The 57,671-nt window shown below is 67.9% G+C and carries 46 protein-coding genes and 1 pseudogene (1 of these 47 running past the window's edge); 18 read left to right on the plus strand and 29 right to left on the minus strand.

Going from position 1 to position 57,671, the window contains the following annotated elements:
• Nucleotides 1-75 precede the first annotated feature (75 nt).
• A pseudogene (locus tag J2851_RS14780) lies at nt 76-584 on the plus strand (transposase).
• 52 nt (nt 585-636) lie between these two features.
• Here J2851_RS14780 and J2851_RS14785 read toward each other — a convergent pair.
• The 4 genes from J2851_RS14785 to tssA form a co-directional block, all read right to left on the minus strand.
• Nucleotides 637-2,694 carry a caspase family protein gene (locus tag J2851_RS14785; RefSeq protein ID WP_209767079.1) on the minus strand — a complete coding sequence of 686 codons (2,058 nt, stop codon included), beginning with the start codon at nt 2,692-2,694 and terminating at the stop codon, nt 637-639.
• A 97-nt stretch (nt 2,695-2,791) separates the two neighbouring features.
• Nucleotides 2,792-3,649, minus strand: coding sequence for a PP2C family protein-serine/threonine phosphatase (locus J2851_RS14790; protein ID WP_209767081.1), 858 nt, complete (start codon nt 3,647-3,649; stop codon nt 2,792-2,794).
• A 34-nt stretch (nt 3,650-3,683) separates the two neighbouring features.
• Nucleotides 3,684-5,510: a serine/threonine-protein kinase gene (locus J2851_RS36325; protein ID WP_209767082.1), complete on the minus strand. Its 1,827-nt coding sequence runs from the start codon at nt 5,508-5,510 to the stop codon at nt 3,684-3,686.
• Between the two features lie 167 nt (nt 5,511-5,677).
• Nucleotides 5,678-6,859 carry a type VI secretion system protein TssA gene (gene tssA / locus J2851_RS14800; RefSeq protein ID WP_209767084.1) on the minus strand — a complete coding sequence of 394 codons (1,182 nt, stop codon included), beginning with the start codon at nt 6,857-6,859 and terminating at the stop codon, nt 5,678-5,680.
• Nucleotides 6,860-7,059: 200 nt separating this feature from the next.
• Between tssA and J2851_RS14805 the strand changes: the two genes are divergently transcribed.
• The 4 genes from J2851_RS14805 (at nt 7,060) to J2851_RS14820 (ending at nt 13,090) form a co-directional block, all read left to right on the plus strand.
• Nucleotides 7,060-8,958 (plus strand): type VI secretion system Vgr family protein, encoded by a 1,899-nt coding sequence (locus J2851_RS14805; protein WP_209767086.1) that lies wholly within the window; start codon nt 7,060-7,062, stop codon nt 8,956-8,958.
• A gap of 208 nt (nt 8,959-9,166) precedes the next feature.
• Nucleotides 9,167-11,806 carry a type VI secretion system ATPase TssH gene (gene tssH / locus J2851_RS14810; RefSeq protein WP_209767088.1) on the plus strand — a complete coding sequence of 880 codons (2,640 nt, stop codon included), beginning with the start codon at nt 9,167-9,169 and terminating at the stop codon, nt 11,804-11,806.
• 29 nt (nt 11,807-11,835) lie between these two features.
• Nucleotides 11,836-12,315: an Hcp family type VI secretion system effector gene (locus J2851_RS14815; RefSeq protein ID WP_201043555.1), complete on the plus strand. Its 480-nt coding sequence runs from the start codon at nt 11,836-11,838 to the stop codon at nt 12,313-12,315.
• A gap of 133 nt (nt 12,316-12,448) precedes the next feature.
• Nucleotides 12,449-13,090 carry a hypothetical protein gene (locus J2851_RS14820; RefSeq protein ID WP_209767089.1) on the plus strand — a complete coding sequence of 214 codons (642 nt, stop codon included), beginning with the start codon at nt 12,449-12,451 and terminating at the stop codon, nt 13,088-13,090.
• A gap of 74 nt (nt 13,091-13,164) precedes the next feature.
• Here J2851_RS14820 and J2851_RS14825 read toward each other — a convergent pair whose 3' ends face one another.
• The 7 genes from J2851_RS14825 to tssB are packed head-to-tail and all read right to left on the minus strand — an operon-like array spanning nt 13,165 to nt 20,421.
• Nucleotides 13,165-13,638: a hypothetical protein gene (locus J2851_RS14825; RefSeq protein WP_209767090.1), complete on the minus strand. Its 474-nt coding sequence runs from the start codon at nt 13,636-13,638 to the stop codon at nt 13,165-13,167.
• On the minus strand, nt 13,625-14,692 hold the full coding sequence (gene tssG / locus J2851_RS14830) for a type VI secretion system baseplate subunit TssG (RefSeq protein WP_209767092.1): 1,068 nt from the start codon (nt 14,690-14,692) through the stop codon (nt 13,625-13,627). Before tssG ends, J2851_RS14825 begins: the two co-directional genes overlap by 14 nt.
• Nucleotides 14,656-16,467, minus strand: coding sequence for a type VI secretion system baseplate subunit TssF (tssF, locus tag J2851_RS14835; protein WP_209767094.1), 1,812 nt, complete (start codon nt 16,465-16,467; stop codon nt 14,656-14,658). Before tssF ends, tssG begins: the two co-directional genes overlap by 37 nt.
• A complete protein-coding gene (gene tssE, locus J2851_RS14840) occupies nt 16,464-16,979 on the minus strand; it encodes a type VI secretion system baseplate subunit TssE (protein ID WP_209767095.1) in 516 nt (171 codons plus the stop codon). Before tssE ends, tssF begins: the two co-directional genes overlap by 4 nt.
• Nucleotides 16,980-17,005: 26 nt before the next feature.
• Nucleotides 17,006-18,382, minus strand: coding sequence for a type VI secretion system contractile sheath large subunit (gene tssC, locus J2851_RS14845; protein WP_209767097.1), 1,377 nt, complete (start codon nt 18,380-18,382; stop codon nt 17,006-17,008).
• 3 nt (nt 18,383-18,385) lie between these two features.
• Nucleotides 18,386-19,891: a type VI secretion system contractile sheath large subunit gene (tssC, locus tag J2851_RS14850; protein ID WP_209767099.1), complete on the minus strand. Its 1,506-nt coding sequence runs from the start codon at nt 19,889-19,891 to the stop codon at nt 18,386-18,388.
• The gene (tssB, locus tag J2851_RS14855) at nt 19,888-20,421 is read right to left on the minus strand and encodes a type VI secretion system contractile sheath small subunit (protein WP_209767101.1); all 534 of its coding nucleotides are present in this window, start codon (nt 20,419-20,421) and stop codon (nt 19,888-19,890) included. Before tssB ends, tssC (J2851_RS14850) begins: the two co-directional genes overlap by 4 nt.
• Before the next feature lie 320 nt (nt 20,422-20,741).
• Here tssB and J2851_RS14860 point away from each other — a divergent pair, with 320 nt between their 5' ends.
• The 7 genes from J2851_RS14860 to J2851_RS14890 are packed head-to-tail and all read left to right on the plus strand — an operon-like array spanning nt 20,742 to nt 30,700.
• The gene (locus J2851_RS14860; protein ID WP_209767103.1) at nt 20,742-21,359 is read left to right on the plus strand and encodes a DUF6931 family protein; all 618 of its coding nucleotides are present in this window, start codon (nt 20,742-20,744) and stop codon (nt 21,357-21,359) included.
• Complete coding sequence (gene tagH / locus J2851_RS14865; RefSeq protein WP_209767104.1) at nt 21,356-22,615, plus strand: type VI secretion system-associated FHA domain protein TagH; 1,260 nt, start codon at nt 21,356-21,358, stop codon at nt 22,613-22,615. Before J2851_RS14860 ends, tagH begins: the two co-directional genes overlap by 4 nt.
• A 46-nt stretch (nt 22,616-22,661) precedes the next feature.
• Nucleotides 22,662-23,996, plus strand: a complete 1,335-nt coding sequence (gene tssK, locus J2851_RS14870) for a type VI secretion system baseplate subunit TssK (protein WP_209767106.1) — start codon at nt 22,662-22,664, stop codon at nt 23,994-23,996.
• 6 nt (nt 23,997-24,002) lie between these two features.
• Nucleotides 24,003-25,556: a type IVB secretion system protein IcmH/DotU gene (icmH, locus tag J2851_RS14875; protein ID WP_209767108.1), complete on the plus strand. Its 1,554-nt coding sequence runs from the start codon at nt 24,003-24,005 to the stop codon at nt 25,554-25,556.
• Between the two features lie 58 nt (nt 25,557-25,614).
• Entirely contained in the window at nt 25,615-29,175 is a 3,561-nt protein-coding gene (gene tssM / locus J2851_RS14880; protein WP_209767110.1) for a type VI secretion system membrane subunit TssM, read from the plus strand.
• Complete coding sequence (gene tagF / locus J2851_RS14885) at nt 29,157-30,401, plus strand: type VI secretion system-associated protein TagF (RefSeq protein WP_209767112.1); 1,245 nt, start codon at nt 29,157-29,159, stop codon at nt 30,399-30,401. The genes tssM and tagF overlap by 19 nt, the downstream gene beginning before the upstream one ends.
• Nucleotides 30,398-30,700: a PAAR domain-containing protein gene (locus tag J2851_RS14890; protein ID WP_209767114.1), complete on the plus strand. Its 303-nt coding sequence runs from the start codon at nt 30,398-30,400 to the stop codon at nt 30,698-30,700. The genes tagF and J2851_RS14890 overlap by 4 nt, the downstream gene beginning before the upstream one ends.
• A gap of 130 nt (nt 30,701-30,830) precedes the next feature.
• Here the strand turns inward: J2851_RS14890 and J2851_RS14895 are convergent, their stop codons facing one another.
• The 9 genes from J2851_RS14895 to J2851_RS14935 form a co-directional block, all read right to left on the minus strand.
• A complete protein-coding gene (locus J2851_RS14895) occupies nt 30,831-31,607 on the minus strand; it encodes a succinate dehydrogenase iron-sulfur subunit (RefSeq protein WP_209767116.1) in 777 nt (258 codons plus the stop codon).
• Between the two features lie 364 nt (nt 31,608-31,971).
• Nucleotides 31,972-32,877, minus strand: coding sequence for an alpha/beta hydrolase (locus J2851_RS14900; protein WP_209767118.1), 906 nt, complete (start codon nt 32,875-32,877; stop codon nt 31,972-31,974).
• Entirely contained in the window at nt 32,864-33,889 is a 1,026-nt protein-coding gene (locus tag J2851_RS14905; RefSeq protein ID WP_209767120.1) for an ABC transporter substrate-binding protein, read from the minus strand. The genes J2851_RS14900 and J2851_RS14905 overlap by 14 nt, the downstream gene beginning before the upstream one ends.
• A 50-nt stretch (nt 33,890-33,939) precedes the next feature.
• Nucleotides 33,940-34,788, minus strand: a complete 849-nt coding sequence (locus J2851_RS14910) for an ABC transporter permease (RefSeq protein WP_209767122.1) — start codon at nt 34,786-34,788, stop codon at nt 33,940-33,942.
• Nucleotides 34,785-35,555 (minus strand): ABC transporter ATP-binding protein, encoded by a 771-nt coding sequence (locus J2851_RS14915; protein ID WP_209767125.1) that lies wholly within the window; start codon nt 35,553-35,555, stop codon nt 34,785-34,787. Before J2851_RS14915 ends, J2851_RS14910 begins: the two co-directional genes overlap by 4 nt.
• 98 nt (nt 35,556-35,653) lie before the next feature.
• Nucleotides 35,654-36,451: an SDR family NAD(P)-dependent oxidoreductase gene (locus J2851_RS14920; protein ID WP_209767126.1), complete on the minus strand. Its 798-nt coding sequence runs from the start codon at nt 36,449-36,451 to the stop codon at nt 35,654-35,656.
• Between the two features lie 9 nt (nt 36,452-36,460).
• Nucleotides 36,461-37,252, minus strand: a complete 792-nt coding sequence (locus tag J2851_RS14925; protein WP_209767128.1) for an SDR family NAD(P)-dependent oxidoreductase — start codon at nt 37,250-37,252, stop codon at nt 36,461-36,463.
• A 10-nt stretch (nt 37,253-37,262) separates the two neighbouring features.
• Entirely contained in the window at nt 37,263-38,057 is a 795-nt protein-coding gene (locus J2851_RS14930; RefSeq protein WP_209767130.1) for an SDR family oxidoreductase, read from the minus strand.
• Nucleotides 38,058-38,204: 147 nt separating this feature from the next.
• A complete protein-coding gene (locus tag J2851_RS14935; protein ID WP_246500666.1) occupies nt 38,205-38,915 on the minus strand; it encodes a dienelactone hydrolase family protein in 711 nt (236 codons plus the stop codon).
• 226 nt (nt 38,916-39,141) lie between these two features.
• Here J2851_RS14935 and J2851_RS14940 point away from each other — a divergent pair, with 226 nt between their 5' ends.
• Nucleotides 39,142-39,837, plus strand: a complete 696-nt coding sequence (locus J2851_RS14940; RefSeq protein WP_209767135.1) for a GntR family transcriptional regulator — start codon at nt 39,142-39,144, stop codon at nt 39,835-39,837.
• A 19-nt stretch (nt 39,838-39,856) separates the two neighbouring features.
• Here the strand turns inward: J2851_RS14940 and J2851_RS14945 are convergent, their stop codons facing one another.
• The 9 genes from J2851_RS14945 to J2851_RS14980 form a co-directional block, all read right to left on the minus strand.
• Nucleotides 39,857-41,017, minus strand: a complete 1,161-nt coding sequence (locus J2851_RS14945) for a tyrosine-type recombinase/integrase (protein ID WP_209767137.1) — start codon at nt 41,015-41,017, stop codon at nt 39,857-39,859.
• A gap of 403 nt (nt 41,018-41,420) precedes the next feature.
• Nucleotides 41,421-44,741, minus strand: a complete 3,321-nt coding sequence (locus J2851_RS14950; RefSeq protein ID WP_209767139.1) for a DEAD/DEAH box helicase — start codon at nt 44,739-44,741, stop codon at nt 41,421-41,423.
• 552 nt (nt 44,742-45,293) lie between these two features.
• Nucleotides 45,294-45,866 carry an RES family NAD+ phosphorylase gene (locus J2851_RS14955; RefSeq protein ID WP_209767141.1) on the minus strand — a complete coding sequence of 191 codons (573 nt, stop codon included), beginning with the start codon at nt 45,864-45,866 and terminating at the stop codon, nt 45,294-45,296.
• A gap of 22 nt (nt 45,867-45,888) precedes the next feature.
• Nucleotides 45,889-46,350: a hypothetical protein gene (locus J2851_RS14960; protein WP_209767142.1), complete on the minus strand. Its 462-nt coding sequence runs from the start codon at nt 46,348-46,350 to the stop codon at nt 45,889-45,891.
• A gap of 338 nt (nt 46,351-46,688) precedes the next feature.
• Nucleotides 46,689-47,279 carry a hypothetical protein gene (locus J2851_RS14965; protein WP_209767143.1) on the minus strand — a complete coding sequence of 197 codons (591 nt, stop codon included), beginning with the start codon at nt 47,277-47,279 and terminating at the stop codon, nt 46,689-46,691.
• Nucleotides 47,272-47,901, minus strand: a complete 630-nt coding sequence (locus J2851_RS14970) for a ParA family protein (RefSeq protein ID WP_209767145.1) — start codon at nt 47,899-47,901, stop codon at nt 47,272-47,274. Before J2851_RS14970 ends, J2851_RS14965 begins: the two co-directional genes overlap by 8 nt.
• An 87-nt stretch (nt 47,902-47,988) precedes the next feature.
• On the minus strand, nt 47,989-48,978 hold the full coding sequence (locus tag J2851_RS14975; protein ID WP_209767146.1) for a replication protein RepA: 990 nt from the start codon (nt 48,976-48,978) through the stop codon (nt 47,989-47,991).
• Between the two features lie 446 nt (nt 48,979-49,424).
• A complete protein-coding gene (locus J2851_RS36330) occupies nt 49,425-49,550 on the minus strand; it encodes a hypothetical protein (protein ID WP_281416032.1) in 126 nt (41 codons plus the stop codon).
• Between the two features lie 137 nt (nt 49,551-49,687).
• Nucleotides 49,688-50,377 carry a TetR/AcrR family transcriptional regulator gene (locus tag J2851_RS14980; RefSeq protein WP_209767148.1) on the minus strand — a complete coding sequence of 230 codons (690 nt, stop codon included), beginning with the start codon at nt 50,375-50,377 and terminating at the stop codon, nt 49,688-49,690.
• Nucleotides 50,378-51,279: 902 nt separating this feature from the next.
• On the opposite strand from J2851_RS14980, the gene J2851_RS14985 reads away from it, so the two are divergent.
• From J2851_RS14985 to J2851_RS15005, 5 genes are all read left to right on the plus strand, one after another.
• Nucleotides 51,280-52,332, plus strand: coding sequence for a substrate-binding domain-containing protein (locus tag J2851_RS14985; protein WP_209767150.1), 1,053 nt, complete (start codon nt 51,280-51,282; stop codon nt 52,330-52,332).
• 174 nt (nt 52,333-52,506) lie between these two features.
• A complete protein-coding gene (locus J2851_RS14990; protein WP_209767152.1) occupies nt 52,507-54,144 on the plus strand; it encodes a sugar ABC transporter ATP-binding protein in 1,638 nt (545 codons plus the stop codon).
• A complete protein-coding gene (locus J2851_RS14995) occupies nt 54,141-55,136 on the plus strand; it encodes an ABC transporter permease (RefSeq protein WP_209767153.1) in 996 nt (331 codons plus the stop codon). The genes J2851_RS14990 and J2851_RS14995 overlap by 4 nt, the downstream gene beginning before the upstream one ends.
• Before the next feature lie 138 nt (nt 55,137-55,274).
• Nucleotides 55,275-56,768, plus strand: coding sequence for a 4-hydroxyphenylacetate 3-hydroxylase N-terminal domain-containing protein (locus tag J2851_RS15000; protein ID WP_209767155.1), 1,494 nt, complete (start codon nt 55,275-55,277; stop codon nt 56,766-56,768).
• Between the two features lie 65 nt (nt 56,769-56,833).
• Nucleotides 56,834-57,671: the 5' portion of a 2,5-dihydroxypyridine 5,6-dioxygenase NicX family protein gene (locus J2851_RS15005; protein WP_209767157.1), read on the plus strand. It continues 227 nt past the right edge of the window; 838 of the gene's 1,065 nt are visible here — the first part of the coding sequence; its start codon is at nt 56,834-56,836; its stop codon lies beyond the right edge, outside the window.

Below are 57,671 nucleotides of genomic sequence, written 5' to 3' on the forward strand. Positions count from 1 at the left end.
GCTGAAGCCGAGAGTCCGATGCCGTACAAGGCCAACGAGCCCCGCCGTCACAAGATCCCGAAGGCGCGCTAGCGTGTGGAGAACTGGGCAGCCTACGACGCGGCGCTGCGCCGGCGCGGCGACCTGACGATCTGGGTGTCGCCGGAGGCGATCGCCGCCTGGACGCCGCCCGCCACGGGACGGCGGGGCCGGCCTTCCCGCTACTCCGACATCGCCATTGAGACCGGGCTGATGATGCGCTTGGCGTTGGGCCGGCCGTGGCGGCAGACCGAGGGCCTGCTGGGCTCGTCAGCGCTGGCCAGGACGGACGGGCCGGTGACCGTGGTCATCCCGAGAGCGCTCCCACGCAACGTGACCGCCACATCCAGAGGTTCGCGCAATGCGGACGGCTCAGCTGGCAGCGGGCGGTCGGCTGCGGACGCCGCTCCTTGGGCGAGGTGGCGATGTTGCGCTACAAGACCCTGATCGGGCGCAGCCTGCACGCTCGGACTCTGCCAGCGCAGAAGGCCGAGGCCGTCGCCGGCTGCAAAGTCCTCAACATCATGGCAAGCCTCGGGATGCCGGTCTCCCGCAAGGTCGCCTGAATACCAACTTTCTCGGGCGCAGTCCGTCAACGCACCGAGATTTGCACCAACGTCATTTCTGGACGATCACGCTGCCCTGCCAAACGCCGGGGATGACCAAATCCTCGCCCGATCCGCCTTTGGCGATGCGCACGCCGGGACCATTCTGCAGCCCGTTTCTGAAGGTGCCGACGAACTGGTCGCCGGAACGGAAGGTCATGGTGCCCATTCCTTCCGGCTGCATGTCGGCTATGGTGCCGAGGTAGCGGTCGCCGTTGCCGAACAGCACTTCTCCCGCCCCGTTCGGACGACCGTTGCGGATTTCGCCGGTGAAGACGTCGCCGTTGGGAAAGTGGTAGGTGCCCGCCCCCTGCGGACTGCCGTTCGCGAAGGTACCTTCGAACCGCTCGCCGCTGGGGAAGCTGTAGACGCCCGCCCCCGTCATGGCATCGTTCTTCCATTCGCCTTCATAGGCGCCGCCGTTGCCGTACCGGTAGACTCCGAAGCCGGTCTTCGTCGGCCCGTCGCCCTGGCCCCGGTACGAATCGCCGTTGGGGAACTTGGAATTGATGCTGCGCCCGTCCTGCGCCGCGGCCTGCGCCCGCTTCTGCGCGCTCCGCGCCTGCTCCGCCGCGGTGCGGCCGGCGTTGCGCTTGGCCGTAGCTTGCTGGGTCGCCTCACGCGCGCTGGCCACCGCGGACCGGATGGGCGGCGGAAGGGTGGCGAACGGGTCGCCCGCCTTCGACTCCGCCGGCGAGCCCGAACCCGACGATCCCAAGGGCTCGTCCGGCGGCGTGCCGGTCGAACCGGAGGAAGGAGGCGGCCCTTTCGCCACGTCCTGTTTGGCCTCCTGCCTGGGCACTTCGGAAAGGCTGGCGAGTGGGACGTAGCCGTCGTTCCAGAACACGTCGCGGACCTTCACCCAATCGCCCTCAGGCACCGGAACGGCAACGGTCACAGGTGCGCCGCGTTCCAGGGTGCGCAGGCTGCGGGCCCCCTTCTCCGGACGGTCCCGCATGGCGGTCGTGTCCTTGGTGACATAGACGTCGCCCTCGTTCAGGCGCTTTTGCGGCGCCTTCGCCTCCTCCTTCGGCGGCGGTTCGGCCGGCGCATCCTTGGTGAGGAGGGCGGATTGGACATAGCCGGTCCTCCCCCCCTCCTCGATGCGCATCCACTCCGCCTTGCCGACTTTGACCTTGGCCGTGACGGACACCGGGGCCGCCTTGTCGAGGGTTCGGACACGGGGCGACTTGGCGTCCGGGTCCTTGAAAAGCGCCGTTTTGCGCGTCGTGTAGAAGTCCCCCTTGAATGGTTCGATGATCACGGCCGACGGCGTGGTGGCCGGTGGGGGAGTGGGTGCCTGGGCAGTGGGTGCTGGGGCGGCGGGCGGCGGCGCGGCCGGCACCAGCACCAGGTCACCGTCCAGCCGGTCTTCGAACCAGAGGCGCTGGGCGCCCCCGGACAGGCCGGCGAGCGTCTGGTCCGCCGCCTGGAGCGCACGCTTCACCGGAACGCCCGGCTTGACGATTTCCTCGGCAAGCGCGGCGGCGAAGGCGCTGGCGCCGTTCGCCTTGGTCGGCACCGGGGACGATCCCGGCCGCTGGCCGAAGGCGATGATCATGCGGTCGCGCGGCGTGGTCGTGGCCAGAAGCGGGCTGGCCGAACGGCCGTTCGCACCCATGCTGGTCGCGAGGCGGTCCACCATCGGGTTGGGCACGATCGGATCGAACGCCACGATGGAGCGGTAACTGGCGTTCTGGATCTGCTCCAGCACCGAATCCAGCTCGATGGTCTCGAGCATGGCGTCCACCTCCATGTTGAGGCGGGCGTCGCTGGGAATGATGAAGCTCTTGTCGTTGAGGCTGAGCACCATGCCCGCATAGTAGAAGGCGCCGAGATCCGCACGCGCCAGATCCTCCTGGAAACGGGACAGCGCACGCGTGAGGTTGCGGTGGTTGAGGTCGTACTGGGTCACCACCTCGAAGCCGGCCTTGCGCAGGGCATCGGTCACGGTCCGCGCGCTGGTTGCAGCACCCGGTACGGAGCCGCCGTTGTCATAGCGGCCGTTGCCAATCACCAGCGCCACGCGCCGCTCCGCGGCCATGGCCTGTTCCACCAAACCCGAAAACACGAGAACCACCACGAGGACAAACGCCGACAGACCAAAGCGCGCCCGGCTTAACATGAAGGTTTCTCCCCCCTAGGGAACCGTTCGGTGTCGTCTCGTTTCAGGATGTGAGCGTCGGATCGCCGTCATGCGGATCGCCCTTCTGCGGATCCTCGGCCGGTGGCGGGGTCCGCAACGGGCCGGCCACGGCTTCGCACAGGACCAGCACCAGCGTGACGTTGTCCCGCGCCCCGCGCGCCAGCGCGGCATCGAGCAGCCGTGCCGCCGCTTCCGCAACGCCGTCCGCGCTGCGGCCCGCGGCGTCGAGCACACCGGATATGTCGGCGTCGGCGAGCGTTTTGGTCAGGCCGTCGCTGCACAGAAGGAAGAGGTCGCCGTGGTTCACGTCGCCCTCCACCGTGTCGAGGACCAGCGCGTCCGTGGCGCCGACGGCGCGGGTGATGACGTTCGACTTGGCGTGCCCTTCGGCCTCCGACGGGTCGAGCACGCCGCTGTCGATCAGCTGCTGGACGTAGCTGTGGTCGCGGGTCACCTGGACGAAGGCGCCGCTGCGGGCGCGGTACAGCCGACTGTCGCCCGCCCAGGCGCAGGAGAACCGGCGCCCGGTGATGGTCAGCACGACCACCGTGCTGCCCACCACGGCGCTGCCGAGGCGCCCGGCGTGATCCAGCAGCGCGGCGTTGCACCCGTCCAGGGCCGCGCGAATCTCCCGCCCGGCCGGCGCGCCCATGGCCGGGTCGATGCAGCGGTTCAACGCCTCCACCACCGTCCGGCTGGCGTAATCGCCCGCCTCGTGCCCGCCCATGCCGTCGGCGACCGCCCACAGCCCGACGTTCGAGCGGTCCAGGCACGCGTCCTCGTTGACCGACCGGACGGTTCCGGCGTGGCTGATCGCCGCCGTGTGGAACCAGAACGTCCGGGTCGGCGCGTGATCGTCGATCGTTTCCCCGTCGCTCATCACCGTTCTCCCGCGGATAAAGGGCCTTGGACCGTCAGCAGCGCCGGAAGGGCCGGTTGTATTCGCGCCAGTCCGGATCTCCGTCCGAACGGGCGCGCAGTTGCACCATGGTGCCGTTGTTGCCGGAAAATTCGCCGAACTCCCAAAAAGTCCGCCGCCCGTCCGCACCCGTCAGCTCGACGAGAAGCATGCCGTCGGCCGACTCATACCGGCTGACCCGCATCGGAACGTTGGAGCCGCTGGGCAACGACAGCGTCCATTCCGCCGGCGCCAGGGTCAGCTTCATGACCTCGCTGCACCATCCGCCCATGAGTGCACGGACATCCTCCACGCCCGGGGGCTCGATCGGACGCGGTTCGACCGGACGGGGCGGCACCGTCAGCACCGCCGGTTTCGGCACGGGCGGATCGGGCTGTGGCGGACGGGGAACGTCCAACGCCTTCGGCCGTTCCGGCTCGGGCGGCTTGGCCGGAGGCTTCGCATCCACCGGAGGAGGAGGCGCCAGCCGCGCCGTTTGAGTGGTCGTGGATGTCGGGGTGGATGTCGGCGGCAGTGTCGGCGGCGGTGTCGGCGTGGGCGTTGCTGTCGATGTGGGGGGCGGTGCCGCCTTCGGCGTCCGCGGCGCCATGTCCGCGGCGGTTTCCGCCGGCCGCGCAGCGGACTTTTCCGGCGCCGATGCCGGGAGATCCGGCGCAAGCCAGCCCGTCCACCACAGGCCGCCCACCGTCAGGGCGGCCGCCGCGGTGCCGGCCAGCCCCACCTTCGCGGCAAGGCCGAACTTCGGCGCGGCGCTTCCGCGTCCCAGCCTCATGTCACGCAGGAAGACCTCGACCGAGGGCGTCCTTCTGGCGGCGTCGAATTCCAGCGCGTTTTGCAGCGCCCGCATCTGCGCCTTCCCCAGGCCCCGGATGCGCGCAAGCTTCATGCGCGTGTCACGCGCGTGGGTGGCCGGCATCCGGCCGAAGGGGTGGTGCCCGGCGAGCAGCTCGTAGGTGATGCAGGCGAGCGAGTAGATGTCCCCGCGCGGATCGGGCGTTTGCGTCTCGATCATTTCCGGGCTGGCGTAGGCGGGGGTCATGGCGCCCAGGCTGCCCACGTCGAAGGCCGTAGCGTCCTCGTCGCCCGCCGTCGGCTGCTTGATCGCGCGGGCAAGGCCGAAGTCGATAACCTTCACGCGGCCGGTGTCGGTGATGAAGATGTTGCCCGGCTTCAGGTCCCAATGGACGAAACCGTTGCCATGGGCGAAGGCCAGCGCCTCCCCCACCGCGTTGATGATCCGCCCGGCCTCGGTCGGCGGCATGGAGGTGAAGCCTTCGGCGCGGATGATGCGGTCCAGCGACTTGCCCGTCAGGTATTCCATCGTGATGAAGAAGCGGTCGCCGTCCCGGTCGAAGTCGTAGACCTTGATGATGTTGGGATGCGAAAGCTCCTGCGCTTTGCGCGCCTCGCGCTGCAGGGCGATGATGCTGCTGGGATGTTCGCGCAGGCTCTCCTTCAGCACCTTGATGGCGACGTAGGGGTTGCGGTCGGACGCTTCCTGCTTGCGCAGGTCGAGCGCCAGGAAGACCTTGCCCATGCCCCCGGCCCCCAGGACCTGTTCCAGGACGAACCGTTCCTTGAGCACGTCGCCGACCTGGACCGGCTCCGCCGCGCGTGGCAGTGGCCGGAATCCGGAGGATGTCGAGCGCAGGGACGGCAGTCCTTCCGAAATCGGCCCTTCGGAGTTTGGTCCCTTGGAAAGCGGCCCTTCGGACTCCGGTCCGATGGAGATCGGCTGCACCACCGTGCCTTCATCCTCGGACGGCTTGCCCTCCGGCGGTTCCGGCAGGGGAATGCGCTGGAGAAACGGTTCCTTTCTCATGGCCTCGTCTCCCTGCCCTGACGCCTTCGGGCTCTCCGGTCACGGGTAAAAATTGTAGGCCTCGGAGCACGCCCCGGGGAACGGCTTTGTACCGGTCGCGTCTTTCGCAACCGGAGTGCCGATACCTCGCTTTGGACGGACATCCGGCCGTTCGAACAGCACCGCATCTAATCCTCTCTGGACTCGGCAAGCCGCTTGTCGATGCCGGCGGCCGTCAACAGCCCGCGCCGCGCGTCCTCGTCCGGCAGCAACTCGGCCAGAAGTTCGACGAAAGGCAGCCGGGCGCGTCGCACCAGTTCGGTCAGGGTGTAGGAGACGGGCGAGTGCGGCTCCGCCTCGCGGAAATACCGGGCGACCGCTTCCAGCGTCCGCAATGCGTCCTCGCGCGAGGCGAACCCCTCGATCGTCATGGGCTGGGATGATCCGGCCCAGGGCGGGGCGGCGGCGTTCACCGACCCGGCAAACGCCGCCATCGCGGACGCCGCCGGCCCGACCGACGAGCCCGCATCGCCCTGGGGTGAAGCCGCTGCGGCGGGGTCCAGCGCGCTTCCGGCGAAGCCGGTCAACGTCCGGCGCATCTGCTCCAGCGTGTCGCGGATGGCCCGCGTCGGCGGACCGTCCACGCCGAGCCGCGCGTCGAGCGCCGCTTCCAGCCCCTGGAACTCCCGAAGGCAACGGTCGATGTTCGAGGCCAGCCTGACGAAGGCGGCGGGTGGCGTCGTCCGTGCGCTGGCTTCGATCACGTCCATGGGCACGGTCCCGGCGGCGATGCGGCGCTCCCGCCGGTCGTCATCGCCCAGCAGGTCGAGCCCGGCCGCCTGCTCCACCTGCCACAGCGCGTAGGAACCGCCATCCGCACCGAAGGTCAGCGGCACCCGGCTGAGCGGTTGAAGCAGCGTTCCGTTCCCGTCCCGTCCGTTCAGTCCGGCCAGCGGTGCGACGGTGGTTTCGACGCCGTCCTCGTCCGGATGCGGGTGAAGGTCGGGCCAGAAGCGCTCCACCAGCCCGCGCAGGACCGCAAAGCCGTCGGCCAGGCCCGCCATGCCGCGCGTGCGCAGCAACGCCTCGGCCAGCCATGCCGCGACTTCCAGATCCTTGCTCTGCGTGGCCAGGACGGACGGGGCGAGATCGGCGATGGTCCGCCATTCGGATGGTATGGCGGAGGCGTCGCTTTCGGCCTCCTGCCGCCGCTCCGCCGCGCGCGCGGCCTGCCGCGCGTCCTTCAACTGCCGGTAGGGAGCGCCGTCCGCGTAGTCCAGGCGCAAGTCCGGCCCCGTGGGCGCCTCGGCGGAGATCGGGGCTAGAATGGCTTCAAGGTCAAGCGCGGCCGTATCGAAAGAAGTATCCATGCCGACATCCATTTGATGCATGAGCATTTCAGTCCAGCAGCGCCGATTACTCGCCATCAAAATGTAGGTACCGAAAATAACATGCGGATTAGTCTGAAAAAAACGACCACGACGGACCGCGCCCGCATTGCGTTCGGTGGAGTGCTTCGGCAGTCTTTCCGGTCTGCCCGACCCTCGGAAGCCCAGCCGGGAGCGTTGCCATGGACCCGAGCGCCGCCATCGCCGTCGCATCCACCAACCGCCTGCTGACGCTGGACACCGTGCTCGGCAGAGGAGCGACGCTGCTCACCGCCTTTTCCGGCGAGGAGGCCATGTCCTCGCTGTTCCGCTTCACGCTGGACGTCGTCAGCCCGCGCATGACGATCAAGCCGGAGGAGCTGATCGGCACGCCGGTGTCCTGGACCGTGTCGGCCCCCGCCGGAACCCCGCGCCGCTTTCACGGAATCGTGCAGGGCTTCGATGTCGGCGCCCCCATCGAGGATGGCCAGCGCTCCTACCGGCTGGAGGTCGTGCCCTGGCTGTGGCTTCTGACCCAGACCACCGACTGCCGCATCTTCCAGAAGCAGAGCGTGCGCGACATCATCCGCACCGTTCTGGAGGATCACCGCGCCGCCTCCCCCGCCGTGCAGTTCGACCTGTCGGGCATCAAGGGGGCCGACGCGAAGCGCGACTACTGCGTGCAGTATGACGAGAGCGACTTCGCCTTCATCTCTCGGCTGGCCGAGGAGGAGGGCATCTTCTACGTGTTCCGGCACGAGGCCGACCGTCACGTCCTCGTCATGGCCGACGGCACGTCCGCCTACAAGGATCTTCCCGAGAGCCGGATCGACATGGCGCGGGAAGGGCAAGGCTGGGGCGGCATCACGCAGTGGGTCGGCGGCTACCGCTTCCGCCCCGACCGGATGGTGCAGCGCGACTTCAACTTCGAAACCCCGCGCACCGACCTGACGGCGTCCAGCAACACCATGCTGCCGTCGATGCGCGGCGCGCCGCAGGAGCGGTTCGAGTATCCCGGCGGCTACGCCGACCTCGGCGCCGGCACGGCGCGCGCCAAGATGCGGATGGAGGAGATCGAGGCGCCCTTCCTTCAGGTCTCCGGCGCCGGCAGCGCGCGCCACATGACGCCCGGCGGGCGCTTCACCCTGAACAACCACGCCGTGGCGGCGGAGAACGGGCGCGCCTACGTCGTCACCGGGGTCCGGCACGCGGCCACCGACCCGAAGCTGCGGTCGACCGGCGGCGGGCAGGCAGATTACCAGAACGCCTTCGACGCCATCCCGGCCGACGTCGCCTACCGCCCGCCACGCGTCACGCCGCGCCCGGTGATGCGCGGCCCCCAGACGGCCATCGTCGTCGGCAACGCCGGCGAGGAGATCGACTGCGACAAGCACGGCCGCGTGCGCGTGCAGTTCCACTGGGACCGGCTGGGCAAGCGCAACGAGAACAGCTCCTGCTGGGTCCGCGTGGCGCAGCTGTCGGCGGGGCGCGGCTGGGGACACCAGTTCATCCCGCGCATCGGGACCGAGGTGGTGGTGGATTTCCTGGACGGCGATCCCGACCGGCCGCTGATCGTCGGCAGCGTCTACAACGGCGACAACCCCGTGCCCTACGCCCTGCCCGACAACAAGACGCAGAGCGGCGTCAAGACGCGCAGCAGCAAGGGCGGCGGCCCGGCCGACTTCAACGAACTGCGCTTCGAGGACCGCAAGGGGAGCGAGCAGGTCTATTTCCACGCCCAGAAGGACTTCCAGCGGGTGGTGGAGAAGGACGACACGCTGGAGGTCGGCAAGAACCAGACCGAGACGATCAAGGAGGGCAACCGGACGGTCACCATCGAGATGGGGAACGACGCCCTGACCATCCAGCAGGGCAACCAGACCACCAAGGTCGCGCTGGGAAAGAGCGAGTGCGAGGCCATGCAGTCCATCGAGCTGAAGGTCGGCCAAAGCTCGATCCGGCTGGACCAGACCGGGGTCACCATCCGCGGCCTGATGGTGCGCATCGAAGGCCAGGCGATGACCGAGGTGAAGGCCCCCATGAACCAGGTGAAGGGCGACGCCATGGTCGCCATCAAGGGCGGCTTGGTGACCATCAACTGAGTGCCAACTGAGTGCCGACCGAGCGCCGGCCGGGGGCACACCCGAAATCGCCGCATCCTGCGGGGGAAGTGGCCCGAACAGAGGTCACCCGGCTACTCCCATCGCCTATACACAAGAATGGCCTTTGAAACGCCCGTGGTTGCTTTGAAACATTTGCTCGCCCGGCAAGTATAGCCGAACAACAGGGCTTGATCAGGAGACCGGATCGATGGTGTCGGTGAACCTGTCGTCGCTCCTCGCAAAGCTGAACGAGCCGTGCCGGACGGCCCTGGAGGCGGCGCCGGGTTTCGCGCTGTCGCGGGGCAACCAGGCGGTGGAGATCGAGCACTGGCTGCTCCGCCTGCTCGACCAGCCCGACACCGACCTGCACGCCATCGCCCACCACCACGCCATCGACATCGGCCGCGTCCAGGACAGCCTGACCCGCAGCCTGGACGGCATGCGCGCCGGCAACACGCGCACGCCGGTGCTGTCCCCCTATCTGGTCACCCTGGCGCGGGAAGGATGGCTGCTGGCTTCCCTGGATGGCGAGGGGAACGGCGAGGCGCCGCGCGTCCGCTCCGGTCATCTGCTGCTGGCCCTGCTGAGCGACGAGACGCTGGCCCAGGCGACGCGCGCGGCGCTCGGCCCCCTCGCGAAGTTATCCGCGGAGGCGCTGGCCGCCGACTGGCACGGCATCGCCAGGAACTCCCGCGAGGCCCGGCAGGCCCCGGCGGCCGGCACCTCTCCCAAGGCGGAGGACGCTCCTGCCGCGGCCGGCGGCGCGCTGGCGCGTTTCACCATCGACCTGACGGAGCGCGCCCGCGCCGGCAAGATCGACCCGGTGCTGGGCCGCGACGCGGAAATCCGCGCCATCGTCGACGTGCTGACCCGCCGCCGCCAGAACAACCCGATCCTCACCGGCGAGGCCGGCGTCGGCAAGACCGCCGTGGTGGAGGGATTCGCCGCGCGCGTCGCCGCCGGCGACGTGCCGCCGGCGCTCCGCGAGGTCGCGGTGAAGACGCTCGACCTCGGCCTGCTTCAGGCCGGCGCCAGCGTGCGCGGGGAGTTCGAGAACCGCCTGCGCTCCGTCATCGACGAGGTGAAGGCGTCGCCCCAGCCGATCATCCTGTTCATCGACGAGGCGCACACCCTGATCGGGGCCGGCGGACAAGCCGGGCAGAACGACGCCGCCAACCTGCTGAAGCCCGCGCTGGCGCGCGGCGAGTTGCGCACCATCGCCGCCACCACTTGGGCCGAATACAAGAAATACTTCGAGCGCGACCCGGCCCTGTCCCGCCGCTTCCAAGTTGTGAAGGTGGAGGAGCCGGACGAGGCCGCCGCCCTGTCGATGATGCACGGCCTCGTGACGACGCTGGAAAAGCACCACGGCGTGCGCATCCTGGACGAGGCGGTGGTGGAGGCCGTGCGCCTGTCCCACCGCTACATCGCCGGGCGGCAGCTGCCGGACAAGGCGGTCAGCCTGCTCGACACCGCCTGCGCCCGCGTCGGCATGAGCCAGTCGGCCACCCCGGCGGCGGTGGAGGACCAGCGCCGGACCATCGACGCGCTCGCCAACCGCATCGCGGTGCTCGACCGCGAAGCCGCGCTGGGCACCGACCATGCCGCGGCCATCGCCGAGTTGACGGAGCGCCGGGAGGCCGCCATCGCGGCGCTCGCCGCCGTCGAGGCGCGCTGGACGCGGGAGCTGGAGCTTGCCGCGGAGATCAAGCGCCTGCGCGAAGCGATCGAGGCCGCCGAACCCGATTCCCCCCGGGCGGCGGAGGACAAGGCCGCGCTTGCCCGCACGCTCGACGAGCTGGCCGAGGCGCAGGGCGAGCAGCCGCTGGTCCATGTCTTCGTGGATGGGACGGCGGTGGCCGACGTGGTCGCCACCTGGACCGGCATCCCGGTCGGCCGCATGGTGACCAGCGAGATCGACGCCGTGCTGTCCTTGCGCGACCGCCTGTCGGAGCGCGTGATCGGCCAGGACCACGCGCTGGAAGCCATCGCCCAGGCCGTGCGCACCGCCCGCGCCCGGCTGACCGACCCACGCAAGCCCATCGGCGTGTTCCTGATGGTCGGCACCAGCGGCGTCGGCAAGACCGAGACCGCCCTGGCGTTGGCCGAGGCGCTGTACGGCGGGGAGCAGAACCTGACCGTCATCAACATGTCGGAGTTCAAGGAGGAGCATAAGGTCTCCATGCTCCTGGGCTCGCCCCCCGGCTACGTCGGCTATGGCGAGGGCGGCGTGCTGACCGAGGCGGTGCGCCGCCGCCCCTACTCCGTCATCCTGCTGGACGAGATGGAGAAGGCCCACCCCGGCGTGCAGGACATCTTCTTCCAGGTGTTCGACAAGGGCATGCTGCGCGACGGCGAGGGGCGCGACATCGACTTCAAGAACACCCTCATCATCATGACCTCCAACGCCGGCACGGACACGCTGACACGGCTCTCGACCTCCCCCACCGGCCTGCCGGCGCCGGACACCCTGCCCGAGGCCCTGCAACCGGAGCTGCTGCGCCACTTCAAGCCGGCCTTTCTCGGCCGCGTGACGCTGGTGCCCTACCTGCCGCTGGCGCCCGACATCCTGACCCGCATCGTCGAGTTGAACCTGAACCGGATTTCCCGACGCCTGTTTGATGCCTACCGCGCCGACTTCCGCTATGGCCCCGAGGTGGTGGAGGCGATTGCGGCGCGGTGTGGCGAGGTTCACAGCGGCGCCCGCAACATCGAGCATATCCTGACCCGCGGCCTGCTCCCCGACCTGTCCGCCCTCCTTCTGGAGCGGCTGGCGCGCGACGAGCCGGTCGCCGCGGCCCAGGTCACCCTCGACCCGCAGGGCCGCTTTTCCTTCGAGATCCACTAATTCCGCTTCAATCCTCCGGGAGGAGTCCGATGGCCATCTACGTGAAGATCGACGGCATCGAGGGCGATGCGACGCATGAGTCCCACAAGAACTGGGTGGACGTCGGATCCATGCAGTTCGGCGTCGGCCGGGCCATCAGCACGCCCAGCGGCCGGGCGGCCAACCGCGAGGCGTCGGAACCCTCCATCAGCGAAGTCACCCTGACCCGCGAACTCGACAAGTCCTCGCCCAAGTTCTTCAAGGAGGCGGTGGCCGGCAAGGTCGGCAAGAAGGTGCAGATCGACCTCGTCACCACCGGCGATCCCGGCGACACCTTTATGACTTACACGCTGGAGAACGCCCTGGTCAGCGGCTACAGCGTGTCGGCGAACGGCAGCGGCCGGCCGAGCGAGACGATCAGCCTGAACTTCTCAAAAATCGAATTGAAGTACACGCCCTACGACGCCGGTCACAAGCCGCAGGCGCCGATTGTCAGTTCCTACGATATCGCGACGACGAAGTCGGGATGAGCGGCCATAGGCGTGCTTGCATCAGTACGGTGATGTCCAAAGTGCTTAAAGCGGATTGTGATCCGTTTTGAGGTCAGAGCATTGCCGCACTGGTGCCGGCGAATAGAAAAAGCTCCAGGAAGAGGATTCAAGAATGATACCGGCGTTGTCCAAAATGACAGAGGACATACAGAAAATTATTCTAAGCCCCCGTGATGAAGCAAAAAAACTTATCTTAAAAGAAGGCACCAAAGCCGCAGCGGGAGGAATCAACAAATTAATCATCCCTGTACACCAACGCATCTCAAAATGGAAGCAAGAACAATCAGTTCTGATTCATAGTGACGACATCGCTACAGCAGCAGCCCTTGCGGACATTCTCTATTCTGACACATTGATGATTAAGATTAATGGAACGTCTTTGTCAAAAAAAGATGGAGATATGAAATCATTTCCATTGAGCTATCTACATTACGAATCTCTAATGAAATCCGAGCAATCGCTTCACGAGACGGCAGATCGGCTTAGAAAAATTCGCGCCATATTTGACGTTGGATTGCCGGGCTGCATCAGTGTCCTTTTGTTCAGTAAATACCTCGATTTAAAATCTTTAGCAAACAAAATCATATCAACACAATTTCTAGATTTCATGATGGTTAAGGATGCCTTGGACAACTGCAAGAACGGGGTTGAAATCTGTGACAAAGGCCTTTCATGGGCAAATCAGCACGATGCCTTGGTGCACGAGTGGATTGACGCTCACAAAAAGTCGTCAAAACAAGGAAAATGCAGATAGAACTACAACTCTCACTATCTGCATCTCGCCTACTGATAACCCATTTACTTTGATAGCTTCTAGCGTTTGCAAACTCAGCCATTCGACAACAACGAGCGTCGTGGAAGCTTGGAATAGGGGTAGGAAAACACTTGCCCTGGGAGCACCGTTGCTATGTGACGCGCCCGCATGGGGGTTTCACGTTTTAGCTCCCATTGAGGAGCGCCCAGGCCTGGCGGATACATCGGATCCGGCTCCATAACATCCGTCGATATTCCCGCTGGGCATTGGGAATACCCTCTTATATCGAACTGATGGAGATTCGGCAATCCGACAATTTCGTAAATGTCCATACCATCCTTTAATTTTGAATCCTGTGCAAATCCAACGATTTTCTCGACCTCACCCGGAGTCCGGCCCACGACGTACTTTATTGTCGTGACGTAACCAGCTACCGTTCCAAAGAACGGCGATCCGCGTGGAACAACCTTAACAAGCGCATCACCACCTCCCTTGGCCCAAACGGCCTGAGCGATCTCCTTCTTTTTCTTTAGGTCATCCCACACCATTGCTGTTCTCCATCGCAGTATCTTTTTCCATCACAACCGCATCCCCCGCATCCACTTCGAACTCCCCGCCCTTCAGCCACGTGTTCCACCCCAGGCGTGGCTGAAAGGCGCCGGCTTCCGCCAGCCGGCATTCCGGCACCTCCTCGCGCTTCAGCACCAACTGCACGTCGAAGTCCAGCGCCTCGCCCACCTGGAAGCGCGTCAGCGCCGCCACGCGCTCCAGCCGCGTGCCGCCGGGCAGCAGCGGGTCGAAATCCTGGTACGACACCGGCCCGATCACCACGCGGAAGCGGCTCTGCACGTCCCAGGCGCGTTCGCCGGCCATCGCGTCCACGCCCAGAGTGCAGAAGGCCCCGCCCAAGCGGGACTGCTCCGCCTCCGGCAAAGCCAGCCACGCGCCCTGGAACTGCTCGATCCGCACGGGAAGGCCGAGGTCGCCGGACAGCATCGCTTCCAGGGCGGCGGCGGAGGCGCGGCGTTGCGACAGGTGGCCGGCGTAATGCACCAGGGTCGGCGCCAGCGGAGGCGCCATGCCCTGCACGCCGGCCAGGGCTTGCAGGACGGCGGTGATCGGGTCGGGCTCCTCCGCCGTGGCGGCGCGCTCCACCGACAGGCCGAGGTGGTACTTGCCGGCGGCGCGCGCGAACAGCGACAGGATCCGGTGGTGGAAGATGTCCAGGAAGTCGGCCAGCGCCGGGTTGTGCGAGCGCCGGCATTCGTGGACGAAGGCCGTGTAGTGCTGTGGCAGGACGCCGAGCGGTCCGGTCAGGCCCAGCACCGACACGGCCATAACGGGCACGGCCATGTCCGCGCCGTCTCCGCGCAGGTCCACGCGCGGCACCTCTGCGGCGGGGTAGGCCATGGTGTCGAGGCTGCGGAAGCGGACCGCGTCCTCCCCGCGCGGGTGGTTGCCGCCCACGGGCTGGCGGTCGTACCCGGCGGCGCGCGCCGCCGCTTCCAAGAGGCGCACGGCCTGGACGAAATCGAAGCGCCAGGGCTCCGCCGCCAGTTCGTCGGTTACAGGAGAATCCGCTCGCCCGCGCGCGCCGGCCATTGCTTCAGCACTCCCCCATGATCCTTCGCGCGCAGGGTCAGGCGCGTGAAGCTGTTGATCGCCGCGTGCAGCGCGAGGAACCGTTCCAGCACCGCCGCGAACAGCAGCATGGACGTCCCCGAATAGCGCGCCGGGTCCAGGTCCAGCGACAGGTCCACGCCCCGGCACAGCGCCAGCACGCCCCCCTGCGGCGCCCGCGCCGCGGCGGGTCGGGCGCCGAGCCCCACGATGCCGTCGATGATGGCGGCGGTCTCCGGCGTGCGGCGCAGGTCGTACAGCGCCAGGATCTCCCGCAGATGCTCCGCCGCCCCCTCGCCCGTCAGCGACAGGTGATTGAGGCTGAGGTGCGAGATCAGCCGCCAGCGGTTCTGCCCCAGGTCCGACGGGCGCAGGGTGCGGGACGGCGGTGTCAGGCATTCGATGCTGTCCACCGCGGCCATGCCCTGGACGGGCGTCAGGTACGGATGCCCGCCGCCGAAGGGCAGCTTGGCCGGCAGATCGCGGTTCAGGCAGGTCAGGTCCAGCGACAGCACGTGCCCGGCCGGTGCCGCGGGGTCGAAACCCAGGTCCACCAGCGACACGTACAGCTCGCTGCCGGGATTCGCCGGCCCGGCCGCACGGCGCGCCGCATGCCAGAAGCGCCCATCGGACGCACCGGCATGGCGGGTCCCGTAGAAGGGCAGGAACTCCGTGCGCTTGCCGTCCGGGGCGGCGGCGGTGACGCGGTCGATGCCGTAGACCTCCATCCCCCTCGGCCGGCGCGCGTCGGGCACGACGCGGTATTCGGTCTGCCGGTGGGTCAGCGGGATCGGCTCCGCCTTCTGGGTGAACAGGTTGATCACCGGCGTGCAGCCGAGCGCGAAGTTCTCCACGCTGACCGCCCGTTCCAGCTCCGGCCGCGCCTTGTCCAGATAGAGGAAGACCGACAGCGTGGTCCCCTTCGCCCGCCGCGCGCGCTCGGCCAGCCCGGCCAGGTCGAAGAACTGGAAGCTTTCCGGATAGGCGAAATACTTGGTCAGCAGGCGATAGCCGGGCACCGTGCGCGGGTCGGCCGGCAGCATGGCCTCCTCCGGTTCGAAGCCCACGGGGCGCACCGCCTCCGGACCCAGGATGACCGGCGCCGGGTCGCCCGCATCCTCCGCCACGGCGACGGAGAGGACATGGCCGGCCAGCAGGTCGTACAGCGGAAACACCCGCTCCGGCGCGCCGCGCAGGAACAGGCGCAGGCTGTCGGGCACCAGGGACGAGAAGGGCATCTCCGGCATCAGCGTGCGGAAGGTCAGCCGCAGCACCGACGCCGCCCCGCGCGCCCGGGGGTTCTCCGGGGCCGCGATCGGCCGGCCGGCAAGCACCGCGGATTCCAGCGCCACCGGCCACAACGTCACCGGGTAGCAGGTGCGGAAGGCGCAGACCTCGCCCTCCACCGCCTCGCTGTTCAGCGCGCTGCCGGCCGGCAGGACGGCGGGCTCGGTCAGGTCCGGCACGCTGGCGAAGCGCACCACGGCGGCCGAGGGGAGCGGTGCCAGGTAGTGCGGGTAGAGCACGCCCAACAGCGCCTCGGTCAGCTGCGGGAAGTCGTCGTCCAGCTTCAGGCGGACCCGTGCAGCGAGGTAGGCGAAGGCCTCCATCAGACGGGCGACGTGCGGGTCTTCCACCGCGTCGCCGGTCAGGCGCAGCCGGCCGGCCTGGACGGGATGCGCCTGGGCGAATTCCGCCGCGGAACGCCGCAGATGGACGAGTTCCTGGTTGTAATAGGCGATCAGGTCGTCGCTCATGCGCCTTTCCCGGTCTGGTTCCGGCCGGCCTGGTTCCGGCCGATCTGGTGCCGGCGCGTGGCGGGGTCGAACACGGAGTCGAGCACCAGCGGCTCCGGCGTCGGCTCCGCATACACCAGCGCGTTGATGCGGAATCGCAGGGTCGGATCCAGCGGGTCGGTCTTCGACAGCAGTTCCACCCGCACCGAGACGTAGCGCGGCTCCATCAGCCGGATGGTCTGCTCCATGGCGCGGCAGAAGGCTTCCTGCGCCTCCGCGACCGCCAGGTCGGTGCCGCCCATGTCCGGCAGGCCGTAGGCCAGCAGCGAGGATTCCAGCTCCTCGAACTCCGGCGGCCAGCCGAGGCAGCGGCGGCGCGCGTTCAGCAGGGCTTCCAGGTCGCGGCTGAGGCTGGCGCGCAATTCGCGGATGCTCTGCCCGCGCGCCTTGGGGTCGGGAAGGCCGGGCTTGGGCGCCGGTTCCAGAAGCCGGTCGAGCAGGGAGGGCAGCAGCCCACGGTCGACGATGCTCATGACGCCTCCATCAGGATCCGCTCCTCTCACGACCCGGCCCGCGCAGCGACGCGGGTGGTCAGGCGGAAGCTCGCCACCGCCTGTTCGAACTGGAAATGCGGTTGCAGGTGGATGATGCATTCGAAATGGCCGGGGCGGCCTGGCGGCTCGACGACCTGGACGCGCCCGTCGCGCAGCGGGTAGCGCGCCTTCATCTCCACCGACGCGTCGTCGTTGCCCATGATGTAAGTGCGCAGCCAGTCCTCGATCCACGCCTGGCACTGTTCCGGGGTGGAGACGCTGCCGACGCGGTCCCGCGCCAGCACCTTGATGTAATGGGCGAAGCGGCTGACGCAGAGCATCGCCGACAGCAGGGCCGAAAGCCGGGCGTTCGCCCCCGCCGCATCCGTCGTGTGGGCGGCCGGCTGCTGCACAGACTGGCAGCTGTTGAACACGCAATAGGGCGTCTCGCGCGCCCGCACCAGCGGCAGCAGCCCCTGTTCGCTGAGCGCCCGTTCCTGCCGCTCCGTCAGCCCGATCTCCAGCGGCGCCCGCACCGCCACGCCCCAGCGGTCCGTCGCGAAGTCGGCGCGCGGCAGGTGGGTGACCAGCCCGCCGGCCAGTTCGTCCAGCCGAGCCCCGCGGATGTCCGCGAGCCAGCCATGGTTGGCGAAGGCGCGCAGCACGACCGCCCCGAAGGCGAAGGCCGCGTTGCCCCACAGCAGCTCCCGCCCGGCCGGCGCCTCCGTGTGTTCGCGGAATCGGAAACCGTCGCAGCGCGTGCCATCGTCGGCGTAGGGCGCCCGCACCAGCACGCGCGGCAGGGCGAGGCCGAGGAAGCGCGCGTCTTCCTGCGCCTGGAGCCGGGCGAAGCGCGTGTGCTCCGCCCCCTGGAAGACGAAGGACAGGTCCGTGGTGGGGGTCAGGTCGGAGAAGCGCTCCACCCCCAGCATGGCCGGCGCGCAGCCCAGCACCATGGGCGCGAAGGCCGCCGCGGCGATGGCCGCCAGACCGCCCAGCGCCGCCACGTCGTCGCTGGCATGGCCGGGGCCGAGCCGGTGCTGCACCTCGTAATCGGCGATCAGCAGACCGTAGGGCTCGCCACCCGGCGTGCCGAACTCGTCCGAATAAATGCGGGCGAACAGCACGCTCTGGTCGAAGTCGGCCGCCCGCTCCAGGTCGCGGCAGACCTCCGTCCAGGAGACGGGGAGGACGCGGATCTTGGCGGCCTCCACCTCCGCCGCAGCCTGCACCAGCCGATGCAGGCTGCGCCACCCGGCTTCCATCCTTTGGAAGCGCGGGTGGTGCAGGATGGCGTTGACCTGCTCCGTCAGCGCCTGGTCGATGGCCGCGATCAGCCGGTCCACCTCGGCGCGGAGGCGATCCCGGTCGCCGGCCTCCAGGCCGCCGCAGGCACCGTCCATGCGCTACGACCGTTTCGGCACGCGGGCGACCAGACGCATGGAGGCGTTCAGCTCCTCCATCTGCAACCACGGCCGCAGCCACGCCACCGCGTTGTAGGAGCCGGGCTTTCCGGGGATCTCCTTCACTTCCACCCGCGCGTCGCGCAGCGGGTATTTGGCCCGCATCTCGGGACTGGAGTCCGGGTTGGCGTTGACGTAGTTCATGATCCAGCGGTTCAGCCAGTCCTCGCAGTCGCTGGCCTCCATGAAGGACCCGATCTTGTCCCGCGCCATCACCTTCAGGTAATGGGCGAAGCGCGAGGTCGCCATGACGTAGGGCAGCCGGGCGGAGATGGCGGCGTTGGCGGTCGCCTCCGGCCGGTCGTACTGCCTGGGCTTCTGGGCGGTCTGCCCACCGAAGAAGACGGCGTATTCGGTGTTCTTGTAGTGGCACAGCGGCAGGAAGCCCAGCTTGGACAGTTCCGCCTCGCGCCGGTCGGTGATGGCGATCTCGGTCGGGCACTTCATGTCCCGGTCGCCTTCGTCGGTCACGAACTGGTGCACGGGCAGCCCGTCCACCCGCCCGCCGTTCTCCGCCCCGCGGATGGCGGTGCAGAAGCCCGTCTTGGCGAAGGCGTCGGTCAGTTTGGTCCCCAGCACATAGGCCGTGTTCATCCAGCAATAGTTGCCGTGATCCATCGGCTGCGGCTGGCCCGCGGCGTCGCCGGGCGCCTCCTCGTACTTGAACTCCTCCACCGGCCGAGTCTCCGCGCCGTAGGGCAGGCGCGCCAGCACGCGCGGCATGGTCAGCACGACGAAGCGCGAGTCCTCCGATTCCCGGAAGGCCTTCCATTTCGCGTATTCGACCGTGTCGAAGATCTTGGCGAGGTCGCGCGGCTTGGCGAGGTCGCGGTAATCCTCGAACCCGAACAGCTTCGGGCTTGCGGCCGTCACGAAGGGCGCGAAGGACGCCGCCGCCACGTTGGACATGGAGGACAGAAGCTGGATGTCCTCCGGATGGTTGGTGAACTCGTAGTCGCCGATCAGCGCGCCGTAGGGCTGCCCGCCGGACATGCCGAACTCGTTCTCGTAGAGCTTCTTGAAGGTGGTGCTCTGGTCGAATTCGACGGCGCGGTCCAGATCCTTGAACAGCTCGCGCTTGGTGATGTGCATCACGCGGATTTTCAGCGACGTGCCCGTCTCGCTGTTCTTCACCAGATGGTTCAGGCCGCGCCAGCTTCCCTCCAGCTTCAGGAAGTCCGGATGGTGCATGATGGCGGCGAGCTGCTGCGAGATCTTGGCGTCGATGGCGTCGATGGCCTTGTTCAGCGTGACCGTCAGGTTGCGGTCGTAGACGACGGTGCCCTTCAGCGCCTCTTCCGTCAGGGTGGACAGAAGCGCCTGCGTCCGGTCGGGCTCGGTCTGCCGCGTCGCCTGGATCGCCTGGTCGAGCAGGCTGGGCATCGCGGGGGCGGTCGTGGGAACGGGCGCGCCGCCGGGCTCCGCGCCGGCTTGGGTCAGGTCGGTCATCGACGGTCTCCTTCTCCGTCTGCCTGTCGGTCACCGCCGCCCATGCCCAGTTCGCCGGACAGACGGCGCAGTTCGGCACTGTCCTGGAGGATGTGGTCGAGCAGCTCCTCCAGGTTTTCCGAACGGTCGGCCTTCGACAGCAGGTCGCGCAGCCGGTTGCGCGTTTCCAGCAGCGCCTTCAGCGCCTGCACCTGTTCGACGATGCGGGCCGGTTCGAAATCCTCCATCGAGCGGAAGTTCAGCTCGACCGCCACCTCGCTTCCGTCTTCCCGCAGGGTGTTGGGCACGCGCATCTTCAGGCCGGGCGTCATCGCCGCCATGACCTTGTCGAAGCTGTCGCGGTCGATCTCGGAGAAGCGCCGTTCGCTGAGCGGCTTGGGCGGCTGCGCCGGGTTTCCGGAAAAGTCGCCCATGACGCCGATGACGAAGGGCAGTTCGCGCTCGACCTCCGCCCCTTCCGTCTCGACCTGGTAGCTGATGTGAACGCGCGGCTTGCGGACGCGCGAAAGCTTGTCGTGAACGCTGTCCATGATTCCTCCCAGGAGAGTTCATCCGAATGGACGGCCGGATCAGGTTCGATCCACGGTGCCGCCGCGTCCGCGCCTTTACTGAGAAATTTCGCCTCATTGTTTACTGATAAACCATACGTTCACAAACATTCAAAATGACCGCCAATTGTGTCTTCGATAATCGGCCCGTCAAAGTGCGTCTAAGGGGTAATCAGCACTATCGAGTTACTGGCACGTCCGCGGCTTAACACCGTCTGGCAATAGAAACGCCGGTTTCGTTCGGGAATACTGCTACCTGTCGATCGCCAGGGCAGAAAAAGTGAGCAGGAACAGGCATGGGGATGACCGCCGCGCTCCTCAGGAAGATCCGTCATCGACACGCCCGTGAGGTGGCGGATCTCTGCACGCTTGACGATGCGGCCCGGCTTCTGCTTGCCCCGGAGCTGTCCCCGGCCGACTATCTCGCGGCCCTGATCGGCGCCGGCCAGCGCGCCGACGCGGTGCGGGTCCTGGCCCACGCCCTGCCGCCGCGCGAGGCGGTCTGGTGGGCCTGCGTCTGCATCAAGGCCACCCTGCCCTCCGACGCGCCCGAACCGGTCCTGTCGGCCCTGGAGGCCGCCCGCGCGTGGGTGTTCCAGCCCAGCGACGCCAACCGCCGCGCCGCCTACGCCAGCGCCCAGGCGACCGACTTCCAGCACGCGGCCAGCTGGGCCGCCGTCGGGGCCTTCTGGTCCGGCGGCAGCATGGCCCCCGCCGGCGCGCCCGACGTTCCGGTCCCGGATGGGCTGGCGGGGAAGGCCGTCGCCGCGGCGGTGATCCTCGCGGCGGTGAACCGGCAGCCCGAACGGGGAGACCAACGGCTGGCGGCCTTTCTGGACAGTGGCCTGGACATCGCGGCGGGGGGCAACGGCCGCATGGCCGAGGACCTGAGCGGCGCCGGGGAAGGAGGCGCCCGATGACGCTGTCCCGCCTCACGCTCCAGGTCGTCAGCCGACAGTCGGCCGACATGGAATGCCCGTCGGCGCAGCCGGACGGCTTGCCCTTCACGATCGGGCGCAAGCCCGGCAACTCGTGGGTGCTCCCCGATCCGGACCGCCATGTCTCGAAATGCCATTGCATCGTCGAACGCGACGGGCCCGACTGGATCCTGACCGACACCAGCACCAACGGGGTCTACATCAACAACGGGTCGAAGCCCCTGGGCAACCGCAACAGTGCGGTGCTTCAGGATGGCGACCTGCTGCGCCTCGGCACCTACGACGTCGTGGTCAGCATCACGGCGATCCCCGCGGCCATCCCGGCACAGCCGCCGGCCATACCCCCGCAGCCGGATCCCTTCGAAGACGCGCTTCCCTTCGGCGGCGGCGCCCCGGTGGCGGAGCCCCCGCCCCGCTGGTCCCAGCCCGACCATGCCCCGCCGGAAACCAGCAGCTTCCGCATGCCGGATCCCGTCGCCGGCGCGGCGATGTCCGCATCGTCCTTCATTCCGCCGGATTGGGATATGGACGAGGACGCCGCGCGGCCACCCCCGCCCGCCGCACCCGCCGTGGAACCGCCCCGGCCGGCACCCCCGATCCCCGGCCAGGTTCCGCCGGCCCTGCCGGGGGGCGCGCCGGGCGCGGAGGGCGATCCGCTGTGGACGGCCTTCCTGGACGGGCTGGGCCTGGACCTCGGCCCCATGAGCCCGGCGGAGCGCGCCGCCACGATCCGCACGGTCGCCATGGTCTACCGGACGGGGGTGCTGGGCCTCATGCAGCTGTTGCGCAGCCGCGCCACGGTGAAGGCCACCTTCAACGTCGATCACACGATGATCCAGGCGGTGGACAACAATCCCCTGAAGTTCGTCCCCGACCCGGACGAGGCGCTGACCCGCATGGTGCGCCCCACCGGCCGCGGATACATGCCGCCGGACGACGCCATGCGGCAGGCGCTGGACGACCTGCGCGCGCACGAGATGGCCATGATGGCCGCCGTGCAGAAGGCGGTCACCGCGCTGGTCAAGGAGTTCGACCCCGAAGCGGTGGCGCGGGCGGCGGAGTCCGGCGGCGGGATCACCCACCTGCTGCCCGGCGCGCGCAAGGCCCAGTGCTGGGACCACTACGAGCGCCACTACAAACGCGTCCTTGCCGGGCTTGAGGAGGACCTTCTGGGGGCCTTCGGGCGGGCGTTCGGACGCGCCTATCTGACGCACACCAGGACGTCCGAGCGGCGCTGATCCCGACGCGCGCACGGGCACGAAGGAACGGAAAGGTCGCCGCCCCATGGTCTGGGACAACAAGGTCGTCTGGTCGGAGGGCATGTTCCTGCGCGCCCAGCACTTCCAGCAGTTCGACCGCTACGTCGAAACGCTGGTGGACGCGCGGACGAAGGCCCTGTGCGCCTATGGCTGGGGCGTCACGGAGCTGGACATCGACCGCGATCTGCTGGGCACCGGAAAGCTGGCGCTGCGCGGCGCCCGCGGCGTTCTGCCCGACGGAACGCCGTTCCACCTGCCCGAACAGGCGCCCCTGCCGACGCCGATCGAGCCGGCGGAGTCCGTGCGCAATTGCACCGTGTATCTCGCCCTGCCCCTGCGCTCTCCAGGGCGCGCCGACGTCGCCCTGCCGCCGCACGAACAGGCGGTCACCCGCTACGCCGCTACGCCGTTCGAGGCGACGGACGCCGTCGCCGGTTCCAACGCGATCGCACAGCTCCAGGTCGGCCAGTTGCGCCTGCGCCTGATGCTGGGAAGCGAGGACCGCTCCGGCTACGCCTGTGTCGGCGTCGCGCGCATCGTGGAGGTGCTGGCCGGCCGCGGCATCGTGCTGGACCGGCACTACATCCCGCCGAGCCTCGTCTGCGCCGCGGCGCCCCAACTGATCGGCTTCCTGGCCGAGATGCACGGGCTGATCACCCAGCGCGCGGAGGTGCTGGCCAACCGGTTGGGGCAGGCTGGCGCGGGCGGAGCTGCGGAGGTCGCCGACTTCCTGATGCTGCAGCTGTGCAACCGCTACGGCCCGTTGCTGGCCCACCACGACGCGCAGGCGCGGCTGCATCCGGAAAGCCTGTACAGCCTCTTCGTGCAAATGGCCGGGGAACTGGCCACCTTCAACGACCGGAGCCGCCGCCCCCCGAAGTTCGAGCCTTACCGTCACGACGACCTCCAGATGAGCTTCCAGCCGGTGGTCGCGGAACTGCGCCGGCTGTTGAGCGCCGTCCTGGAACAGACCGCCATCCCCATTCCGTTGCAGGACCGCCGCTACGGCATCCGCGTGGCCGCCATTCCCGACCGCAGCCTGATCGACGCGGCGAGCTTCGTCCTGGCCGTGCGGGCCGACATGCCGTCCGAGCAGCTGCGCCGCAACTTCCCCCTACAGGTGAAGATCGGCCCGGTGGAGCTGATCCGCGACCTGGTCATGAGCGCGCTGCCCGGCATCGGCACGGACCCACTGCCCGTGGCGCCGCGGCAAATCCCCTTCAACGCCGGATCGGTCTACTTCGCGCTCGACCGCGGCGGGGCGATGTGGAAGCAGCTCGGCACGTCCGGGGGGCTGGCCATCCACCTCTCCGGCGATTTCCCGCAGATCGTCATGGAACTGTGGGCCATCAGAGGATAGTGCGCGATGAACGAAGACGATCCCTTCGGCATCGAGGACGCCGACAAGACGATCTTCAACCCGGTCGGCCTCAACGCCGGCGGGGGATCGGCGCGCCGTGCCGGGGCTCCCGCGCCCCCTCCTCCACCTCCGTCGTCGGATCCCACCCTGGCCCCGCTGGCCGGCCCACAGCCGGACGCGGCCCCGCCCGCCTCGCCCGGCGGCTCACCCGGCGGCTTCCGAGGGCGGCTGCACGCCGCCGCCGAACAGGGCCGCGCTCCGGTGGCGTCGCCAACCGGTGAGGCCATTGCGCTGCCCCACACCGGCGTCAACCCGCTGGCCGCCGCGGCGGCGCCCCTTCTCGGCCTCGTTTCCCGCCTGCGCACGGCCAGCATGTCGGTGCCGATCGAACAGGTGCGGGCCCAGACCGTCGCCGCGCTCCGGGATTTCGAAGGACGCGCGACGGCGCAAGGAGCCCCGCGGGAGACGGTGCGGACGGCGCATTACGCGCTCTGCGCGACCATCGACGACATCGTGCTGAACACCCCCTGGGGCAACCGCAGCCCCTGGGCCGCCGCCAGCATGGTCAGCAGCTTCCACAACGAGGTGACCGGCGGCGAACGCTTCTACCGGCTGCTGGAGCCCCTGATGCGCCAGCCGGCGGCCAACCGCGACCTTCTGGAACTGCTGTACCTGTGCCTGGCCCTTGGGTTCGAGGGGCAATACCGCCTGTCCCCGCGCGGCCAGTCGGAGCTGGCGCGCACCCGCGACGCCGTCTACCGCTCCATCGCGGAACTGCGCGGGACCGGGGAGCGCGACCTGTCGATCCATTGGCGCGGGGTCGCGATGCCCCACCGCACAACCTCCACAGGCGTGCCCCTGTGGGTGATCGGGGTGGGTGCGGCCGCCCTGCTGCTTGCCGCGCATGTCGGCTTTTCCTTTGCGCTCAACGACCGCACCGACCGGACCCTGGCCGAACTGGTGCGGCTGCCGCCGCGCTCGCCCCCGCAGCTTAGCCGTCCGACGCTGACGCCCCAGGCCAGCGTTCCCGCGCCGCCGGCCGAGCGCCCGGCCGATCCCGCCCCGCGCCCGTCGCCGAGGATCGCCGCTCCATCACCCCCTCCCCCCTTCGCCCAGGTCCGCGGCTTCCTGGAGCCCGAGGTGCGGCAAGGGCTCGTGAGCCTGCACGACACACCGGACGGGCTGGTGATCCGCATGCGCGCGGGCACCATGTTCCGCTCCGGCAGCGCCTCGGTCGAGAAGCAGACCTACCCGCTGCTGGACCGCATCGGACAGGCGCTGGAGGGGGAGCCGGGCTTGGTGCAGGTGGTCGGCCACACCGACAACGTTCCGATCCGCACCGTCCGCTTTCCGTCCAACTGGCACCTGTCCAAGGCGCGGGCCGAGGCCGTGCGCGACCATCTCGCAAGGCTGATGTCGGACCCCGCCCGCCTGTCCGCGGACGGCAAGGCCGACCTGGAGCCCGTCGCGTCCAACAACGAGGCCGAAGGCCGCGAGGAGAATCGCCGCACGGACATCCTGGTCCGCGCCGGGAGCGCGCCGGCCATGGCGAACCGATGAACCGTGGGGTGCGGCATCGCAAAAGGTCAGGGCAAAGGGTCAGGGCAAAGGATCAGGAATGATGGGCGGCCTTTCTTCCGCGTTGCGCTCCCGATGGTTTTTCTCCTTCCTCGGGGTGGCCCTGCTGGGCGCACTCGTATGGTTCGCCGGACCGCTGATCGGCATCGGGGACGCGCGCCCGCTCGAAGACGACGCGGTGCGGCTGGCGGTCATCCTGGCGGCACTGCTCGCCTGGGCGGCGGCGCTGGCCGTCTCCATCCTGCGCAAGCGACGGCGCGCGGCGGCGATGGTCCAGGGCATCGCCGCGCTGTCTCCGGACGAGCCGGCCGCCGCCACCGCCGAGGAGATCGCCACGCTTCAGGAGCGGCTGAACGACGCGCTCGACCGGCTGCGCCGCAACGGCAAAGGCGCCGGCGCCATCTACGACCTTCCCTGGTACGTGCTGATCGGACCGCCGGGGTCCGGGAAGACGACCGCCCTGCTGAACGCCGGCCTGCGCTTTCCGCTCGCCACCGACAACGGGCCGGCGTCGGTGCGCGGGGTCGGCGGCACCCGCAACTGCGACTGGTGGTTCGCGGACGAGGCCGTCCTGCTGGACACCGCCGGCCGCTACACCACCCAGGACAGCCACGCGGAGGTCGATGCGGGCGCATGGCTCGGATTCCTCGACCTGCTGAAGCGCACCCGCCCCCGCCAGCCCGTCAACGGGGCCCTGGTCGCCATCAGTCTGGCGGAACTCGGCGCCGCCACCCCCGCGGTCCGCAACGCCCACGCCGCCGCCGTCCGCCAGCGCCTGAACCAGCTGTATGAACGGCTTGGCGTGCGCCTCCCCGTCTATGTGCTGTTCACCAAGCTCGACCTCGTCGTCGGGTTCACGGAATTCTTCGCCGATCTCGGCAAGGAGGGGCGGGAGCAGGTGTGGGGCGTCACCCTGCCCCTGGAAGAGGCGCGCCCGCTGGACCGCCTGCCCGCGGACTTCGACGCGCTGACCGAGCGCCTGCAGGCGCGTGTGCTGGAGCGCCTGAACGCCGAATCGCTTGCCGAGCGCCGCAACCTGGTCTTCGGTTTCCCGGCGCAGTTCGCGTCGCTGAAGGAACCGGTCGCGGACTTCCTGACAGCCGTCTTCCAGCCGTCCCGGTACGAGCCCAGGCTGATGCTGCGCGGCGTCTATTTCACCAGCGCGACGCAGACCGGCGCGCCCATCGACCGGCTGATGGCGGCCATGGCCGGGACCTTCGGCCTGACCGCCCCGGCCCCGGCCGGGGCGGGGCCGAGCGGGCGAAGCTTCTTCCTGACGCGCCTGCTGAGCGACGTCGTGTTCGGCGAAGCCGGCCTCGTGGGGCGCGACCCGCAGGTGGAGAGCCGGAACCGCTGGGTGCGCCGCGGCGCCTGGGCGGCGGCGGCCCTGGTGACACTGGCCGGCATCGGCGCCTCGGCCCTCAGCTACATGCGGAACACCGCCCTGGCGGAGCGCGTGGAGGCGGAGCTTGACCAGACCCGCGCGCTCCTCGGCACCTCCGACGGCGATCCGGCGGTGCTGGGCGAACAGGACCGGATCCTCGACGTGCTCGACCGGCTGCGCGGGCTCAACGACGGGCCGGAAGGCATGGCCGGGCCGACGCCCGTGACCATGCGCTTCGGCCTGCACCAGGGCGAGAAGCTGTCGCCCGCCGCGGACGAGGCGTACCACCGCGCGCTCGACCATCTGTTCTACCCGCACCTGCTGCTGCGCATGGAGTACCGGCTGCGCGGCGCCATGGACCGCCCGGACCTGCTGTATGAGGGGCTGAAGGCCTACCTGATGCTCGGCGGCATGGGCCGCAAGGACGGGCCGGCCCCCAATGCGGCGCTGGACGCGGCGCTGGTCAGGGACTGGATGATGCTCGAATGGGCCACGGCCTACCAGGGCGCGGCCAACGAGCCCGTGCGGGCACGGCTGGCGGCCCATCTCGACGCCCTCCTGGCGAAGCCCCCGATGGCCCTTCCCCTGGACATGCCGCTGGTGGAGCAGGCACGCGCCACCCTTCTGCGCGAGGCGCCGGCCGCAAGGGCCTATCGCATCATCCGCCGTGCCGCCGAGGAGAAGGCGCCCCCGGATTGGCGCGTCATCGACCACGCGGGCCCGGCCGGCGCGCAGGTCTTCGTGCGCCGGTCCGGCCAGCCGTTGACGGCGGGAACGCCCGGCCTGTTCACCCACAAGGGCTTCCACGACGCCTTCCTGCCGAACCTCGGGCGCGTGGCGGAGCGCATCGCCGGAGACGCCTGGGTGCTGGGGCCGCAGACCGCGGCCGCCGGCCGTGACGGCGTCGCGCGGATTCAGAACGAGGTGTTGACCCTCTATTACAACGAGTTCGCCCGGAATTGGGACGGGTTGCTGGCCGATCTGTCGCTGGCCCAGTTCCGCAGCATGGACGAGGCCGCGACCGTCCTGAACGCCGCCGCCGGCCCGATGTCTCCCGTCCGCACGCTGGTCCAGGCCGTGGCCCGCGAGACGGATCTCGCCACGGCGCCGCCGGCGGCGAATCCCGTCGAAACCGCGCAACAGGCCGCGGGCCAGACGCCGGCCGGGCAACGGCTCGCCGGGCTGGCGGAACAGTTCGGGCTGAAAACGGGCGGCAAGCCCGGCCAGCCGGTCAGCGACCGCTACCAGACCTTGCGCGATCTCGCCTTCGGACGCAACGGCGGGCCGGCGGGGCTGGACCAGGTGCTGGCCTCCCTCGACAGCCTCTACCAGCAGGTTAGCCGCGTGGCCGGCCTGCCGGGTCAGGGAGAGGGCGACAAGGCCGCCGCCGTGCGCCTGGGCCAGCAGCTCGCCGCCACCTCCGCAACCCTGCCGGAGCCGCTGCGGAGCTGGATCGGCGGCATGGGTCAGCAGACCTCCGCCGCGGCCCTGGGCAGCTTGCGCACGCAGATCAACACGGTCTGGCAATCCTCCGTGGTTCCCTTCTGCGAGCGCGCGGTCAAGGGACGCTACCCGCTCCAGCCCGGCAGCCGGAACGAGGCCGCGGTGGACGATTTCGCCCGTCTGTTCGCGCCGACCGGCCTGATCGACAGCTTTTTCACCGCCAACCTGAAGCCGTACGTGGACACCACGCGCCAGCCCTGGCGTTGGCAGCGCATCGGCGGCATGGACCTGGACCTGTCGGAACCGGTGCTGGAGCAGTTCCGCCGCGCCGCCACCATCCGCGAGGCCTTCTTCGCCACAGGCAGCCCCCGTCCGGACGTCAAGTTCACGCTCACCCCCCGCATCATCGATCCGAAGATCGAGACGGTGGAGATCGACCTGGAAGGGCAGCTCGTCACCTTCCAGCCCGGCGTCAACCGGGGCGTCACGGTGCAGTGGCCGATGCCCATCAGCACCAACGTCTCCGCCGTCACCTTCGTCGCCGGCAGCACCAACGGCGTCCCGAACAAGGTCCAGGCCCGCAGCGCCAGCGGGCCCTGGTCGGTCTTCCGCCTGTTCCGTGAAGCGCGGTTCGAGCCGCGCGGACCCGACCGCGCCGTCGTCACCTTCGCCGGCGGCGGCATGTCGGCCTCGTTCGAGCTGCGCGCGAGCAGCATCGTCAATCCCTTCTCGCTGCCCGACATGGAGCAGTTCCAATGTCCACCGACCCTCTGAGCGGCTTTTTCGGGAAACTGCCGGCACGCGGCGATTTCGTCGCGCGGTCCCTGCCGCCGGGCTTCCGGGACGTGTGGGACGGGTGGCTTTCACGAATCGTCGCGGAAAGCCGGCATTGGCTGGACGGGGGCCCGGAAGGGCGCTGGGGCCGCGTTTTCGCCGCCGCCCCCGTCTGGCGTTTCGCTCTGGGCCCGGATGTGGCCGGACCCCAGGCCCTGTGCGGTCTCCTGGTTCCGAGCATCGACAACGCCGGACGCGCCTTTCCTCTGACCCTGGTGACCCTGTCGGGCGACGGCGCCGGCAACGACTGGTTCGACCGCGCCGAGGCGATGCTGCTCGATGTCCTGGACCGCGGCGGAGAGCCGGAGGAGCTGGCCGCCGCCCTGGCAGCCCTGCCCGCGGCGCCGCGCATCGCGGGAGCGGGGCAGTCTTCATGGTGGGTCGGGGACCATCCGCCCACGCTCCACGCCGAGCTTCCGGACACCCAGGCCTTTGTCGCCATGCTCACCGGCGGGGCCGTTCTGTTTCCCATCCGCTCCGCCGGCGCGACCGATCCCGGAACCGTCCGGACGCTGAACGAGGACGCCATGCTCGACCGCCCGGACCTGGGTCTCTGGGCCGTTGCCGACGGGCTGGGCGGCCTGGATGCCGGGGACCAGGCGAGCCGGCTGGTGATCGACCGGCTGGGCGCCATCGGCCCCGCCACGTCGGCGCAAGCCCTCCTCCACGAGGTCGGACGCATCTTGCGTGCGGCCAATGCCGAGTTGCACGGCGCGTCCACGGCGATGGCCTGCACCCTGGTGGCCCTGCTGGTGTTCGGCCGGCATTTTGCCGCCGTCTGGGCCGGTGACAGCCGGCTCTACCGGCTGCGGGCCGGAGCGCTGGAGCAGCTCACAACGGACCACAGCGTCGTCCAGGCCATGGTCGAAGCCGGCGACCTCGAACCGTCCAGCGCCGTACATCACCCTCGGGGCAACGAGGTCACCCGCGCCGTCGGCGCGGCGGACACCCTGTTCCTGGACGTCATCCACGGCGAACTGGCACCGGGTGACCTTTTCCTTCTGTGCAGCGACGGATTGACCAAGGTCCTGCCCGACACGGACATCGGCCGGATCGCCGAAAGCCAGCCGCTCGACCGTCTTCCCGCGCAGCTGATCAGCGTCGTGCGGGAGATCGGCGCGCCCGACAACGTCACCGTCGTTGCGGTGGAGCTCGCCTCGCCATGACCAAGCCCGCCGCGCGTTGTACCGACATGCACCTGTGCCCCATGGCAACCCCGGCGGTGGTGCCGGTCCCGCATGTGGGCGGACCGATCACCGGCCCCGGCGCGGTCAACGTCCTGATCGGCGGCCTGCCCGCCGCACGCATGGGCGATCTCGCGACCTGCGTCGGCCCACCCGACACGATCGTCATGGGCAGCGCCACGGTCCTGGTCGGCGGCAGCCCACAAGCACGCATGACCGACCCAACGCTGCACGGCGGCACGATCATGGTCGGGTTTCCAACCGTGCTGGTCGGAGGCTGAGAGGGTACCGTGGATCGCCCCGAGAAGGTTGGCGCGCACCACCTCCTGCATCGCGGCCGCGTCGGTGACGTCGGCCGGCATGGCGCAAGCGGAATGCCCGATGGACGCGATACAAAGCCGCACGGCCGCGTCAGCGGCGCTGAACCATCAGCTTCTTGATCTCGGCGATGGCCTTGGCCGGGTTCAGGCCCTTCGGGCACGTCTTGGTGCAGTTCATGATGGTGTGGCAGCGGTAGAGGCGGAACGGGTCCTCCAGCATATCCAGGCGCTCGCCCGTCATCTCGTCGCGGCTGTCGACGATCCAGCGATAGGCCCACAGCAGCACCGCCGGGCCGAGGAAGCGTTCGCTGTTCCACCAGTAGCTCGGGCAGGCGGTGGAGCAGCAGAAGCACAGGATGCACTCGTAAAGCCCATTCAGCTTGGCGCGATCCTCGGGCGACTGCAGGCGCTCGCGGCTCGGCGCCGGGGACTGCGTTTGCAGCCACGGCTTGATGGAGGCGTGCTGCGCGATGACGTGCGTCAGATCGGGGACGAGGTCCTTGATCACCGGCATGTGCGGCAGCGGGTGGATCTTCACGTCGCCGCGGATGTCCTCGATGAACTTCAAGCAGGCGACGGTGTTCAGGCCGTCGATGTTCATGGCGCAGGACCCGCAGATGCCCTCCCGGCAGCTCCGCCGGAAGGTCAGGGTGCTGTCGATCTCGTTCTTGATGTGGATGAGGGCGTCGAGGACCATCGGCCCGAACTTGGCGGTGTCGACGATGTAGGTGTCCATTCGGGGATTCTGCCCGTCCTCGGGGTTCCACCGGTAAATCCGGAAGGCGCGCGCGGTTCGGGCTCCGCCCGCCGCATTGATGCGTCGACCTTCCTGGATGCGGGAATGCGCGGGGAGCCTGAACTGGACCATATGAGAGGATCTTTCTTTTCCATAATCGCGTGCGGAACGGTCGGCCAGAGTGTCGCCGTGGATCCGAATCGTAACCGCTGTCGGTCCAATGACGTGCCGCCGAAGCCGACGCGATATGGCATACGGGGTGCCTTTGCCTCGCCCCGGGAAGGGAAGCACAACGAACCTGTCCCGCCGGGACTCGATCCGCCGTTGCCGTCGCAAAAAACGGCGCCCAGGCGGGAATGCCTGAGCGCCGCTTGTCATTGATGACCGCCATGATCGTTCGTTGCGGCACTATCAGGTGCGCGCTGTTCATTCTGGCCCAGCGATTCGACGGGTGCCGGTCCTCAGGCCCGCAGCGGGCGCTGATCGCCCCTCCGGGTCACCCCGCTTCCAGGAAGTTGGCGACGGTTTCCCAGAGCAGGTGGCGCCGCAGCCCCAGGGGCGTGCAGTGGGCAAGGCCGGGAAGCACGGCGATGCGCTTGTCGCCGCCGGGCAGGCGGCGGAAGAAGGCCAGCAGGTCATCCAGCGTGGCGATGCCGTCGTGCTCGCCGCGGACGATCAGGGTCGGCGCCGCGATGCGCTCCGGATCGACGAGAGGCAGACGCGTGGTCATGTCGAGGTAGGTGCCGGTCGGGACGGAGTCGCCATAGGAAAGCTGCGCGTCGGCGCAGGCCTCGATGACGGCGGGATCGCTCGTTCCCGGCAGGTCGCGGGTGAAGATGCTGGTGATGAAGGCGCGGTCGATGGGGCGGCGGTTGTGGGTGCGGAAGAACTCCACCCCCTCGCGCCGCTTGGCGAGCGTCGGCGATCCCTCGCCCGTCCACACGAAGGCGTCGAGGACGAGGCGGGACACCGCGTCCGGCTCCGCCTGGGCAAATCCAGCCGCCCGCAGGGCGCCCGAGGACATGCCGTAGAGCAGGACGGAGGAGGCGCCGGTCTCGCGCCGGATCACCTCCATGGCCGCCGTGATGTCCGCCACCCCGCTCGCGATGTCGGAGTTGCCGTCCGTGACGGTCGAGCGGCCGTAGCCCTCGTGGTCGAGCGTCCACACGTCGTGGCCGCGGGCGGCCAGCCAGTCCATGAAGGAATAGTCCGGCTTGCCGGGGACCGTCAGGTCGAAGGTCGGCAGCGCCGACATGGACGAACCGTGGATCAGCAGAACCGGCGGTCGGGCGGCGTCAGAACCGGCGAGGCCGCGCTTGCGCCACAGGAACAGCGAGACCGCGCCCTTGCGGGCCCAATGCTCCTCGCCGCGCACGCCCTGGAAATGGTTATTGTGTTGCATGGTTCGGCAGCAACTCGTTGGTGAAGGTGGTGGCGAAGTCGACGGGCTGACCGCCGGGCTGGAGGAAGTCGTAGACCTTCTTCGCCCCTTCCATCGTCATGCGCCCGTTCTTGCTCCAGATCTGGCTGACGAGGCGGTAGGCGCGGGCGTTGGTGTCCGGATTCATGACCGGGAACTCGGCGGCCATGATGGCCGGTCCGCGCTTGGGATCGAGAAGGATGGCCTGCGCTTCGGAAAACACCGCGGCGACCTTGCGCGCCAGATCCGGCTTGTCGCGGATCGTCTCGGGCAGTGTGGCGACGGTCATGAAGATCAGGTCGGTGAAGGCGGGGACCTCGCCGTCCATGATGTTGACCATGATGTCCCCGACGCCCTCCTGCTGGACCATGGCGCCCGCGGGTTCAACCGGCAGGGCGGCGTCGATGACCTTGCCCTTCAGGGCGCCGATGTAGGAAGCCGGCTCGCTGCCGAGATAGACCAGCTCGATGTCGCCGGGAAGCGCCAGGCCGTAGCTCTTGGCGAGCACGCCCAGCATCTTCTCGCCGGAGCCTGCGGCCGACGGAACGCCGATCCGCTTGCCCTTCAGCGCCTGCACGCGTTCCGCCAGGGTCTTGCCCTTGTTCGCCTCGACCAGCGCGGTGGACGCGACGATGTTGTTGAGCGGACGGTCGGTGACGTTGAAGATCGCGACCATCTTCTGGCCACGGGCCGCCGCCGTCAGGATGTGCTCGTAGCTGAGGACGCCGAAATCGACGCCGCCGGTGGCGACTGCCTGCAAGGCCAGCGGGCCGCCGTTGACGAAGGTGATCTCCGGCTTCAATCCGTGCTTCTCGAACAGCTTCTCGCGGACCGCGACGTACAGGGGGCCGGAGAAATAGCCGTGCCCGATGTTGGCGATCCGGACCGCCTCCTGCGCCATGGCCGGCACGCTGAGCGCCAGGCCGGACCAGACGGCCAGAATGGCCAAGCCGATCGCCTTCAGGCACATCGTTTTAAGGCCCATCGCTTTCATGCTGTGGTCCTCCCTCCTGTCATTTTTTGATAGTCATCGACGGCTGCGCCTCAGCGGCTGACGACCTTCCATCCCTCCAGCCGCGATTGGACGAGGTTGACCGCCTCGTTGAAGACGACCGCCAGGGCGGCGATCACGGTCAGGGCGGCGAAGACGCCCGCCGTGTCGAATTCGCTGCCCGAGCGCTGGATGAGGTAGCCGAGCCCGCGGCTGGACGCGATCATCTCGCCCATGATGGTGCCGATCAGCGCGTAAGGCAGGGCGGTCTTCAGCCCGGTGAAGATCCACGAGGTCGCCGACGGCAGCACCACCTTGGCCAGGATCTGCCGGCGCGTCGCCTTCATCAGGCGCAGCACGTCGACAAGGTCGTTGTCGACCTCCCGCACCCCGGCGAAGGTGTTCACGAACACCAGGAAGACGACCAGCGCCGCGGCCAGCGCGACCTTGGAGCCGATGCCCAGGCCCAGCCACAGGATGAACAGCGGGGCGAGCGCCACCTTCGGCAAGGCGTTGAAGGCCCAGATGTAGGGGTTGAGGAGACGGCTGAGGAAGGGCGACAGGCCGAGCCACACCCCCCCGAGCACGCCGAGCACCGACCCGATCGCGAAGCCGAGCAGGGTCGCCTCCACTGTCGCCCACAGGTGGGGGAAGATGCTGCCGGCGACGATCCAGCCCCACAGCCGCCCCAGGATCGCCAGCGGCGTGCTGATCAGGAATTCGCTGATCAGGCGGCCGGAGAGCAGCTGCCAGAGGACCAGGAACGCCACGCCGACGGCGGCCTGAAGCAGCAGCATCACCGGCGTGCCCACCTCCTCCAGGCGCCGCCGCCGCCGCCGCGGCTTGGCGTTGGCGGTTTCGGCGGGCTGGTCCACCCGGTCGAGCAGGTGATCGCTGTTCATGGCGTGACCTCGTCGTATTCCTGGCGCAGCCGCTCCCAGAAGGCCGTGTAGATCTCATGGAACCGGCTGGTGAAGCGGATGGAGTCGACGTCGCGGGGCCGGGGCAGGTCGACGATGCCTTCGAAGGCGACGCGGGCCGGGCGCTTGCTGAACACCACGATGCGGTCGGCCAGCGTGATCGCCTCCATCAGGTCGTGGGTCACCAGGATGATGGTCTGGCGATTCTCCGCCCACAGCTTCAGGAGCAGGTCGTGCATCGCGATCCGCAGCTGCGGGTCGAGTGCTGCGAACGGCTCGTCCAGCAGCAGCACCTGCGGGCCATGCAGAAGCATGCGGGCCAGGCAGACGCGCTTGCGCATGCCGCCGGACAGTTCGCTGGAGAACTTCTGCTCGAACCCGTCGAGCCCGACATGGGCCAGCATCGCCCGCGCCGCGTCGTACCGCTTGGCGGGCGGCCACCCCGCCAGTTCCAGCGGCAGGGCGACGTTGTCGAGCACCGCCCGCCAGGGCAGCAGGTTGTCCTTCTGCGTCATGTAGCCGACGTCGGTGTTGACGTCGCCGACCGTCCGGCCGTTGTAGCGCACCCGCCCTTCGCTCGGCGGGTACAGGCCGGCGATCATGTTCAACAGCGTGGACTTCCCGCAGCCCGACGGCCCGATGAAGGCGACGACCGACTGCGGATCGACCCGCACGTTGACGTTCTGCACCGCCCGGAACGTCTGGGCGCCCTTGCTGAACGTCTTTCCGATGTCCTGCAACTCAATCAATGGACGCTCCTCTCATACGGTCGGCGGATCAACACGCCCAGTGCCTGCCGACCGTTGATCCCGACAGATCAATGTGTTGGCATTGATCGAAAGGGTGATCAGAAGATCATCCGCTGATGACCTCCATCCACGTCGATGTTGGTGCCGCACAGGTAGCTGGCGCGCTCGGACGCCAGGAAGGCGACCGCGTCGGCGATGTCCTCCGGCGTGCCCCAGCGGCCGAGCGGAACGGTGTCGCCCCAGCCGCTCTCCTGCTGTTCCAGGCTGCGGCCCAGGTAGCGTTCCTCGTCGATCACCAGGTCGGCGGTCAGCGGGCTGGAGATGCGGCTGGGGCAGACGGCGTTCACCAGGATGCCGTCGCGGCCGAGATCGTCGGACAGCGACTTGACGAGCGCGTGCTGGGCGGCGTTGACCACCGCCGACCCCAGCACGGCGCGCCCCGGAACCTTGCCGGCCTGCCCGATGACCAGGATCAGGCGTCCGCCGCCCTGGCGGCGCAGATGCGGGGCGGCGTGCCGGGCCAGCTCCCAGGGGCCGAGCACCTTGGTCCGGAAATGCGCCTCCACCTGCTCCGGCGAAAGCTCCTCGCAGCGGCCGCGGAGGTGCGTCCCGGCGTTGCTGACGACGATGTCGAGCCGGCCGAAGGCCGCCACCGCCTCCTCCACCAGCCGGCCGGCCTCCGCCGGCCGGTCGACGTGGGCGAGCGTGCCCATCACCTTCCCCTGCACCTCGCCCTCGCCGCGCAGTTGCCCGAGCGCCTCCTCCAGCCGCGCCGGCTCCCGGCCGCAGACGAACACGCGCGCCCCTTCGCGGAGGAGGCGCCGGGCGATGGCCAGCCCGATGCCGCTGGTCCCGCCCGTCACCAGGGCGACCTTGCCCTCGATGCCCAGTTCCATCGTCCCCTCCTAACCGAAGACATAGCGGTTGTAGCCGCCGTCGACCGAGATCGAGCTGCCGGTGACGAAGTCCGCCCGGTCCGAAACCAGGAAGGCGATGAGGTCGGCGACCTCGTCCGGCGTTCCCAGCCGCCTCAGCACGTTGGACCGCGTGAAGCCGGCCATGGCGGTCGTCCGGTCCACGCCGCGGTCCCGCATCTCCCGTGCGATCACGCCGGTGATGATGTCGGTTTCGATGTATTGCGGGCAGACGCAGTTCACGCGGATGTTCTCGCGGGCGACGGCGTCGGCGACCGACTTGCTCATCGCCATCGCCGCAGCGTTCGCGATGCCCGACGGCAGCCGGTCGGGGTGGGGGTGGCGCGCCGCCTGCCCGACGACGTTGACGATGCGCCCCCCGCCCTGGCGGCGCATGGCCGGCAGCACCGCGCGGATCATGCCGAGGAAGCCGAACAGCTTATCGTTCAGCTGGCGCTGCAGCTGCTCCTCGGTGAGGTCGTCGAGCGAGGCACGCACATGCGTGCCCGCGCTGTTGACGAGGATATCGACGCGGCCCATGCGGTCGAGGACCGCCGCGACGAAGGCGGCCCGCGACGCGGGGTCGGCCATGTCGGCCGGCACCGCCATCACGCGGCCGCCGCCGTCGCGCAGGTCGGCCTCGGCCTCGGCAAGGCGTTCCGCGCCACGGGCGCAGATCGCCACGCCGGCGCCCTCGACCAGCAGCCGGCGCGCCGTGGCGAGGCCGATCCCGCGCGACCCGCCGGTGACGATGGCGACCTTGCCGGCCAGTGCCAAGTCCATGGCCCGTCTCCTACCAGAGGCCCTTCAGCCGCCCGCCGTCGGTGTTCAGCGAGACGCCGGTGATGTAGCTGGCCCGCTCCGAGCACAGGAAGGCGATGGCGTTGGCCAGCTCCTCCGGCCGGCCGAAGCGCCCGAGCGCGTTCTTCCGGGTGGCGAGGCGCCGGGCCTCCTCCTCGGACGACACGCCGAGTTCCTTTTGCAGCCCCTGGGCGTTGCGGCGCCACAGGTCTGTGGCGACCCAGCCCGGACAGACGGCGTTGACCAGCACGTTGTGGGGGGCGAACTCGGTCGACAGCGACTTCGTCATGTTGAGCAGCGCGCTGTTCGTCATGCCGGAGCCGAACATGTAGGGGTCCGGCTCCTTCCCGGCGCCGCCGATCAGGCTGACGATGCGGCCCCAGCGCTTTTCGCGCATCACCGGCCACACGGCGCGGATCGCGCGCATCCAGCCGAAAAGCTTGGTGTCGAGCTGGGTTTGCAGGCCTTCCTCGGTCAGCTCGTCGAAGCGGCCGGAGTACATGGTGCCGGCGTTGTTGACGAGGATGTCGACGGTTCCGAAGCTTTCCAGCGTGGCGTCGACCAGCCGCTGGATGTCCTCGGCCTTCGTCATGTCGGCGACGATGTGGCGCACGTCGCCGCCGGTCTGTTCGGCCAATTCCCGGCAGGTGGCCGCGACCTCGTCGCCGTTGCGCGAGCAGGTCATGACCTTGCTGCCGGCTTCGAGCAGTTCGCGCACCGTCTCGCGGCCGATGCCGCGGCTGCCGCCGGAGACGATGGCCACCCGCCCTTGAATGCCGAGATCCATGCTGTTTCCTCCTGGTGGTGTTTTTTCGCGTTTCGATGGACTCCGCCCCGGATACCGACGGGCACGGACCCGTTCGGCGGCTGGCGCCGGGGCGTACGAAGCGTGGAAAGTGCGGCCGGACGACCGGCCGTGGTTGGCCGCTGTTGTTCAGGCCGGTGGCCGGTGGCGGTCCAGAAAGTCCAGCGTGGTCGCCAGGGCCTTGGCGGCGCTGGGGGCGTGCCATTCCTTCCGGTGGTCGCAGTTGAAGCCGTGGTCGGCCGGGTGGCTGTGGATTTCGGCCTCCGGGTGGCGCCGCCGGATCCGCTCCCGGTCCTCCGCGCCGACCCGTGGGTCGAACTCCCCGAAATGCAGCAGCAGCGGCACCCGCGGGGTCTCGTCGATGAACTGCACGATCTGTCCGCCGTAGTAGCCGACAGCGCCGTAAAGGCCGGTCAGCCGGGCCGCGGCGAGGAAGGCGAGCGTGCCGCCCAAGCAGTAGCCGAGCACGGCCACCGGGCCGTCCGCCGCCGCGGCATCGATGGCCGCCTGCACATCGCGGAGCGAGGCGTCCCAACCAACAGCGTCCCGCAGGACGCGGCCGGCGGCGATGCCGTCCGCGTCGTAGCCGAGTTCGACGGCGGGCCGCACCCGGTCGAACAGGGCCGGCGCCACCACGCTATAGCCCTGCGTGGCGAAGCGGTCGCACACGTTGCGGATGTGTGTGGTCACGCCGAAGATTTCGTGAAGGACCACCAGCGCGCCGCTCGCCGGCCCCTGCGGGCGGACTCTGTAGGCGTTCAGCGCCTGGCCGTCGGCGGCGTGCAGGCGAATGGTGGTGCCGGCGCGCGTCCTTCGGTCATCGGATTCGGAGTCGTCCAACGGGGAATCCCCCTTTGGCACCATGGCATCCTCCCTCTCCCAGGGGCGGAAGCGGCCTGTGTCTGGTCTGCTTCCGTGGGAGGCGGCGTTGCCCCGTGCGGCGGTTTGCCGCGGTCGCCGGGGCTTTTGCATCTTTTTTTGCCGCCAGTATTGTAGGACAATATTGCCTCCACGCTTGCGCGTCAAGCACGAAAGTTGGATACTCTGATTGATGGGAGGGCCAACAATGCTCAGCACCGACAGCACCGCGACGGCGGCCGACCAGCCTCGGGGCATGACCGTCGACTTCGTGGTGGAGAAGCTGCGGCAGGGCATCATGGAAGGGCGCTTCGTGCCCGGTCAGCGCCTGATCGCGCGCGACCTCACCGACGACATCGGCATCAGCCGGGGACCGCTGCGCGAGGCTTTCCGGCGATTGGCGGCGGAGGGGCTGGTCGATCTGATCCCGAACCGCGGCGCCACGATCCGGCGCCTGTCGCGCAAGCAGATCCGCGACCTGTTCCGCATCCGCGAAACCCTGGAAGGGCTGGCGGCCCGGCTGGCGGCGGAGCGGATCGACGAGGCCGACCATCGCCGGCTGTTCACCGAGGTGTGGGAGCAGGTGCGCCCGACCGGCCGCGAACTGCCCTGGCGGGTCTTCATCGAACGCAACCGCCTGTACCACCGCACCATCGTGGCGATCGGCGGCAACGACCAGCTGATGGACCTCATCCAGCAGCTTCAGTTGCCCCTCGTCATGCTCCAGATCGGCCAGGCGATGCCGATGGAGAACGCCGAGTTCTCCCACCAGGACCACATCCACGTGGCGGAAGCCATCCTCGCCGGCGACCCCGACCGGGCGGAGGCGGCGATGCGGACCCACCTCCGGCGTTCGCACGATTGGATCGTGACGCTGCCGGATTCGGCGTTCCGGCCGGACTGACAGCGGCGCGCCGCCTTCGTCAGCGCCGCCCCTGCTTGCCGGCGAGCTGGGCCATGGCGCCTTGGCGGGGCACGATCTTCTCGGCGTAGCGGGCGGGCATGCTTGGGCTCTTCCAGCGGCCGGCCTGCTGGATGGCCGGCAGCCCGAAGCCGGCGGCCGTGAGATCCTGGGCGGCGCCCACCCGCAGGGAGTGCCCCGACACCAGCGCCGGGTCGAGCCCGGCCGCTTCGGCGCGGCGCTTGAAAATCTCCGACACCCGCCGCCCCGGGTCCGGGCCGCGCACCGCCAGGGGCCCGAGCACCGCCCCGCCCTGCCCCACCTGCAGCCACAGCGCGTCGGCCGCCCCGTCCAACCGGGCGAGCGCGCGCTCCAACGCCTGCCGCCGGCGCGCGCCGTTCACCACCCGGCCCTCCCGCAGCGCCGCGGCCAAGCCGCTCAGCTCTTTCCGGAGCCGCTTCGTTTCGGCCCTGAGCGCGTCGGCGCGCGCCTCCGTCCAGGCGCGCAGCCGGTGCACGGTGTCGGGGGCCAGCCATCCATAGTGCCCCTGCCCGTCCTGGTCGGTCTTCGACCGCGCGAGGTAGAGCAGCCCGGAGCCGTCGGCTTCGATCTTGATGTCCTCCACCCGCAGAGTGACGAGTTCGCTCCGACGCAGCAGGGCGTCGTAGCCGACGGCCAGCAGGGCGGCGTCGCGCAGATCCTCCAGCAACGGACCATCGCCGATCGCGGCGAAGATCAGGTCCAGTTCCGCGCGGCCGAGGCCAAGCGCCTGGGTCTGCCGGGTGCCCTTGCGCCGGGCCAGCGCCTTCATCTTCAGCTGCACCGGGGCGGCCTTGGTCGGGTCGGGATGGCCGTGCACGCGGTGCAGCCAGGCCAGCGAGGCCAGCCGCCGGGCCAGCGTAGCAACGGCCAGCGGCTTGGCCGTCCGCGGGTTGGTCCGCGCCGCGAGATCGTCCAGGTAGGCGACCACCGTCTCCGGGCCGGCCGGCAGGGACTCGCGCTTCTGGGCGATGCACCAGCGGATGAAATCGTCGGTGTCGGCCCGGATCGCGCGCTTGGTGTTGGCGGCGAACGCCTCCTCTGCGGCGTCCAGCGTGTCGCGGACACGGCCGGCGGGGGTGGCCGGGAGGGCGGAGGCAGAGCGGCGGGCGGGGGCTTGGCTCATGATGGACCAGGGTGGCAACGGACGTCCGCCAGCCTCTCACAGACGAGCGCGGCCCGCCAGTGTCACCGATAACGTTTATTATCGGCAGAGTGCCATGGAGGGCCACTTTGTAGCGGAAGTTATTCCACAGTATAGTATCATTACACACCCAACCTATTGAAATTTCACAACCGCTATGTCCGTCGCCGGAGCGATCTGCCCTTGCGGGGTTGATCGACTTGACCTTGTGGAAGTCTACGCGCTCAATGGCGTCGATCCACAGACTTGGCTCATTGCCGGCGGCCACCCTATCACCATAAATGATGAACGGCGCCCTGGGCCTACCTCCAGCGAACCGGACCCGCCGCGGCCTGAGAACACCGCGTACGTTTGATATCTCGCCTGACCAGAAGAAATCCGCCGGCTGAAAATGGAGCCTCCATCATTCCGCCAAGGACAACGCGCCTTCCTCTTCATCGGCGACGTCTTCCAGTTCGATCGGCAGTTCATCTCCTTCGCCGGAAGGTTCATGCGCATCGAACGGCCACCGCACGACGGGAAGCTCCGCCGCCGCGACGGCGAACACCCCGGTGTTGACCCAGGCGGCGTGACAGCCGACAACGTAAATCACCTTCTTTGCCCGCGTGGCGGCCACATTCAGGATGTTCGGCGTTCCGCCCGCCCAGTTCCGCGATCCGCGGCTGGTGTCCGCCGAAGCCCCCAGGACCAGCAGCACGGCCTCGGCCTCCTTGCCCTGGAAGGTGTGGACCGTCCCGATGTGCATCTTCGCCCAATGCTCCTGCGGCTTCTTTCCCTCGATTCCCAGCTCGTCGAGGACGCCGCTCTTGAGCACGAAGGCCCTAAGCTTGTCCGCGACGGCCCGGAAGGGGGAGATGATGTACAGGCTGGGTTTCCGGATGCCCCGGACGCTCAGCTTCCGCAGAAGATCGACGACCGCCTCGCCTTCCGCCTTGCTCCATTTCTCGGCGTTCGACCGGACGTCAATCCAGGCGCTGCCGGCGACCCACGGCGACAGGGCATCGGCAATGGGGGACGCCGGATCGCCCGCCGCATGCACCATCAGTCCGCCATAGGCGATCTCGTTCGAGATCGAGAACATCGGGTCCTGGCAGCGGCGGTGCACGAGAAGCGGCAAGCCAATCTCCCGCACGTCGGCGCCCGCGCCCAAGCGGGCCATGAGCGGACTGACGGCGTCGGCGAGGGTCTGCGCCGACGCCCGCGGCGCCGCCCACAGGTCGGGATGCGCTCCATAGCTGGCGCAAATCGACCGGACAAGACCCGTGGGAACCTTCGACACCGGTTCGATCTGCAGCGGATCACCGATGATGAGCGCGCGCCGAGACCGCCACACGGCCCCCACTGCCGCCTGCGGGGTTGCCTGGCCGGCTTCGTCGACGATCAGCCAGCCGATGCCCCCCTCACCCACCCCGTCCATCAGCCGGTCGAACGAGGCGAAGGTCGTCGACACCAGCGGGACCACCAGAAAGAAGCTGTCCCACAGATCGCCAAGATAGGCATCGGCGCCGGACGGCGTGCGCTTGCCTTTCAAGTGACTCATCATCAGCCCAAGGTTCGACTTCATCGGCCCGCCGGCGGCGTCGATGAACGCGCGGTGCAGCCGCATCGCGGCGGCGAACATCTCATCCCGCGCCGCGGTGAAATCAGGATCCGCCCAAGGGCTGGCGGTGTGAATGGCTTCGTGAGAGCCGCTCCAGAACGACGGGCCGAGATGAGTGCCGGCACAGACCTCCGGACACCGGGCCTCCAGGTCACGCAACTGCGCCCATCGTTCCCGGCTGGCCGCCAACGTGGCTTCGGCCGCTCTTGCGCGCGCGTCCGCCGTCTCCATCCGGGTCCCCGCGGCGGACAGTTCGGTTCGAGCCGCCTCCTGGTCGGCCAGCATGCGCCGCAGGAGGTCCATCGCCTCCTCCTGCCGTTGCCGCCAGCGCGCATCCAGGCCCAGCCAGCGGAACACGGGAATCGGCTGAAGGGCGGTGTTGCCGTCGAGCAGACGGCGCGCATCCGCGACGGCGGCGTCGAGCCGCACCAGCGCCAGTTCTGCGGCGCGGCGGGTTTCCCGTGCCTTTTCCGCGTCCTCGGCCGCCGCGCGGTGCGCCGCATGGGCGTCGTCCATGGCCTGCTGGACCGAGGCCGCCGTCCACAGCGCCATGCGGATCTGCTCGCGCAACGCCCGCATGCTGGCGACCGCCGCCCGCTTCTCCCGGTAATCAAGGCAGGCCTGCCGCCAACGCTCCATGGCGGCCGCCTTGTTCCGCGGCGGCGCTTCGACCTCGACGATCGCCGGAGGCGGGTCGCCCGCACGGTCGCGCTTCACCCGCCCGGTCACGGCGGCGAGGTATTTTTCCAACCCCCAATCCGGATGCCACCAGGCGTCCTCGACGAATTCCGTGCGGTTGGCCATGTTGCCGAGCACCGCGGCGATCAGCCCCCAGCAGCTTCCCTCCTTGCCGTGAACGGCATCTGCGGTGCCGGGGAAATGGCGGGCGGCGACATCCGGCGCCACCGTCCCGGCGAGAGGCAATTCAGCGCTGACGTTCCGCACAGCAGCGTTGTTCGAGGAGGCGACCACGATGCCGCGCCCCCGCAACCGGGCGTCCAGCCTGTAGAGCGTCTGCTGGCGACCGCCTTCGGCAACGAGGTCCACGGGCGAGAAGGCGGATCCCGGGTCCTCGAACCCGAGCAGAGCGTCGGCTCGGTCGAGAATCACGGCGGCGATGACGTCGCGCAGCAGCGTCGTCTTGCCCGTGCCGGGCGGCCCGTTGACGGACAGCATCCCGCCATCCGCCAGATCGCGCATGGCGGCGTTCACCGCCGCCTGCTGCAACGTCACCAGCTTGGCGGGCTTGGGCGCCGGCCAGCGAGCCAAGGGCAGCCGGCGCGGCGCCAGCAGATCCTCCAGCAGCGCTTTGTCGGCCAGCACGTCGCAACGATGCGGAGGCGGCCGGTTCCCAAGATAGGTTTCCAGCATCGGCCCACACCCGCCGGCCTGTACGGCGGTGCGGATGCGGTGCAGATCGCGCAGGAAGAAGCTGTTGATGATGTCGACCGGTTCCTTCTCGCTGTCCCCGATCACGCGGATGGCGACCTTTGGCCGCTCAAGCACCTCTTTCGGCAGGTTCAGACGCCGCTCCAGCGCGCTCATGGCGAGGACGAACCCACGCTTGGACGTCGGAATGTGGCAGCCGTCCTCGGCGCGCTCGACCAGCGCGTCACCGATCTCCCGGCACAGCTCGTCCTGGACATCCAGATACCGGTGCAAGCCGGAAATGCGGCCGGCCAGGACCTCTCCGCAAGCCCAACCGAAACTGGACAGCAGCACCTTGGACGACGGGAAGCCGCGTTCGTCGAAGGAGGCCAACGCCAGCACGGCGACCCCCGACGCCTGCTCCCGCTCCGGGCCATCCGGCTCGACGTTCCTGACCAGCAACTCGACGGCCGGCTTCACCTTGGCGAAGGCCACCGGCAGATACCAGCGGATGGTCTCCTCGTCGGAAAGCTTCAATCCAACCCGGTCACCCGCCGGGCTGTCCCAGGGCATTTGACCGGAGCTGATGTCGAACGGCAGCAAGAGGCGCGGCGGAGTTTTGCGAGGTTCGCCGCGCTTCCGGCGCGGCGGCTCGTCGCTGATCAGGTCAGCCTGCTCTGGGAATGTCTGCGGCTGCAACGCTTCCAGCGCCAGCCAAGCATTCAGCAGAGCAACCGGATCGGGCTTGGACGGCATGGAACGGAACCCAGAATGACCTTAGGACAATCGGTGAACAGCGTTCGGAGCTGACGCTTGGCAATACGAGAATACCCTTGCATGTTCAGGGCGTTCACCACCTCCGGCAGACTGCATCAAGGCTTTCTGGAATACAACTCCAACAGTCTTCGGCGCCAAAGCCAACTCGCCGGGTCCGGCAGGATTTCCTCCAGTCTACGGCCAATGGAATGGCTGACTGGGCGTGCTCTAGCGTCCAATATGCCCCCGCGCCCGCGGCATCAGGCAGAAGACAACCCGTTCGGGCGTTAGGAGCCCCGGATAAAGCTGCCGCAACAGCGCCGCCCGCAGTTCCTGCCGCGGATCCGCCACGGCCCCTTCATGCAGCTCGTCCAGAAGGGCAAGCAGGTCATCCTGCCGGTCCGGACATGCGTGGGCGAACCGACGTCACTGCCGCCGTGCCATTATCTCACGCTCCGCCCGCCGCCAGTACGAGCCCGAGGCTCAGGAAACGGCCGACACGGATGACCTCCGCCTCCGTCTCGCCCGGAGCCACCGACGCAGAGGCGCGGCTCAGGGCGTGAGCATCTTTCCATAGGACGTCAGGGTGGACGCGAGCCACGGCGTCTCGAAGTCCACGGACTTCCCTGCCGTAATCGTCAGGCCAGGGCGATCAAAGAGGGCAACGCAGCGGAGCGAAGGGTTGTGTCGGGACAGGTACAGAATTCCGTCCGGCGCGTCCGGATGGCCGTGCAGGGCGGCCGCCCAGGCTTGGGACACCCGATAGCTTCCGGTGTTGACTGCGCCCGTCGTGCCGACGGCACCGAAGCCGGGGCCGCAGAAGTCGACGAGGCGCAGGTCGCGGCTGGCATGGATGGCCGTCCACCGCCGGGCAGCGACCTCCGCCAGCGAAACCAAGCGCAGCTTGGGATTCCTCAGCGTGGTCTCGACGAAGGCGACTTCCAGCGTCTCGCCGGCATACAACGTACCGAAAACGCATGCCGGGTCATCGTAGCGGTTGCCGGGCGGGTTCCGTGGCCCGAAGTGGATGGGACCAAGGGCGTCCCGGTGAACGCGGTACCAGACCGTTGCCTGCGGTGCGACGATGATGGGCAGCGAGCGTCCGTTCAGGCCCTTTCCTGGCATCGGCGCCTGGGCTGGTCCCGCGCTAGGCGGCATGCCCAGCCGCGTTCGCGACGACGTCGTCGGTGCGGCCGGCCTTCAGCGCCTCCAGGGGACTGGCCCCGTCGAGTTCGTCATCCCCGGTCAGCAGCCATTCCAAGCGCATCCATGGATCCTGAATCGGCATCCCTGCGAGCGCTCGGTCAAGACCGGGAACAAGGCCGCCCTCGACGAACTGGGCCGCCGGGTAGGCGTAGTCCTGGCCCTGGGGAATCGCGATCAGCCGGTGCGCCCGCCGCCGCTTGTCGACCGCCTGGCGCGTGATGCCGAGAAGGGTGGCGACGGCGTTCACGCCGAGGGCTCCCCCGGCGCGCTCCAGCAGGTCCTGCTTGGCCTTTGCGCCTGCGGCCAGCAGGGCGGCCGTCGGGTCCAGTTCGGCCACCGCCGGGGTGGCCGCCAACTCCGACGCGACGTAGGCCAGCGTCCCGACATCGGTCGAAGCCTTCATGGCGGCTTCAATCGCTTCGTCGCCGCCCCTGGCAAACCGGGTAAGGCCCGTCACGACGCGTTGGATGAAGGCCCGCTGGAGCGGTGATCCCTCGACCTCCAGGCGCGCCATGAACGCTGTCGCTCCGGCGACTGGGCGTCGGGCGCGCCGCTTCGCCCCCTTGTCTGCCCTGACAGCGACCACGTCGACCTCCACGGAGCGGAAAATCCAGTTGACGATGCACTATATGGCTTCCGAAGAAACCACGTCAACCGGACCACCCGTCCGTGCCCCATCCGGCCTTATGGCTCGGTCCGAACAAAGACCATATTCAGACAGAACTTGGCTGGAGAGGGCGGTCAGGCGAGTTCGGAAAGCTCCCGGTCAATGTCGGAAAGGCGAGCAAGCAGCCGCTGCTTTTCCGCTTCCAGCGCCGTCCGGCGACCGTCGTTTCGTTGCGCGGCGTTCGTCCGAATGCGCCGCTTGAACGCGATGATCTCGGTGCGGCGCATGTCGGGGCGGATCACGCCTTCGGCGACAGCCTGGGCACGCTCCGCATCGGACAGCGTGGCGGCATGATAGACCACGGAGTAGCCCGCCGCCTCGACGCCTGGCGGCAGCAGGCCGGCGGTCACGGCGCGGTAGGCGGTCATGATCTGGCTGCGCACGACCTTGCCGAAGCGCAGGCGCTCGATCATGAGCGCAAACTGCTCCGCCGAGAGCTTCTTCTGCGCCTCATCCAAATGGCGGCCGATGGCAAGGAAGCTCTTTTGTGCCTCCTCCCACAAGCGGTCGATGGCGTCGACATACTCGTCCGGCGTCGCGGGCTCCGGCGATGGTGCTTCCACCTGGCTGGATGGGCGGTTCGACGGCAGCTGCTGCGCCAGGGGTGCGATGGACCGCTTGATCTCATCGGCGTTGAACAGCTTGAGAGGCGTGCGCTTAGCCATGTTCCGCCTCCATCAGGGGGGCCAGGTCTGCCGCGATGGCGCCGAAGTCTTCGCGAGCCTCGGGCGCGGCGAGCGGAGCGCCATTCCAGGAAGCCTGCTGGTAGGCGGTACGGGCGGGCAGGTCGGCTCTCAACACCGGTACGCCCATCACCTCGAGCTGGGCCCGCGTGTGCCCCGTCACTTGGGCGCGCCGGTTGACTTGGGTGAGCACGGCGGCGTGGGGGATTTTGCGGCGGACCATCTTGCCGGCTGACTCGATCAATTCCTGGGTGCGCACCGCCTCGACGACGTCCTTCCGATCGGTCTTGCAGGGAATCAGCACCAGATCGGCTGTGCTGATGGCATACAGCATCCCCCTCTGCAGGGCGCCGGCCACATCGATCAGCACATAGTCGGAGCGTTTGACGGCTGCGCCCACACCGTCGATGACGGCTTCTTCCTCAAGGGACGTGCACGGGATGCCGTTTTGCGGATCGGACAGCCAGTCGTGAAGGTTTCGGTTGGGATCGGTGTCGATGCACTCGACGCTTCGGCCTTGCCTCCGAAGGAAGTCGGCAAGGCCCGCCGTCAGCGTGGTTTTTCCCGAACCACCCTTGGTGGTGGCTATTGCGATTACGGGCACGATGCCGCTCCGAGTTTGACCGGTCAAACAGGGGCAAAGTGCGGGAAAGCGGACCAGGGTGTCAATCGGATAGGGTTTGGAAGTTCCCTACGCCGATCGCGCGATGAGCCGTTCGGGGACCGGGGGTGGCGAGGGATGGAGGATAAGACCATGGCGGTCGTCCGTTTCCTCGATACGAGCGTCTTCGTATCCGGAAAGGGCGTAGCGCAGCGCCGTGCGGAACTCCGGCTTGAATGCCCGCAGGCGCGACCGGTAAACATCGTCGCCCTCGTCGGTCAATCGTCCGGCACCGAACTGGTCGTAGATGGCGGCCCAGCTGACAGGAGTCGGCTTTTCGAGCACATGAAGCCGGTAGGCCAGCCAGATATAAATGTCGATCGCCATGGACTTGCCAGCGATTGCTTTGATGGCTGGCTCCCAAACCGGAACCGGATGTTCCTTCAGCAGACGGAAAAACGTTTCCGACAGCTGCACGCGCTCGTCCCAAAGCATGCCCTGTCCGTCGTCCCGGCGGAGGTCGATGGCGTGACGCACGATCGTGTCGTTGGTATGGCCCTTGGCTTGCTTGCCACGGACTGTTCCGCCGTAATCGAACGTCAATTTGCAGCGGCTGAGGCGTTCCGCTTGGTTGCGGACTTCCTTGTAGGTGCTGCCGCCGGTGCTGATGCCCATCCGGTCCAGCCAGTCGTTCATGGACCGCCCGAGTTCGACTTCCGGGGAGTTGTTCCGCAACGCCATGGTTTGCAGGTAGAGCAGGATCAGGCGTGCCTTGGCGCCGTAGGGAACTCCCAACAGCGCGTAGTCGTCCGCGGAGCGCGGGTTCTTCACTTTGGGGCGGCGACCGGGCTCGATCAGCAGGCTCATGTCTCCGTTCGAGCGAACCCAGGGGCGGTCGTCCGGCAGACGCCGGTGCGGCAAGCTGGTCAAGCAAAAGCCGCTGTAGGTGATGCCGGTGTCGTTTGATTCTTCTGCGATGAGGTTGCTGGCGATTTGGAAAAAGGGCACATCATCCGTATCGATCAGCCGGCGCGCGGCATCGCGGCCATGGGTACGGATCAGATTGTGTAGCTCGCCCATGCTTGGCCCCCATCATCTTGTCCGGATGAAAGCATGGGCGGAACGCCGGGTCCATGTGGAAGTTCCCTACGCAGGCTATTTGAGAATCTAATTGCAAGAATCTATTTGCTTGGTAGGGAACTGCCTGTGGAAAAGCCGAGTCGCGTAGGGAACTGCCGAAGTATCCGTAGGGATGTTCCGTATCGACACCTGTTGGCGACTCGGGCGTAGGGAAGTTCCAAAGCGGTCGATTGGGGCCGAATCGGCGCAGGGCGGGCGTAGGGAAGTTCCAATCCGCATCGGCGATTCGCGGGACCTGCCCATGCCGGTTATGGGCGGCCGTAGGGAAGTTCCATACGGGGACCGATCCTCGTGCGCGTGCGCTGACGGCGTCCCGACGTAGGGAAATTCCCAGGCGGCGGCGAGCGGCTCCAGCAGGAGGCGCAGCGTGGCTTCCCCGGCGCGCATCACCGCAGCCTTCCGGGAGTCAGGGGCAGGGGAGGGGAGGCGGTCGGCTGGACGCGGTAGACGGTGGAGACGTCGAGGTCGCGGGCGACGAAGACGCTGACCAGCTCGCCCTGGTTCTTGCGCAAGGTGGGCGGGAGGTCGATGTTGCCACGCTGGCCTCCAGGGGGCGCCGTCCACGAAGGAGGGCAGCAGCGCGCCGCCGAAGCGCTGCCAGAAGTGCCGCTCCACAGCGCCGACTTCCGTGGCATCATCCCCACGCAGCTCAAGCCGAATTTTGCGACAACGCCTCCACGAACAGCTTTTCGTCGGCGCTCTCCTCCGGCAGCGCTGGACAGGGGCGTTGGCTGATCTCCCATGCTTCCTCGCGCGACATGCCAACCATACAGAGCAGGAGAACCACCGTTTCATCGATCTTGGTCTGATCGACCTTGCCATCGCATACGGCGAGACTCAGGCCGACGATCATGTGGGTCGCCAGGCGATAAACAAGTTCGGCATCCGCGAATTTGAAACGCCCCGCCGCAGCGGCGCGTCGGAGATCCCGGATCGCGTAGGGGCCAATCATGCGGTACATCGCGTCCGCAATGACCTCGGAACGCCGCAGCAGCCATCGCCAGCGCTGATCGGTCGTCGCGACCTGCATAACCGTACGATGGCCGAAGGCATAAACCTGAGCGGGGTCGGAAAATGTGTCGGTCACAGCATCGATGCGCTTGGCAAGCTGGTCCATCACCTGTTCCATCACCGCCATCGCCAGCTCATCCTTGGACGCGAAGTAATTGTAGGCGGTTCCCGCACCGACGTCGGCGCGGTTGGCAATTTCGGACATCGTTGCGGCGTCGATGCCCTTCTCCGCCATGATCTGATAGCCGGCTTCGATGAGAGCTTGGCGGTTGAGGCGTTTACGACGTTCGCTGCGGGTTTCGCCTTGAACAGCTGATTCCGCGTTCATTCTGATCCTTTCCAACTTGGGCCGATGGCAACCGTCACCAGACGGTGGTTCCGCTCCGCTTGGAAACCATCCACTTTGGAGTTTGGCCACTGTCAGAGCCAATCACCTAGCAAACCGGCCGAGCGAGACATGCCCGACATGCCGGCAACCGATCAGCGAGTCGCTCTCCCATGAACCCGCGTTATCACGGCTGCCACCGTGAATGTGGGTTCTGGCGATCTGGTTGCACCATGCGATGCGCCATCCGTGCCGTTTCTACCAAACTCCGACGACGCACCACCCTACCAGATTCGTTCACACGTGAACAGCGTTCCAAGGTGAATGATTTTTATATGTGAACGTCATTCACTGTTGACGAGGCGTCAAATCCGTTACACGATGGAGACGTTGAGCCGCCAAGCCGGGCAACAGAAGCATCGCAAGCCGAAGATGGGCAGCGCCTGAGGTCGGTTCGAAGGGCCGGACTCCAAAGCGAGCAATCTGCGGGCCGCAATCACAGTCGTTTATCCGACCCTTTTGCACAGTCTTTAGGGCTGGCATGCCGTCTCGGAAGCCAGCAACCGTGCTCGCCACCTGTAAGGGAGTTGCCGATGCGCGTTGTCCATGGCTGTACGGACGTTCCCCCCGAAGCAAAGGGCGGCGTGGTTGCTTTTGGCAACTTCGACGGCGTGCAACGCAATCAGTTCTGATACACGATCCCCTGTTCCACAGAAAAGATGCGAGGTGCCACCAGTCCTCACCGCCAAAGAACAATCGTAAAGATCAGACAAAAGTTGGGCCACAAAAAAACCGGCCCGGCGCAGGGAGCGCCAACCAGTTGCAACGACGACGTCGCCGTACCGAGGGCCGGCCTGTGCTCTTCCTCGGCGATCCAAGTGACAACCGTGTTGGGAGACAGAGGCATGATAACATTTCGCGGCATGATTGTCGGCGCATTGATGGCGTCGGCGGTGACCGTCGGCTCTGGCGCTGTTGGCGCCCAGGAACCCGACCGCTTGCGCGGCGTAATCACGGAAACGAAGGCTGAACGTCCATACCGCGTCGGTGTGACGCTGGTCCATTTCGTGGACGACTATTGGAAGGGCATCGCCTACGGCTTGGCCGGGGAAGCGCCGAAGGCCGGAGTCGAAATCGTACGCATGATGGGGGCCGGCGGCTATGGTCGCGTGGCCGAGCAGATTGCCCAGCTCGAAACACTCTCCACGATGAATCTGGATGCCGTCGTGTTGGGAGCCACAAATTATGACGGCTTCGATCGGGCCATCAAGCGGCTCACCGACAAGGGCATCAAGGTGATTGCGGTCGGCGTGCCCGTGAACAGCAAGCAGATCGCCGCCGGCGTCACGATCGACGAGGAAGAGGTCGGTCACAAGCTTGCCTCGTTCGTTTGCCGCCACAAGCCGCAAGCCAACGTCATCACGATCCCCGGACCCAACGGGCCGGTATGGAACAAGCTGCGCTTCGATGGATTCAAGAAGGGCGCTGACGCGTGTCCCGGCATGAAGCTCTACGGGAACACCTTCCAAGGCGACACGAAGATCGAAGACGGCCTGTCGCAGGCATCCGACCTGCTCATCAAGGATCCGGGCGCGGACTACATCTACACAGCGGCAGCCAATTTGGGCATCGGTGCGGGTATGGCGGCCAAGCGGATGAGCAGCAAGGCGCAGGTGGCAACGGGGACGATCTCCGACCGCACAGTCGAGCTGATGAAGGAAGGTCACGTCGCTGTGGCCGTGTCGGAACAGCCCATCCTCATGGGCCGGTCGGCGATCCAGGTTCTGGTCCGTCTGCTGAACGGCAAGCCTTTGCCCGAAATGACCGCCCCCGGAGCCATCCCCTATCCGGAGTTCCACGTTCCGCTCGTGGAGATGACGGCCAAGGACCTCGTCAACTACGACTTGTCCACTTACGACCGTCCGCCCGCCAATTGGCAGGTGCCGTCCTTCCAATAAGGAAGGACATCCGAAGGCGGGCCTCTCCAGCGCGGCCGCCATCGCATCGGCACCGCGGGAACGTCGGCACCGCGGGAACGGTCCCTTTCGGACGGCCACGATCCTCACACCAGCCTTGGACGCGCAACGCGGCCGGGACCGCCACACCATTCTCGTGCAGAGCAAGGATGGGCGATGACCATTCCAAACCTGAACATACCATCCGAACGGGATCCGCTGCCGGAGCAGGCGAGCGGACAACCGGACGGACGGACGCTCCCTCCCGTGCTGGAGGTGCGCGGCTTGTCGAAATTCTTCGGCGCAACGCAGGCGCTTGCCGATGCGTCCATCGCCCTGATGCCGGGCGAGGTGCACATCCTGCTCGGCGAAAACGGCGCCGGAAAGTCCACGCTCGCCAAGATCGTCGCCGGAGTCCACGCCCCGGATGCCGGCGAGATCTGGATTGCCGGGTCCCGGCAACATCCGCGGACGGCCCGGGAGGCGCGGAATCTTGGCGTCTCCGTGGTCTTCCAGGAACTGTCGCTCGCCCCGCATCTCTCCGTCGCCGAAAATCTCTTCCTCGGTGCCGAGGCGGCGTCCCATCCATTCCGCTTTTTGCCGCGCGCCAGGGAAAGGGAGCGAGCCCGCGCGATCCTGCACGACCTGAACATCGACCTGCCGCTCGACGAGCCGGTCGCCCGCCTGTCGATCGGCAAGAAGCAACTGCTGGAAATCGCGAAAGCCCTCCTCCAGTCGCCGCGCATCCTGATCATGGACGAACCGACCTCGGCTCTGACCGAACGGGAAAAGACGTTCCTGTTTTCCATGATCGGCCGCCTCCAGGACCGCGGTACCGCCATCCTGTACGTCACCCATCACTTGCGCGAGGTGTTCGAGATCGGCAGCCGCGTCAGCACGATGCGCGACGGTCGGGTGACGAACACGGTGACGGTCGACGACCGGCTCAGCGAGCGACACCTGCTCGAAATGCTGACCGGACGCCAGATCGACACCACCATCAACCGGCAAACTCACGCGGCCGGCCCGACGCTGCTCACCGTCAGCGACCTCCACACGGAGGATGGCTGCCATGGCATCGACTTGACCTTGCGGCGGGGCGAAGTCGTCGGGGTCTATGGCGTGGTCGGCAGCGGGCGCGAAGGGTTGGCCCGTGCGCTGATGGGGATCTCGAAGGCGACCCAGGGGCGGATGACGCTGGACGGAAGGCCATACCAGCCGGGCAGCCCGGCCCAGGCCACAGCGCTCGGAATCGGCTATCTCGCGATCGACCGCAAGGAGCAAGGCATTCTGCCGGAACGGCCGATCCGCGAAAACCTGACCTTGGCCAGCATCGTCCGGAACGCACGCTTCGGCATCGTCTCCCATCGTCGAGAACGGGACCACGCCGAGCAGAGCCTGCGCGCCCTGCGGGTGCGCTACGGCTCCATGGACGATCCGATCACGAGCCTTAGCGGGGGCAACCAGCAGAAGGTCCTGTTCGGTCGCGCGCTCGGCCGACAACCGAAGCTGCTGGTCATGGAGGAGCCGACCGCCGGCATCGATGTTGGCGCGAAACTCGATCTCCATGAAAGCATCCGGTCGCTGGCGGCCAAAGGCTACAGCTTCCTCGTGATATCCAGCGATCTTCCGGAAACGCTGATGCTGTGCGACCGCGTCTACACCATCTACCGCGGTCGCTTGACCGACGAAATTCACCACCCGTGCCTGGAGGACGAGGAGCGGGTCCTGGCAAGCGTGCTGGGCCGCGGCGTTGGGGATGCTTTCCCCGCCTCCACACACATCGAACCAATGGCTGACGGAGTGCAGCGATGACCGCCGGCGACATGACGCGGGCTAAAGGGCCGCACAGCTTTTCGAACGCCATTCTCCGGCGGATCACGCTGAAGGATTGCGCCCTTCCCACCTTCATCGTTCTTTTGGCCTTCGTGACCGGGCTCATCGAGCCTCGCTTCTGGGCGACCGAGAACCTTCTCAACCTCAGCCGCCAGATCGCGCCGTTGCTGATCCTGTCGGTCGGCCAGGCCTTCGCCGTGATCTGCGGCGGCCTCGACCTCTCCATCGCCGCGAACCTGGCCCTCAGCGGTGTCTACGGCATTCTCGTGATGAACGAATTCGGCGTCGTGGCCGGTGTTCTGGCGATGCTGCTGTCCGGCACGGCGGTCGGCTTCGTCAACGGGTTCATCATCACGCGTTTCCAGGTCTCGCCCCTGATCGTCACGCTCGGCATGCTGTCGGTGTGCCAGGGCCTGGCGCTGATGGCCTCGGGTGGTCTGCCCATCTACAACATGCCCGACGCGTTCATCGACGGTTTCGGCTATGGATCCCTTCTGGGTGTGCCGACGCCCACGCTGCTGGCCGTTCTGACCCTGCTGGCCGGGTGGGCCGTTCTCCGCTACACCGTGGCTGGCCGCTACATCTACGCCATCGGATCGAAAGCCGCAGCGGCCTACAGCTCGGGCATCGACGTGCGGTTCTACTCGATGCTCGCCTACACGATCAGCGGCTTGACCGCCGGCATCGGCGCCATCGTCCTGACGGCGTGGGTCAATTCAGCCCAGCCCCTGGCGGGCGCCGGGCTGGAGCTTCGCTCCGTGGCGGCGGTCGTGCTGGGTGGAATTGCGCTGACCGGAGGCAGCGGCTCCATGCTGCACGCCCTGTACGGCGCCATCATCCTGGGCATGCTGTCGAACTCGCTGAACATGATGGGGGTTTCCTCCTTCATGCAGACGTTGGTGATCGGGTTGGTCATCGTGACGGCCGTGATCCTGGACAAGCTGCGCCGCGGCCAGACCCCCGGCGTCTGACGCGGGCTGCGACGGGAAAGCCGTCAGCACGGTCTTTTTTCGAGGTGGGCCAAGCGCCGGCGTGGGTTCGCTCCCGCCGACCACCGAGCGCGACCATACGCGCGCCCTCACAATTTCAAACAGGACAGGAGACACCCCATGGATGGGTTCGCTCAAACGCCCACCCCCCTTGCGCCAAGCCCGGCCGGGAATGACGGTGGCACCAAGACCCGGCTGCGCAACGGCGAGGAGTACAAGAAATCCCTGCGTGACGGCCGCAACGTCTGGACGGGCGGCATCCAGGTCGATGACGTCACCCAGAATCCCGTTTTGGGCCCGGGCATCTCGCTGCTTGCCGAAACCTTCGACGCGCAGTTCGACCCCAGCCTGATGGACACGACGACCTTTGTCGACGAGCATGGCGAGCGCATCAGCCGGTCCTGGCAGGTTCCTCGTGTTCCGGAGGACTTTCCGGCCCGCCGCCGAATGATCGAGTACACGACGATCAAGACCGCGGGGAGCTTCGGCCGTCCGCCCGACCTTGCGCCGCTGATCGCCGTCGGCCTCCTGGCCCGCAAGCCGATCTTTGCCAAGTCGGACGACCCCGCCGATTTTGCCGGCAACATTGAGCGCTACATCGAGCACGGAAGGCGCAACAACATCATCGCGGCCGAGGTGCTCGCCGACCCACAGGCCGACCGGTCGGCGGGATCCTCGGCTTCGGCCGGGCTGCTGCGGGTTGTTTCCCGTGAGAAGGACGGCGTCCGGCTGCGCGGTGCCAAATCGGTCGGCTCCATCGCCGCGCAAGCCGATGAGATCATCTTCTCGAACCTGACTCGCCCCGATTTCCCGCCCGAGGCCTGTGTCTGGGGCGCCATCCCGGTGGCGACCGAAGGCTTGAAGCTGGTGTGCCGGGAATCGGTGTCCCATCCGGGGGCGGACCCCTTCGACCATCCCCTGGCCAGCCGCGGCGAAGAGTCCGACCAGCTGATCATCTTCGACGACGTGTTCGTTCCGAACGACCGGCTGTTCAACGTCGGCGATCCGGAACTGCTGAAGCTGTATGGACCAGTGACGGTCTGGGTGCATTGGCACATCCTGACCCGCCTGTCGGTCAAGGCCGATCTCTTCGTCGGCATCGGCCAGCTCGTCCTTGACGTTCTGGGAACGGCGAACATTCCACAGGTCCGTGCGTATCTCGCGGAACTGATCTGCTACGCGCAAACCCTGAAAGCCTTCGTGCTCGCGGCCGAAAGGCTCGCCACCCCGAGCGAGAACGGGGTGCTGACGCCGGACGTCAACATGCTCACGGCCGGGAGGCTGCATTCCATCGAGCATTACCCGCGGATCATCCACACCGTCCAGGAACTCTGCGGCCAGGGCCTGGTCATGCGCTTCCAAAAGGCCGACTTCGAGCATCCGGACATCGGTCCGCTCCTCGATCAGCTCCTTCCGGGGCGGAACATGAGCGCGCGCGACAAGAACCGGCTCATGAACTTCATCTGGGACCTCACCACCGGGTCCCACGCGGGCCGAACCGAGCTGTTCGAGAACGTCAACGCGACGCCCGCCAACTTCCTGCGCGAGCGCCTGTACCGCGAGTACCCGCGCGAGCGGATCATGACCATCGCCCGCGACCTCGCCGGGGTGTGAGGCAGGCCCGCCCGACCCGGTCCCGACAACCAATGGCATAACGCCCACACAGGAGTTTGACGTCTATGGCGACAACGACCGCAACCGCCTACCGGATGGCGGAGATTGTGCCCCTCTTCCGACGCATGCTCGAGCTGTGCAAGCTCAAGCCCAGCGAGTCCCTGGTCATCCTGACGGAACCGGAGGCGAACCAGGACTACGCCGCGGCTATGTACGGCGCCGCGCGCGAGATCGGCGCCGAAACCCTGACGATCATGGTGCCGTCCGCTCCGCCGGAGCAGGTTCCGATCATTCGAACGGGCAACGTCTCCTCGGCGATCCTGTCCAAGGCAAAGCTGGCGATCGAGACGCTCAAAATGGCCGACATGGTGATCGACCTGTCGACCGGCGGCTTGCTGCACTCGAAGGAGCAGCGCGAAATCCTGCAGAGCGGCACCCGGATGCTCATGGTCCACGACCCGGTCGAGGCGCTGCAGCGGCTGTTCCCGACGCCGGAGGACAAGGAACGCGTCGAGCGTGGAATGGAACGCCTGCGCCGCGCCAAAAGCATTCGGCTGGAGTCCGACAACGGGACCAACGTGTGGTTCGACATTTCGGAGCGCCCGATCATCGGCCAGTACGGCTACACCGATGAACCGGGGCGCTGGGATCATTGGCCGGGCGCCTTCCAGTACACCATTCCGACCGAAGGCCGCGGCGACGGCACCCTGGTGCTCGATCCCGGCGACATCTGGTACCCGGCCAAGCGATTCCTCAGCGGTCCGGTGACGATGCGGTTCGAGCAGGGCAGCGTGGTCGGAATCGAGGGGGGCTTGGATGCTTTCCTCATCCGCGATTACATCGAGGGCTGGCAGGATCCGGAGGGCTTCGCCATCTCGCACTTGGGCTGGGGGTCCCACCCGC

It is taken from the genome of Azospirillum rugosum (assembly GCF_017876155.1).
Taxonomy (GTDB): Bacteria; Pseudomonadota; Alphaproteobacteria; order Azospirillales; family Azospirillaceae; genus Azospirillum; species Azospirillum rugosum.

Excerpts from the sequence above, each read along its gene's own strand:
- J2851_RS14790 (WP_209767081.1), bottom strand. The coding sequence starts at position 3,649 with ATGAGCGACGGGGAAACGATCGACGATCACGCGCCGACCCGGACGTTC.
- J2851_RS36325 (WP_209767082.1), bottom strand. The coding sequence starts at position 5,510 with ATGAGAAAGGAACCGTTTCTCCAGCGCATTCCCCTGCCGGAACCGCCG.
- tssA (WP_209767084.1), bottom strand. The coding sequence starts at position 6,859 with ATGGATACTTCTTTCGATACGGCCGCGCTTGACCTTGAAGCCATTCTA.
- J2851_RS14805 (WP_209767086.1), top strand. The coding sequence starts at position 7,060 with ATGGACCCGAGCGCCGCCATCGCCGTCGCATCCACCAACCGCCTGCTG.
- tssH (WP_209767088.1), top strand. The coding sequence starts at position 9,167 with ATGGTGTCGGTGAACCTGTCGTCGCTCCTCGCAAAGCTGAACGAGCCG.
- J2851_RS14815 (WP_201043555.1), top strand. The coding sequence starts at position 11,836 with ATGGCCATCTACGTGAAGATCGACGGCATCGAGGGCGATGCGACGCAT.
- J2851_RS14820 (WP_209767089.1), top strand. The coding sequence starts at position 12,449 with ATGATACCGGCGTTGTCCAAAATGACAGAGGACATACAGAAAATTATT.
- J2851_RS14825 (WP_209767090.1), bottom strand. The coding sequence starts at position 13,638 with ATGGTGTGGGATGACCTAAAGAAAAAGAAGGAGATCGCTCAGGCCGTT.
- tssG (WP_209767092.1), bottom strand. The coding sequence starts at position 14,692 with ATGGCCGGCGCGCGCGGGCGAGCGGATTCTCCTGTAACCGACGAACTG.
- tssF (WP_209767094.1), bottom strand. The coding sequence starts at position 16,467 with ATGAGCGACGACCTGATCGCCTATTACAACCAGGAACTCGTCCATCTG.
- tssE (WP_209767095.1), bottom strand. The coding sequence starts at position 16,979 with ATGAGCATCGTCGACCGTGGGCTGCTGCCCTCCCTGCTCGACCGGCTT.
- tssC (WP_209767097.1), bottom strand. The coding sequence starts at position 18,382 with ATGGACGGTGCCTGCGGCGGCCTGGAGGCCGGCGACCGGGATCGCCTC.
- tssC (WP_209767099.1), bottom strand. The coding sequence starts at position 19,891 with ATGACCGACCTGACCCAAGCCGGCGCGGAGCCCGGCGGCGCGCCCGTT.
- tssB (WP_209767101.1), bottom strand. The coding sequence starts at position 20,421 with ATGGACAGCGTTCACGACAAGCTTTCGCGCGTCCGCAAGCCGCGCGTT.
- J2851_RS14860 (WP_209767103.1), top strand. The coding sequence starts at position 20,742 with ATGACCGCCGCGCTCCTCAGGAAGATCCGTCATCGACACGCCCGTGAG.
- tagH (WP_209767104.1), top strand. The coding sequence starts at position 21,356 with ATGACGCTGTCCCGCCTCACGCTCCAGGTCGTCAGCCGACAGTCGGCC.
- tssK (WP_209767106.1), top strand. The coding sequence starts at position 22,662 with ATGGTCTGGGACAACAAGGTCGTCTGGTCGGAGGGCATGTTCCTGCGC.
- icmH (WP_209767108.1), top strand. The coding sequence starts at position 24,003 with ATGAACGAAGACGATCCCTTCGGCATCGAGGACGCCGACAAGACGATC.
- tssM (WP_209767110.1), top strand. The coding sequence starts at position 25,615 with ATGATGGGCGGCCTTTCTTCCGCGTTGCGCTCCCGATGGTTTTTCTCC.
- tagF (WP_209767112.1), top strand. The coding sequence starts at position 29,157 with ATGTCCACCGACCCTCTGAGCGGCTTTTTCGGGAAACTGCCGGCACGC.
- J2851_RS14890 (WP_209767114.1), top strand. The coding sequence starts at position 30,398 with ATGACCAAGCCCGCCGCGCGTTGTACCGACATGCACCTGTGCCCCATG.
- J2851_RS14895 (WP_209767116.1), bottom strand. The coding sequence starts at position 31,607 with ATGGTCCAGTTCAGGCTCCCCGCGCATTCCCGCATCCAGGAAGGTCGA.
- J2851_RS14900 (WP_209767118.1), bottom strand. The coding sequence starts at position 32,877 with ATGCAACACAATAACCATTTCCAGGGCGTGCGCGGCGAGGAGCATTGG.
- J2851_RS14905 (WP_209767120.1), bottom strand. The coding sequence starts at position 33,889 with ATGAAAGCGATGGGCCTTAAAACGATGTGCCTGAAGGCGATCGGCTTG.
- J2851_RS14910 (WP_209767122.1), bottom strand. The coding sequence starts at position 34,788 with ATGAACAGCGATCACCTGCTCGACCGGGTGGACCAGCCCGCCGAAACC.
- J2851_RS14920 (WP_209767126.1), bottom strand. The coding sequence starts at position 36,451 with ATGGAACTGGGCATCGAGGGCAAGGTCGCCCTGGTGACGGGCGGGACC.
- J2851_RS14925 (WP_209767128.1), bottom strand. The coding sequence starts at position 37,252 with ATGGACTTGGCACTGGCCGGCAAGGTCGCCATCGTCACCGGCGGGTCG.
- J2851_RS14930 (WP_209767130.1), bottom strand. The coding sequence starts at position 38,057 with ATGGATCTCGGCATTCAAGGGCGGGTGGCCATCGTCTCCGGCGGCAGC.
- J2851_RS14940 (WP_209767135.1), top strand. The coding sequence starts at position 39,142 with ATGCTCAGCACCGACAGCACCGCGACGGCGGCCGACCAGCCTCGGGGC.
- J2851_RS14950 (WP_209767139.1), bottom strand. The coding sequence starts at position 44,741 with ATGCCGTCCAAGCCCGATCCGGTTGCTCTGCTGAATGCTTGGCTGGCG.
- J2851_RS14955 (WP_209767141.1), bottom strand. The coding sequence starts at position 45,866 with ATGCCAGGAAAGGGCCTGAACGGACGCTCGCTGCCCATCATCGTCGCA.
- J2851_RS14960 (WP_209767142.1), bottom strand. The coding sequence starts at position 46,350 with ATGAAGGCTTCGACCGATGTCGGGACGCTGGCCTACGTCGCGTCGGAG.
- J2851_RS14965 (WP_209767143.1), bottom strand. The coding sequence starts at position 47,279 with ATGGCTAAGCGCACGCCTCTCAAGCTGTTCAACGCCGATGAGATCAAG.
- J2851_RS14975 (WP_209767146.1), bottom strand. The coding sequence starts at position 48,978 with ATGGGCGAGCTACACAATCTGATCCGTACCCATGGCCGCGATGCCGCG.
- J2851_RS14980 (WP_209767148.1), bottom strand. The coding sequence starts at position 50,377 with ATGAACGCGGAATCAGCTGTTCAAGGCGAAACCCGCAGCGAACGTCGT.
- J2851_RS14985 (WP_209767150.1), top strand. The coding sequence starts at position 51,280 with ATGATAACATTTCGCGGCATGATTGTCGGCGCATTGATGGCGTCGGCG.
- J2851_RS14990 (WP_209767152.1), top strand. The coding sequence starts at position 52,507 with ATGACCATTCCAAACCTGAACATACCATCCGAACGGGATCCGCTGCCG.
- J2851_RS14995 (WP_209767153.1), top strand. The coding sequence starts at position 54,141 with ATGACCGCCGGCGACATGACGCGGGCTAAAGGGCCGCACAGCTTTTCG.
- J2851_RS15000 (WP_209767155.1), top strand. The coding sequence starts at position 55,275 with ATGGATGGGTTCGCTCAAACGCCCACCCCCCTTGCGCCAAGCCCGGCC.